Here is a 57,671-nt window from a genome sequence, read left to right on the forward strand (position 1 = left end):
GCTTAATCGACCAGAAAGCTTTTGGAATTCTAAAACAACAATGGGCGTTCTAGCACCAGTTAATGCAGAATTTTTGAAATCAAAAGGCAATAAATTTGCACAAGCAACAGACCCATCTAGTCTTCTTTATAATGGTCCATACTTGCTGAAATCTATCACAGCGAAATCATCTGTTGAATTTGCTAAAAATCCAAACTACTGGGATAAGAAGAATGTGCACATTGACAACATCAAGTTGTCCTACTATGATGGTCAAGACCAAGACAAACTTGCTAAAGGATTTAGTGATGGCTCATTTACCAATGCCAAAGTATTTCCAACAAGTCCAAGTTATGCTTCTGTCAGCAAGAAATACAAAAACAACATCGTTTATACTCCGCAAGATGCAACGACTTACCTAGTAGCTACAAACATTGACCGTCAATCTTACAAACATACTTCAAAGACAACAGATGCTCAAAAGACTTCTACTAAGAAAGCTTTGCTAAACAAGGATTTCCGTCAAGCGATTACCTTTGCATTTGACCGCACAGCTTATGCATCACAGGTGAATGGTAAAGACGGTGCGACGAAGATGCTCCGTAATCTCTTTGTACCGCCAACATTTGTTCAAACAGATGACAAGAGCTTTGGAGAATTGGTCAAAGAAAAATTAGTTGGTTATGATGAAAGTTGGAAAGATGTCAACTTAAATGATGCGCAAGATGGTCTTTACAATCCAACTAAAGCTAAAGAAAAATTAGCGAAAGCGAAAGCAGCGCTTCAAGCAGACGGTGTTCAATTCCCAATCCACATTGATATGCCAGTTGACCAAACAGCAACTAATAAAGTTCAACGTGTGCAATCATTGAAACAATCGATTGAAAAAAATCTTGGGAAAGAAAATGTTGTGATTGATATTCAACAAATGTCTAAAGACGACGTGAATAATATCACTTACTTTGCCGAATCCGCAGCTGCAGAAGATTGGGATCTTTCTGATAATGTTGGTTGGAGTCCAGATTTCCAAGACCCATCTACCTATCTTGATGTTATCAAACCTTCAAGCGGTGAAAGCACTAAGACTTATCTAGGATTTGATGCAGGCACGAACAACGCTGCTGCAGCACAAGTTGGTATGAACGAATATGAAAAGTTGTTGAATGAGGCTGAAAAAGAAACCAACAATACGAATGCACGCTATGAAAAATATGCTGCAGCCCAAGCTTGGTTGACTGATAATGCATTGGTCATTCCAACAACAACACTAACGGGTCGCCCAATTCTTTCTCGTACAGTACCATTTAGTAATGCCTTTGCTTGGTCAGGAACCAAGGGAAATAGTGAAACAATTCTCTATAAATACCTTGAAATCCAAGATGAGCCTGTGACTCAAAATCAATACAAGAAGGCCATGGAAAAATGGAATAAAAAGCGCACAGAGTCTAATAAAAAGGCTCAAGAAGAACTTGCAGATCATGTTAAATAATTGAAAAAAATTAGATAAAATTTAACAGAAAAACAAAAAAAGTTCAATTATGATAAAAATATTCTGACAATTGGTTTTACAATTAACCAAAATTGTGATATAATTTTAAACAATCAGTTTAAAAATTGAAGGTATTCTAAAATTGGAAATAGGTATTTGTCGTGACGCGTGGCATTTCTCTATCAGTTCCTTCGGTCTTGGCTGACAGGTTATGTTTAATAACTTAACCATAGTTATTAAAGTGGAATATCTGATGTGACTCATGCTGAATCATTAAAATACAAAAAGAATTAGCAGATCATGTAAAATAAACTTCTCATCAGAACTTTCTCTAACAGGAGGGAAAGTTCTTTTGGGATTTTAAAGGAAACGGTAAATGAAGAAATATATTTTTATGCGTATCTTACGCTCTTTAGTATCTATTTTCATGGTAACAACGCTGACTTACACCATTATCTATACCATGGTGCCTAGGAAGTTGATTTTCAAACAGGACCCAAACTATAACAAAATAGCGACAACTCCTGATAAAAAAGCCAATTACGAAAATACGATTTTTGAGCGTATGGGTTACATTGACTACTATGATACGAAGGAATTGCAAGAAAAAGCTAGTAAAGAGAATTCTTCTGTAACAGTAGAACCTACTAATGCAAATAAAAAAATCTATGAAGCTTACATCAAAAAGCTGGGACGCGGTTGGAAATTGCAGCAATTTAAAGAAAGCAAGCAATTTTATGCAACTCGTGAAGTTCCAGTCTATGAACGCGTTCTTGGTTTCTATGGTAATTTGATTCAAATTGACCATACCGGTGCTGTGAAAGATGCTTCTAATCCGAATTTGAAGCGTTATATTTGCATTGAAAATGATCCTGCCATTGGTTGGTCTGTTGTTGGTTCTGGAACGAGACATAAATATTTATTGTACTTCAATAGTCAGTTTCCATTTATCCATCAAAATTTTGTAAGATTAAATCTAGGAACTTCTTATCCGACCTATGCTAATCTTCCTGTTTTACAGGTTATTTCACAAGGGCAAGGTCAAACGAAGACATCAGAAGTTCAATTTCCAACAGGAAAGAAAACATCATCTGTTAATATTTATACGCGTACATATAAGTCTCCAAAACAAGCCGATGCACGCGATGTTGCTAATTACGGAAAAGATGATCCCTATACGGCGACAGAGAGCAATTATCAATATCCATCTATGATTGTGAGTTCTTCTATTGTTGGGGTGATTGGTTTGGCCTTGTCATACTTAATCGCCGTTCCACTTGGATCTTATATGGCTCGCTTTAAGAATACATTGTTTGATAGTATTTCAACCGGTGCTTTGACTTTCTTAATGTCACTGCCAACTATTGCCTTGGTTTATATCATTCGCTTGATTGGTTCAGCGATTGGTTTGCCTGATTCATTCCCTATTTTGGGAGCAGGTGATTGGCGCTCTTATGTGTTGCCGGCAGTCATTCTTGGACTCTTGAGTGCGCCTTGGACAGCCGTTTGGATTCGTCGTTATATGATTGACTTGCAATCACAAGATTTTGTTCGTTTTGCACGGGCAAAAGGTCTTTCTGAAAAAGAAATTTCAAATAAACATATTTTCAAAAATGCCATGGTGCCACTTGTATCCAGCATTCCAAACTCAGTTATTGGGGTTATTACAGGTGCAACTTTGACTGAAACAGTCTTCGCTTTCCCTGGTATGGGTAAGATGTTGATTGACTCTGTTAAAGCTTCAAACAATTCTATGGTCGTTGGTCTTGTCTTTATCTTTACTTGTCTTTCTATCTTCGCTCTTTTATTGGGTGATATTCTGATGACAGTGCTTGACCCACGTATTAAATTAACATCAAAAGGAGGTAAATAATGGCTACAATTGATAAGACTAAGTTCCAATTTGTCAAACGCGATGATTTTGCCTCTGAAACAATTGATGCTCCAGCCTATTCTTACTGGAAATCAGTTATGCGTCAGTTCCTAAAAAAGAAATCAACAGTTATCATGTTGGGAATTTTGATCGCTATTATTTTGATGAGTTTCATTTATCCGATTTTCTCAGATTTTGACTTTAACGATGTCAGCAAGGTGAATGATTTCGGTGCGCGTTATATTAAACCAAACGGTCAATATTGGTTTGGTACAGATAGCAACGGAAAATCTCTTTTTGACGGAGTATGGTTTGGAGCTCGTAACTCTATCCTCATTTCTGTCATTGCAACCGTGATTAACTTAGTTATTGGTATTGTGATTGGTGGTATCTGGGGAATTTCAAAAACCGTTGACCGTATCATGATGGAAGTGTACAATATCATTTCTAACATCCCATCTCTCTTGATTGTCATTGTCTTGACTTATTCAATTGGTGCTGGTTTCTGGAACTTGATTTTTGCTATGACCATCACAGGTTGGGTTGGGATTGCTTATACAATTCGTATCCAAATCATGCGTTATCGCGACTTGGAATATAACCTTGCCAGCCGAACTTTGGGTACGCCAACACTGAAAATCATTGTGAAAAATATCATGCCACAATTGGTTTCTGTTATTGTGACAACGGCTTCGCAATTGCTTCCAAGTTTCATTTCTTATGAAGCATTTCTATCGTTCTTTGGTTTAGGGCTTCCTGTCACAGTACCAAGTTTGGGACGGTTAATTTCAGATTATTCACAAAACGTGACAACAAATGCGTATCTTTTCTGGATTCCATTGACAACCTTGATTTTGGTTTCTCTTTCATTGTTCGTTGTCGGTCAAAACTTAGCGGACGCTAGTGATCCACGTACACATAGATAGGAGTAAATATGACACAAGAAAAAAATGTAATATTGACTGCTCGCGATATTGTCGTGGAATTTGACGTTCGTGATAAAGTCTTAACAGCCATTCGTGGTGTTTCGCTTGACCTTATCGAAGGTGAGGTTCTTGCACTTGTAGGAGAATCTGGTTCTGGTAAGTCTGTTTTGACAAAGACATTTACAGGAATGTTAGAGGAAAATGGTCGAGTTGCTCAAGGAACGATTGATTACCGTGGACAAGATTTGACAAAATTGAAGTCTAATAAAGATTGGGAACCTATACGCGGTGTTAAAATTGCAACAATCTTCCAAGATCCGATGACGAGTTTGGACCCTATTAACACAATTGGTAGCCAAATTACAGAAGTGATTATCAAGCATCAAAAGAAAACGCCAAAAGAAGCAAAAGAAATGGCTGTTGACTATATGAATAAGGTCGGCATTCCTGATGCTGAAAAGCGTTTTAATGAATACCCATTCCAATATTCAGGAGGAATGCGTCAACGGATTGTTATCGCTATTGCGCTTGCTTGTCGACCTGATATCCTTATCTGTGATGAACCAACGACAGCGCTTGACGTTACGATTCAGGCACAAATCATTGATTTGTTGAAATCTTTGCAACACGAGTATGAATTCACAACTATTTTTATCACCCACGACCTGGGAGTGGTAGCAAGTATTGCAGATAAGGTTGCGGTTATGTATGCTGGTGAAATCGTTGAATACGGAACAGTAGAAGAAGTCTTTTACGATCCACGTCATCCTTACACTTGGAGTTTGTTATCTAGTCTGCCTCAGTTAGCAGATGATAAGGGTGAGTTGTATTCAATTCCTGGAACGCCGCCATCTCTCTATTCACATTTACAAGGAGATGCATTTGCCTTGCGTTCAGATTATGCTATGGAAATTGATTTTGAAGAGAAACCACCTCAAATTTATGTAACGGATACCCACTGGGCAAAAACATGGTTGTTACATGAGAATGCTCCAAAAGTGAATAAGCCAGCTGTTATTGATGATTTACACGAAAAAATTAGCTCAAAAATGGGCTTTGCCCATTTAGACGCCTAGGAGGAAGGAAATGCCTGAAAAATTAGTAGAAGTTAAAGATTTGGAAATTTCCTTCGGTGAGGGAAGCAAGAAATTTGTTGCTGTTAAAAATGCTAATTTCTTTATCAATAAAGGAGAAACGTTTTCACTTGTAGGAGAATCTGGTTCTGGTAAAACGACAATTGGTCGTGCGATTATTGGTTTAAATGATACGAGTCATGGAGAGATTTTCTTTGAAGGGAAAAAAATCAATGGCAAAAAATCAAAAGAAGAAGAGTCAGAAATCATTCGTAAAATTCAAATGATTTTCCAGGATCCTGCTGCTAGTTTGAATGAACGTGCGACAGTTGATTATATCATTTCGGAAGGCTTGTATAATTTCCATTTATTTAAAGATGAAGAAGAACGCAAGAAAAAAGTGAAAGATATTATTCATGAAGTTGGATTGTTATCAGAGCATTTAACACGTTACCCGCATGAATTTTCTGGTGGTCAACGTCAGCGGATTGGGATTGCCCGTGCGCTTGTTATGGAACCAGATTTTGTCATTGCAGATGAGCCGATTTCAGCTTTGGACGTGTCTGTGCGGGCACAAGTTTTAAACCTACTGAAAAAATTCCAAAAAGAATTAGGTTTGACTTATCTCTTTATTGCTCACGATTTATCGGTTGTACGCTTCATTTCAGATCGTATTGCGGTTATTTATAAGGGTGTGATTGTCGAAGTAGCTGAAACAGAAGAACTCTTTAACAATCCAATTCATCCTTATACTCAGTCTTTATTGTCAGCTGTGCCAATTCCAGATCCAATCTTGGAACGGAAGAAAGTGTTGAAAGTCTATGATGCTAATCATCATGATTATTCAACGGATAAGCCAGAAATGGTCGAAATTCGTCCTGGACACTTTGTGTGGGCTAATAAAGCAGAAGTTGAAAAATATAAAAAAGAATTATAACATCATTCTTTGACTTTGAGAGAATTTTAAAAATCACTTTAGAAGTTATCTAGAGTGATTTTTGAATTCATGTTATCTTTTTCTGGACGATTCCATTTTAAACTGTGCTATACTAGTTGTAATAGAAAAGAGGAGTAATGGGATGTATCAATTGATTGCGTTTGATATGGATGGAACACTTTTGACTAGTAAAAAAACAATTGCCAAAAGCAGTGTTGAAGCGATTGGGAGAGCTCAAGATGCTGGTAAACAAGTTGTACTTTCAACAGGACGCTCTTTGTCAGAACTGCTTCCTTATGGATATGATTTGCGCGAGATTCGCTATGATATTCTTGCAAGTGGTGCATTGATTTATGATTTGGAGGCTAAATGCGTTTTAGCTAAGCAAACCTTGCCTGCTATAGCGGTGGATAAGGTGAAAGCGATAGCAGAAGTTCAAGATTTGATGCTGGTTTGTATGATTGACGGTCAAGGCTATCTTCAAAAATCACATTTTGAGAATATTGCTAACTATTATATGGAAATTTATACTGAACTTTATGATAAAACAGCTATCTTGGTGGATAATATTTACGATTTGTTAGCTAAGGAGAGAGCATTTTGACAAAATCAATATTTATCACTTTACGGCAAGGGAGCGAGATCAATCGTATGAAACTTTATTGTCTGAAAAGATAACGATTATAAAAGCTGAAGTAAGTGATCTTAAACTAACAGCGCAAGGAGTTGAAAAGGGGCAGTGTTTAGCTCACCTTGCTCAAAACTTGAATCTTCCTACGGAGCAAATCATTGCTGTTGGGGATGCTGACAATGATGAAAGCATGATTCGCGAAGCAGGTTTTGGTGTTGCTATGGGAAATGCCAATGAGAATATCAAAGGTTTGGCAGATATTATTGTGGCAAATAACGACCACGGTGACTGTGCGCAGGCTATTGATGATGTGCTTCTGGCAGATAAAATATAAGAACAACGAATAAACGCTAACCCCCACTTAAGATTTCTCAATACTTAAGTGGGGGTTTAACTATCTCACAGTATTAAATACTCTTTCCTGAAGAGAGGTGGACGGGAAGAAAGTAGCCGGTTGTCACAACTTCTTCACCAGCAATTTTTCGAAGCAACAAATCTACCAGTAAACAAGCTATATCTTTCAATGGTTGCTGTATAGTGGCTAGTTGGGGATAGTAGTTTTCTACAAAATAAGTTCCGTCGTAACCGATGACTTTTAGATCCTCTGGAATTTTGATTTCCAGTTCTTGAGCGACTTTCATGATTAAAATGGCTGTCAGATCATCTGAAGCAAAAATGGCATCAGGTTTTCTATGTTTTAAAATATTTTTGATTTCCATTTCTTTGCGAATAGGAGAGAAGTCACTTGATACATTGATAATTGGTGCATCAGGTAGAATGGAAGCAAAACCTGCATGGCGGAGACCTGTCGGGGAGTTTGAATTATCATTTCCGGTAATCATAATGATATTTTGGGCACCGGATTTGACCAAGGTTTCTGCAGCCAAGACACCACCAGCATAGTTGTCCGAAGATACAACAGGAATGGAAGGGGATAAGTTGCGGTCAAAAGAGATAATGGGAGCTGTTACACGGTCATAATCAGAGATGCCTAAGTTGTGGCTGCCTGAGATAATGCCATCCACTTGATTGGCTTCTAGCATCTCCAGATACTCTTTTTCCTTACTTGAATTGTGCTCGCTATTGCAGATGATTGTCTTGTAGCCTCTTTTGAATAACTCATGTTCTAATTTGTCAATGAGTTCGGCATAAAAGATGTGACTGATATTTGGGAAAATCAATCCAATCAGTTTAGCGGATTTTCCTTGTAAGCTACGAGCGAGATTATTGGGCTTGTATCCCAACTCGCGCATGGCCTCATTGACTTTTGTAATCGTTTTTTCTGAGAGGTAGCCTTTTTTGTTAATTACACGAGATACAGTGGTTGGGCTGACTCCAGCAATTTTTGCAACATCAGTTAACTTCGCGACCATAATCTAATTCATAGTAAGTTCCAGTTGGATTTCCCTCGCTGATAAAAATACCGTTTTGGTTTTCATGAGGGAAAACGCGACCTGAAAATACTTTTTCTCCTTTGTTAATAAAAATTTCAAAAACTGACTTATCAATGAAGATAGTAGCAGTTGTAGCTTGGTTTTCAATCGTACAACTACGAACAGTACCAAATTCAAGAGCGTATTGCTCACCGGCTTGACTACGGTCAACTGTTACTTGACCATTTTTGATGTCAAAGCAAATGCGTAGACCCTTATGCTCTTGATCTGCAAAAAGGACGATCTCAGCTTGTGAATCAATTGTAAATTCTAGTTCTAATTCATAGCAGTTCTTTGTTTGCGCTTGGTTAGCAAACGTTTGGCTATTATCTGTGCGTAAGGATGTGATAGCTTGAACAGGATATTGATAGAGTTTTCCTTTTTTTAGTGTTAATTCCTTGACAAGCGATAAAATTCCTTGATGATCAAAACGATCAGATGGGTAAGCAATATCCGGCAAACCTAACCAGCTGACTGCTAAGACACGGCCATCTGGAGCATTGAAAGCTTGGGTGGCATAGCAATCAAATCCATAATCTAAATTTTGCGGAGGACTAGGATCGACAATTGCTGTTTCCGCTATGTCAAACGATTGACCTATCTTATACATGTTTGGGAAAATATTGTCGTAAGGAGCAACTTTTTTTGATAAACCTTGAGGGCAGTAGAGCAAAATAGGTGTTTCATCAATAAAGACAAGATTGGGGCATTCCATCATATAAGCTGTATTGTCATTTTCAAAGTCTAAATCGCCGACTTCTTCCCAGTTTATATAGTCGTTTTCAACTGCTTTATAAAACTTGATAAAGCCTTTTTTGTCCAGAGTTTGTCCGCCGACAATGGCATAGCTCTGACCTTTATAATTGAAAATCTGTGGATCTCGAAAGTGATCTGTAGTATCCTTAGGTTGTTCAATCAATACTTTGTTTAGTTTTTGAATATGTCCGTCTTTGTTCAGCAAAGCGCCGATTTGGTAAGGGTGACGAACCCAATTCTCATCACGGACATTTCCAGTATAGAATAGGAAAAGTTTGTCGTCAAACTGCATAGCAGAGCCAGAGTAAGCACCGTGACTGTCTAATGGGGTGTCTGGCAGAACACGAACACCGGTTTCTGTGAAGTGTACGAGGTCATCACTTTCCAGTTGTACCCAAGACTTGAGCCCATGAGTTGCACCAAATGGAAAATTTTGATAGAAGACAATCCATTTTCCGTCAAAATAGGAAAAACCATTTGGGTCATTCAGCAGTCCCGTATCAGGCTCTACGTGGTAGGTAGCACGCCAAGGTGATGTAGCGATTTTATTTTTTATCTGTTGGATTTCGTTTTCAGTCCATTGTTCATAGCGTTTGTAACGTTGTTCAGTAGTCCAAGCCAATCTTTTGTCCTCCGAGATAATTTTCTTACTTATATAGTAAACGTTTTCTCTGAAAAAATCAACTTTTTAATAGAAAAAAATAAAATTTCTGCAAAACGCTTGACATATTTTGAAATCATGTTAAAATAATAGTCGTAGGAGTGATTAAATCGCTTTCATAAATTTTAATTATTTTCAATAAGGAGATGCAAATGGAAAATAAGGACATTGCAAAAGCAGTCATTGAGGCCATTGGCGGACGTGACAATGTAAGTAGTGTTGCTCACTGTGCGACCCGTCTGCGTGTCATGGTTAAAGATGAAGCTAAGATTGATAAAGACAGAGTTGAGAATCTTGAAAAGGTTCAGGGGGCTTTCTTTAACTCAGGTCAATATCAAATTATCTTTGGTACTGGTACAGTGAATAAAATCTATGATGAAGTGGTAGAGCTTGGTTTGCCTACATCTTCAACTGGTGAGCAAAAAGCAGAAGCAGCTAAAAAGGGAAATTGGTTCCAACGTGCCGTCCGTACATTTGGTGACGTATTTGTGCCAATCCTGCCAGCAATCGTAGCAACAGGTCTCTTCATGGGGATTCGTGGCGCGATTAATAACGATACGATTCTTGGGTTATTTGGAACAACTTCAAAAGCCTTTGCTGCGTCAGACTTCTATACTTACACAGTTGTGTTGACAGATACAGCTTTTGCCTTCTTCCCAGCTTTGATTTCTTGGTCAGCTTTCCGTGTATTCGGTGGGAATCCAGTGATCGGTATTGTACTTGGTTTGATGTTGGTAAATACCGCCCTTCCAAATGCTTGGGATGTAGCTTCTGGTGCTGCAAAGCCAATCATGTTCTTTGGTTTCATTCCAGTAGTTGGTTATCAAAACTCAGTATTGCCAGCCTTCTTCATTGGACTACTTGGTGCGAAACTTGAAAAATGGTTGCATAAGAAAATTCCAGATGTGCTTGATTTGCTTGTTGTGCCATTCTTGACCTTCCTTGTGATGTCAGTTCTTGGACTCTTTGTCATTGGGCCAATCTTCCACTCACTTGAAAATGTCATTCTTGCTGCGACAAAAGCTATTCTTGCCTTACCGTTTGGTTTAGCTGGTCTCATCCTTGGTGGTGTGCATCAACTTATCGTGGTAACTGGTGTTCACCATATCTTCAACTTACTAGAAGCACAATTGATTGCAAATGAAGGAAAAGATGCCTTTAATGCGATCATCACAGCTGCTATGACTGCCCAAGCGGGTGCAACTCTTGCAGTTGGTGTAAAAACAAAATCTAAAAAACTAAAAGCTCTTGCCTTCCCGGCTGCTCTCTCTGCAGGTCTTGGAATTACTGAACCAGCTATTTTCGGGGTAAACTTACGTTATGGTAAACCATTTGTACTTGGTCTTGTTGCCGGTGCTGCTGGTGGTTGGTTAGCTTCTATTCTTGGACTTGCTGGTACTGGATTTGGTATTACCATTATCCCAGGTACGCTTCTCTATCTGAATGGTCAAGTTCTTCAATATATCTTTATGGTACTTGTCACTACTGGTCTTGGATTTGGTTTGACTTATGCGTTTGGTTACAAAGATGCTGAAGAAGAAGTGACTGAAGCAAAAGAAGTAGTAGAAGCTAATGAAGCAGCTGCGCCAGTTCTTGCTGATGAAACAATTGTTTCTCCAATCGTTGGTCAAATGTTTGACTTGAAAGATGTCAATGACCCAGTGTTCTCAAGTGGTGCTATGGGACAAGGAATCGCAGTGAAACCTAGTGAAGGTGTTGTGTATGCTCCTGCGGATGCAGAAGTGACAATCGCATTTGCAACTGGTCACGCTTACGGTTTGAAAACGGCAAAAGGTGCTGAAATCTTGATTCATGTAGGTATTGACACAGTTTCTATGAACGGTGACGGATTTGATCAAAAAGTTGCTCAAGGTGATAAGGTGAAAGCTGGCGATGTTCTTGGTACATTTGACGCTGCGAAAATTGCAGCTGCTGGTCTTGATGACACAACTATGGTGATTGTTACCAACACAGCTGATTATGCTTCTGTTACTCCTGTTGCAGAGGGTACAGTAGCGAAAGGCGATGCTGTGATTGAGCTAAAAGCCTAACCGTATAATGTGATAAGAGGCTGAGCAAAAGGGTTCAGCTTCTTCACTTTTGGTTAACAAAACACATTAACACAGAGGTTGATTGTTTTCTTTGCTCGCTTCACGTCTCAAAGTTGTCAATCAACTGTGCAGGGGTGGGAAACGAGCTCTTTTCAGTTCTTTCCCACTCCCTTTTCTTTGAAAAAGAGAAGGAAAAGTAAGATTTTTACTCAGAAGTCATACGAAGATATGCTATAATGAATAGAGAAGAAAACAAAATAAAAAGAGGTCTTGAAATGACAAAATTGTATGGAAGCCTAGAAGCTGGCGGTACAAAATTTGTATGTGCGGTTGGAGATGAAAATTTTGAAGTAATTGAAAAAACACAATTTCCAACGACCACACCGATTGAAACGTTAGATAAGGCAATTGCATTTTTCTCTCGTTTTGAGAATTTAGCTGGCCTTGCGGTTGGTTCATTTGGTCCGATTGACATTGCTCCTAATTCAAAAACGTATGGTTTTATTACAACGACACCTAAACCACACTGGGCAAATGTCGATATTGTCGGTGCTTTGCGACGTGCTTTAAATGTACCGATTTACTTTACGACAGATGTTAATAGCTCTGCTTATGGTGAAGTAGTGGCACGAAATAATGCAGGCGGACGCATTGAAAATCTAGTTTACTATACGATTGGGACGGGGATTGGAGCCGGTGCTATTCAACGTGGTGAATTTGTTGGTGGGACGGGTCATCCAGAAATGGGACATTACTATGTTGCGAAGCACCCAATGGATGTGGAAAAAGAATTTAATGGAGTGTGTCCATTCCATAATGGCTGTTTAGAGGGATTAGCTGCTGGACCTAGTTTAGAGGCCCGGACAGGCATTCGAGGTGAAAATATTGAACTAAACAGCTCTGTTTGGGATATTCAAGCCTATTATATTGCGCAAGCAGCAATTCAAGCGACAGTGACTTTCCGACCAGATGTGATTGTCTTTGGTGGAGGTGTTATGGCGCAACAGCACATGTTGGATCGCGTTCGTGAAAAGTTCACAGTTTTGTTGAATGGTTATTTGCCTGTTCTAGATGTACGTGATTACATTGTAACGCCAGCGGTTGCAGGAAATGGGTCAGCGACACTTGGAAACTTTGTCTTAGCTAAAAAAGTCAGCGAAAAAGCTAAAGGATAATTGAGTAATTGAGAGCAAGTGAGTGAATATTGAATAAGCTTGCTCTTTTTTTGATATAAGGAAGAAAATGATTAAACCAATTGTAAAAGATATGTTGGTTTTGCAGCAGAAAGCACAACCAGCAAGCAAAGAAGATGTCGAAATTGGGCAAGATTTGTTCGATACCTTAAGAGCAAACAAAGATAAGTGTGTCGGAATGGCAGCCAATATGATTGGAGTGCAGAAGCAGGTCATTATTTTTATGTATGGTATGGTGCCTGTTATCATGTTCAATCCTATTTTGAGAAGGAAGTCATCTCCTTACCAAGCGGAAGAATTCTGCTTGTCACTTGTGGGGAGTCGCTCGACCACTCGTTATAAAGAGATTACAGTTGAATATTTGGACCAACATTGGCAAAAACAAACGCTGACTTTGAAAGATTTTCCCGCACAAATCTGCCAGCATGAACTGGATCATTTGGAAGGGATTTTGATTTAATGACCTGAAAACTCAGCTTTTATAGTACGGGGTTTTTAATTGGTCAAAAAAATAGTTCTCATAGGAACTTTTTTCTTGACATTCGTTTGAATTATAGTAGAATAATTCTCATGAAAACAAAATAGTTCTCTAGAGAACTATTTGAAAGGAAGTCAAATGGAAAAACCATTATTGGAATTCAAGCGATTTGGACGGAAGACACATCTGATGATTCAAAAAATTGCCAAAGAGCGAGGGATTGAATTTATGGCGGGTCCACAAGGACAAGTATTGCATTTTGTGAATCATCGAGAAGATTGTGACAAGATGACCTTTATTAAAGATATTGAGCAGGAGTTGGGCATTACTAAGTCCGTTGCCAGTAATTTAATGAAGCGAATGGTGAAGAATGGCTTGATTTATCTGGAAGTGAGTGAGACTGATAAACGCGCTAAGATTATTCGTTTAACGCCGGAATCAAAAGAGCGCATGAATAAAATTCGTGATTTTTTTGATGAAATGGATCATTGCCTATTGACAGATATTTCAGAAGAAGATTTGGTTACTTTTTTTCAAGTGATGGGGAAATTTTACCAGAATATTGAAAAATTAGAAAAAGGAGAAGCGAATGGTTAAATTGTTTAAACGTTTAACTGTCAAAGAAGTAGGGCTGATTATCATCAGTATCTTATTTACTTGTTTGGCAGTTTATTTGGACTTAGAGGTTCCAACCTATATTTCAAAAATTACGGAACTCCTACAGACGAAAGGAACGGTCGTTTCTGATTTGTGGAATCCGGGCTTGAAAATGATTGGATTGTCATTTGCTAGTTTTCTCAGTGCTGTGGTAGTTGGTTTTATTGCGGCTAGATTGGCAGCTAGCTTTACAACGAGCTTGCGCTCAGATATTTTCAATCGTGTACTGGATTATTCAAATGCTGAGATTAAGAGATTTTCTATTCCAAGTCTTTTAACGCGGACAACCAACGATCTTACGCAAATTCAGCTCATGATTACCATGGGCTTGCAAGTTGTGACGCGTGGGCCGATTATGGCGATTTGGGCGATTACAAAAATCATTGGGAAATCAGAATACTGGCTGTGGGCAGTTATTGTGGCGGTTATTGTGAATATTATCATGACAACAGTTCTGATGACGTTGGCCTTTCCAAAGCAATCCGTTATTCAACGGTTGACTGATAAGTTAAATAGTATTACGCGTGAAAGTCTAACAGGGATTCGTGTTGTTCGGGCTTACAATGCTGAAGACTATCAAGATGATAAATTTGCAGGAGCTAATGATGAAGTGACTCGTTTGAATCTCTTTGTCAGTCGTCTCATGGCGATTTTAAATCCGATTATGATGGGGATTTCGAGTGGTTTGACCTTGGCAATATACTGGATTGGTGCTTACTTGATTCAAGATGCAGCTTTACCAGGACGTTTGCCAATCTTTAGTGACATGGTTGTCTTTATGTCCTATGCTATGCAGGTCGTAATGGGCTTCATGCTCATGGCTGCTCTGTTTATCGTTCTTCCTCGTACCTTGGTGTCTGCCGGACGGATCAATGAAGTGCTTGATTTATATTCAACGATTGAGTCTCCAACGGAGCCAAAAATAGCGAAAGATGTCAAAGGGGAAGTGGTATTTGACAATGTGTCTTTCCGCTATGCTAAAAATTCTGAGGCTGTTATCGAACATGTTAGCTTTACAGCTAAAGCAGGTGAAACCGTAGCTTTCATTGGATCAACCGGTTCTGGGAAATCCACTTTAATCAGCTTAATTCCTCGTTTCTATGATGTGACAGAAGGAAAAATTTTAGTGGATGGCGTAAACGTCAAAGATTATCAGCTGGAAGATTTGCATAATAAAGTTGGCTACATTCCACAAAAAGCTGTCCTCTTCTCTGGTGATATCAAGAGTAATTTAGACTTTGGGCAAAGCAATGAAAGCCCATTGGATGACGAAAAAATGTGGGCTGCACTTGATTTGGCACAGGCTAAATCATTTGTTGAAGAAAAAGAAGACGGTTTGCAATCTGAAGTTGCACAAAGCGGTACGAATTTCTCTGGTGGGCAAAAGCAACGTTTGGCGATTGCGCGTGCGCTTGCTCGCAAGCCTGAAATTTTGATTTTTGATAATTCGTTTTCAGCGCTGGACTATAAGACAGACCGCATTTTGCGGGAAGAATTAGCGAAAAAAGTGAAAGATACAACCAGATTGATTGTGGCGCAACGGATTTCAACGATTATGGATGCCGATCAGATTTTGGTACTGGATAAAGGAAAAGTAGTTGGTCAGGGTACTCATAAAGAATTGCTGGCAACGAACGCAGTTTATCAAGAAATTGCTTACTCACAATTATCGAAGGAGGAATTGGAAAATGGAAAATAAAAAATCGTCTTTATTTAGCCAAGTGAAACCTTATCTCAAAGGTTTTCAGCTTCCATTGCTCATTGCATTTGTGGGAGCGGCAGTGTCTAGTATTATTACGGTTTATGGACCGGACAAATTAAAAGAAATTACCAACCTTATCACAGAGGGGATGCGAAGTCAGATTGATTTGAAATCAATCTCCAACATTGCTCTTTTCTTAGCGATTTTGTACGCAGCAGGTGCTTTGTTAAATTATGTTCAATCTTTTATCATTTCATCTGTTATTCAGCATTTCTCCAAGCGCTTGCGGACTGCTATTGCTGAAAAAATCAATAAATTGCCTCTACGCTATTTTGACAGCCATTCCCAAGGGGACACTCTTTCACGGGTCACAAATGACGTGGATACTGTTGGGCAATCTTTGAACCAAAGTTTAGGAACGGTGATTTCATCAAGTTTACTGCTTATTGCGGTTCTCTTTATGATGTTTTACAATAATGTGGTCTTGTCCTTTGTAACGATTAGCTCAGTCTTGATTGGCTTTGTCTTTGTTGCTTTGATTATGGGAAAATCTCAACGATTCTTCCGAGCACAACAAGAAAATCTTGCCAGTGTCAATGGCTATGTGGAAGAAATGTACTCTGGGCATAATGTCATTGTCAGTTACAATGCCACAGACGAATCCAAAGTAGCCTTTCAAACACTTAATACTAACCTTTACAACAGTATGTGGAAATCACAATTCATTTCAGGGATTATGATGCCGCTTATGATGTTTGTAGGGAACTTCGGTTACGTTATGGTTGTTTTGGTTGGAGCGAGCATGGCCTTGAATGGCGATGTCACTATGGGAACGATTGTTGCTTTTATGGTATATGTACGGATTTTCTCTCAACCGTTGTCACAAATTGCACAAGGGATTACTACTCTTCAACAAGCTAGCGCTGCTATGGGACGCGTATTTGAATTTTTAGCAGAGTCTGAAATGGAAAATGATGAACACAAAGCGCAACAACTCACGACCCTAAAAGGAGATGTTGCCTTTGATAAGGTATTCTTTGGTTATAATCCAGATCGAACGATTATTCATGATTTCTCTGCCAATGCCAAAGCAGGGCAAAAAATTGCCATTGTCGGTCCGACCGGTGCTGGGAAGACGACCATTGTTAACTTGCTCATGAAATTTTATGAGATTGATAAGGGACGCATTACAATTGACGGTGTTGATACGAAGCAAATGAAACGTTCTGAGGTACACGATGCCTTCTCCATGGTTCTCCAAGACACCTGGTTATTTGAGGGAACGATTAAGGAAAATTTGATTTACAATCAGAAAAATATTTCTGACGAAGCAGTTGTGGCAGCTGCCAAAGCTGTTGGGGTTCATCACTTCATCAAGACTTTGCCAAAAGGATACGATACGGTGCTGGACGATACAGTAAGCCTTTCTGTGGGGCAAAAGCAATTGTTGACCATTGCGCGTGCACTTCTTAAGGATGCTCCCTTACTTATCTTGGATGAAGCGACTTCATCTGTTGATACGCGGACAGAAGAATTGATCCAAAAAGCGATGGATAAGTTGATGGAGGGAAGGACTTCTTTCGTCATTGCTCACCGCTTGTCGACCATTCGTAATGCTGATTTGATTTTGGTCATGCGTGATGGTAATATCATTGAACAAGGAAATCACGATCAATTGATGGGAAAAAATGGCTTCTATGCTGATCTTTACAATAGTCAATTCGATGAAGACGCAGAGTATGCGTAAAATGAATTGAAGATAGTAAGTAAGACAGAAATTCTTCTTGGTCAAAATGATCTGAGAAGAGTTTCTGTTTTTTTGACTGTTGATTTACTTTTTTTGTTAGAAAAGGAATAGTTGAACACAAACTCCCCAAGGTATCAGAATCCTTGGGGAGTTTTGCTAAATTCAATCTTCAAAATCATTTTTGTCAGATAGTTCTTTAAAGAAATGACCTGTATTTTCTCCTTTATAAAAAACTCTATATTATAATATTATGATTCTATATTTTTGGTAAAAAGCCAACCTTTTATTAGAAAAGTATAGACATTTATTTTAAAATATAGTATAGTTAGAGTATCAAGGAAAAAAGTGGTATGATGGCAACTAATTCCATTTTAGGTGGTGTCCTTCAGTTAGTGGATATGGTGATTGTTGGATTTATCTGGTATCCATTCCTTCGTATGCTGGACAAACAACCTGATTCTGTATTATAATGAGATGAATGACAGATTTGCAGGAGCTATCATATGCCTAAATACGAAGAAATAGCAAATATACTTCGAGATAGAATAGCAAATGGAGTCTACCCAGTAGACTCCATGTTGCCTATTCAGTCTGAATTATCAAAAGAGTTCGGTGTTAGCCGAATGACTATAAAAAAAAGCTGTTGAGATTCTAACCATTGAGGGATTGATTTTTTCTAAACAAGGAAATGGAACGAGAGTGTTAAATTCCTCTTTTTGGGATAAAGAAGATTCAAAATTTCGCTTGAATAATTACAATGGCTTGAGTCAAGATTTCAAAAATGATGACCGAAAATTAACGAGCCAGATTATTCAGTTTGCAGTTGAATTCCCAGAAGCCGAGATTGCAGAGCGCCTGCAAGTGGAAGTAACGGCACCAGTTTATAAAATTATACGTTTGCGTCTGCTTGATGAGAAGCCCTATGTGTTGGAACACACTTATATGCCGTGTGATTTGGTGCCAGGATTGGATGAGAGTATTTTACTTCAGTCTATCTATGCTTATTTATGGGATGAATTAAACTTAAAATTTGCCGGAAGTTATCGCCATATCACAGCTGAAAAGCCAGATGAATATGACCAAAACTATTTGGCTTGCCAAGAGACAGATCCGATTTTGCAGGTGGAGCAAGTTGTTTATCTGGAAACTGGACGTCCGATTGAATATTCTAGAAGTCGTAATCGCTTTGACACGAGAGGGTATTCTCTTTTAGATGTTAAAAATATTTAAGTCATTTGTGCAATATTAAAGGAGGAAATGATGTCAGAACCATTGTTTTTACAATCTGTTATGCAGGAAAAAATCTGGGGCGGAACGAAGCTACGAGATGAATTCGGCTATGAAATTCCCAGTGATAAAGTAGGCGAATACTGGGCGATTTCGGCTCATCCACACGGAGTATCTACTATAAAAAACGGTCGCTTTGCTGGTATGGGCTTGGATCAGCTCTATGCAGAACACCGAGAGTTATTTGGTAACAGCAGCGAGCCTGTTTTTCCGCTTTTAACCAAAATCTTGGATGCCAATGATTGGCTCAGTGTTCAGGTTCACCCAGATGATCATTATGCTATGGAGCACGAAGGCGAGTTGGGAAAAACAGAGTGCTGGTATGTGATCGCTGCAGATGAAGGAGCAGAAATCATCTATGGGCACAATGCCAAGTCACGAGAAGAGTTGCGCCAGCAGATTGAAAAGAAAGAATGGGACAAACTATTAACCAAGGTGCCAGTCAAGGCTGGGGATTTCTTCTATGTTCCAAGCGGTACTATGCATGCCATTGATCGGGTATTTTGATTTTAGAAACGCAACAGTCTAGCGACACCACCTATCGTGTCTACGACTTTGACCGAAAAGATGCTAAAGGCAATCTGCGCGAGCTGCATTTAGAAAAATCCATTGATGTGCTCAATATCGGTGCGCCGGCCAATAGCCGTCCAGTCACAGTGAAAGCAGATGATTTGACCTCAACGCTTTTAGTAGCTAGTGATTTCTTTGCTGTTTACAAATGGGAAGTATCAGGAAAAGTGGATATCGAGAAAACAGCTGCTTATTTGCTAGTAAGTGTGCTAGCAGGGCGAGGTGTGCTGACCGTAGATGGGGAAACGTATCCAATCGCAAAAGGAGACCATTTTATCCTACCAAGCGATGTGGAAGAGTGGACTTTCGAGGGGAAAGACCTTGAAATGATTGTTAGTCATCCGTAATATCTTTTATATAGAAAACCAGAGGTTAGGGAAAAGTCCGTAACCTCTTTAAAATTATAAGTCTAAAGCATCATGATGCAGTGATTCATTAGTTTGTCTATTTTTTTTACAGATGATTTCCAAGCAATGATTTCAGTCTATTTTGCTATCTTACTTATGCAGAAATTATCAGTTATATTAAAAAATGATGTCATTTTCAGAAAATGTTGATAGTATTTCAAAAAAGCGTTATAATGGCTAATATTGAAAAATTTAGGAGAAAAAATATGTTTTCCAAGTTGAAGAACATTTTTATCGGGCGCCCTTTGAAATCAAGTGATGAGGGAGATGAAGGGAATTTACTCACTAAGCTACAAGCCTTGGCTATGCTGTCAAGTGATGCTCTGTCTTCGATTGCCTATGGTCCTGAACAAGTTGTTTTGGTTTTGGTATCCGTATCTGCTGGTGCAATTTGGTGGTCTTTGCCAATCGGTATTGTGGTGCTGATTTTGCTGGCTAGTTTAACCATTTCATATCGTCAGGTGATTCATGCTTACCCACAAGGCGGTGGGGCTTATATGGTTACAACGGAAAATCTTTCCCCTAAAGCTGGTCTAATTTCAGGTGGTAGTTTGCTAGTTGATTATATGTTGACAGTAGCGGTATCTGTTTCTTCTGGAGCGGATGCGATTACGTCAGCAATTCCTGCTTTGCACCCGTACAATTTGCACATTTCGATTGTTTTAGTGCTGATTTTAATGTTAATGAATTTACGTGGCTTGCGGGAATCGGCGGTTTCTCTGATGATTCCAGTTTATTTGTTCATCGCAAGTACCGTTTTCTTAATTGGCTTTGGTTTATTGCAATTATTACTGGGGAATTTATCCTACCATGCAACAGCTCCGATTGGAAAATCTATCTCAGGTGTTAGTTTAGTGCTCCTGCTACGTGCATTTACGAGTGGTTCGGCTTCTCTGACAGGTGTGGAAGCTATTTCAAATTCTGTACCATTTTTCAAAACACCCAAAGCTGAAAATGCAGCGAAAACCTTGGCAATTATGGCAGCCATTTTAGGTTTCATGTTTGCTGGTATTACTTTTTTAAACTACTGGATTGGCATCGTTCCGGTAAAAGGCGTTACAACGCTCGCTCAAATGGCGCAAACTATTTTGGGAAATTCACCTATTGGACGACTTCTATTTTATATTTTCCAATTATCAACAGCTCTCATCCTTGCTGTAGCAGCTAATACAGGCTTTTCGGCCTTTCCCATGTTATCCTACAATATGGCAAAAAATAAATATATGCCACACATGTATATGGAAAAAGGAGCACGCCTTGGTTATTCGAATGGGATTCTGACTTTAGCTATCGGTGCTATTCTTCTTTTGCTAATTTTTAATGGGAATACTGAACGGCTCATTCCACTTTATACCATTGGTGTATTTGTGCCGTTTGCTCTTTCTCAAACGGGAATGGTCGTGCATTGGCGCAAGCAGTATGGAAAACATTTCTTGAAATATTCAGTAGCAAATATTTTAGGCGCTGCTATTTGTTACACCATTGTAGCGATTTTGCTACTTTTTCGTTTGCGAGATATTTGGCCATTCTTTCCGATTATCATCGTTTTATTATGGATTTTCTTGAGTATTAAAAATCATTACAATAAAGTAGCGAAACAGCTACGTTTGAATGAAGAAATTGAACGCGTAGACTATGCAGGAAATCTGGTTTTGGTGCTTGTCGGGAATGTCACACGAGTTAGCGCTGGTGCGATGAATTATGCCCGTAGTATCGGTGATGAAGTGATTGCTATGCACGTATCTACCAAAGAAACACAAGAAAAAGACGAAGAAGTAGCTAGTGAATTTAAACAATATTTTCCAGATATTCAATTTGTAAATGTGGAAACAAGCTACCGTAATATCATCAGACCAACCGTACAGTATGTGACAAAAATCGCTCGTGGTGCGCAGAAGAAAGGTTATACTGTAACAGTGCTAGTACCACAATTCATTCCAAGTCATAGTTGGCAAAACATGCTACACAATCAAATGAGCTTGAAATTGAAATATTTCCTCAGATGGCATGAAAATGTCGTTGTAGCCAGCTATTCTTATCACTTAAAAGAGTAAGAACATAAAACGGCAGTTTTGAATGGAACTGCCGTTTTATCCTTTTATTTTCTTGAAAGATACAGTGAAAAATGCTATAATGAAAAGAACATTTTAAAATAAGAATTATTACAAGTAAGGAAAGAAATGGCGAATATTTTAAGAACAATTATCGAAAATGATAAAGGTGAATTAAGAAGATTAGAAAAAATGGCAAAGAAAGTCATGGCGTATGAAGATGAAATGGCTGCTTTGTCAGATGAAGCTTTGAAAGCAAAGACGGATGAATTTAAGCAACGGTATCAAAATGGCGAGTCATTAGATGACTTGCTTTATGAAGCTTTTGCGGTTGTTCGTGAAGGTGCAAAGCGTGTGTTAGGACTTTTCCCTTACCCAGTACAGATTATGGGTGGGATTGTCTTACACCATGGAGATGTGCCAGAAATGCGTACAGGGGAAGGAAAGACCCTGACAGCAACCATGCCAGTTTATCTGAACGCCTTGTCTGGAGAAGGGGTTCACGTTGTCACAGTAAATGAATATCTGACAGAGCGTGACGCAACGGAAATGGGGGAACTGTACTCTTGGTTGGGGCTTTCTGTTGGTATCAACCTTGCTGCAAAGTCATCCGCAGAGAAAAAAGAAGCCTATGAATGTGATATCACGTATTCAACCAATGCAGAGATTGGTTTTGACTATTTGCGTGATAATATGGTGGTGCGTGCTGAAAACATGGTGCAGCGTCCGCTAAACTACGCTTTGGTCGATGAGGTGGACTCCATTTTGATTGACGAAGCTCGTACGCCTTTGATTGTGTCAGGACCAACTTCGTCTGATACAAACCAACTTTATCACATGGCAGATAGCTTTGTGAAGTCTCTTAATAAAGATGACTACATCATTGATGTGCAGTCTAAAACCATTGGACTTTCTGACTCTGGGATTGATAAAGCAGAAAGCTACTTCAAGTTAGAAAATTTGTATGATATTGAAAATGTAGCGCTGACTCACTTTATTGACAATGCCCTTCGTGCAAACTATATCATGCTGTTAGATATTGACTATGTGGTGAGTGAAGAGCAAGAAATTTTGATTGTGGACCAATTTACAGGTCGTACAATGGAAGGTCGCCGGTATTCAGACGGACTTCACCAAGCAATTGAAGCCAAAGAAGGTGTGCCAATTCAGGATGAAACGAAGACTTCGGCTTCTATCACTTATCAAAATCTATTCCGTATGTACAAGAAATTGTCAGGAATGACAGGGACAGCTAAGACAGAAGAGGAAGAATTCCGCGAAACCTATAATATTCGGGTCATTCCGATTCCGACAAATCGTCCAGTAGCTCGTATTGACCATCCAGATCTTCTTTATCCAAGTATTGAGTCTAAATTTAAAGCGGTTGTTGAGGACGTGAAAGCTCGTCATGAAAAAGGACAACCTGTTCTTGTAGGAACAGTCGCAGTTGAAACAAGTGATTATATTTCTAAGAAACTAGTAGAAGCTGGTATTCCGCATGAAGTATTGAATGCGAAGAATCACTATAAAGAAGCGCAAATCATCATGAATGCCGGGCAACGTGGCGCGGTAACGATTGCAACCAATATGGCTGGTCGTGGTACAGATATTAAGCTTGGTGAAGGGGTTCGTGAACTTGGTGGACTTTGCGTTATTGGTACAGAACGACATGAAAGCCGTCGTATTGATAATCAGCTTCGTGGTCGTTCAGGTCGTCAGGGAGATCCAGGGGAATCGCAATTTTATCTGTCACTTGAAGATGAGCTCATGCGTCGTTTTGGATCGGAACGGATTAAAGCTGTTTTGGATCGCATGAACCTCAGCGAAGAAGAGTCTGTCATCAAATCTCGTATGCTGACGCGTCAAGTAGAAGGAGCTCAAAAGCGTGTTGAAGGGAACAACTATGATACACGTAAACAAGTCCTTCAATATGATGATGTTATGCGGGAGCAACGTGAAATTATCTATGCGCAGCGTTATGATGTCATTACGGCTGATCGTGATTTGGCACCGGAAATTCATGCCATGATGAAGCGAACAATCAACCGTTTTGTGGATGGCAACAGTCGTGCAGAACAAGATGAAAAATTAGAAGCAATTGTTAATTTTGCAAAATACAATCTTGTTCCAGAAGAATCTATTGAAATCGCAGATTTAGAAGGCTTGTCTGATGAAGATATCAAGGCTGATTTATACAAACGTGCCTTGGAGGTTTACGATAGTCAAGTGGCGAAACTTCGCAATGAGGATTCCGTCAGAGAATTCCAAAAAGTTCTAATTTTGCGCGTCGTGGATAGCAAATGGACTGATCACATTGATGCTTTGGATCAACTTCGGAACGCAGTTGGACTTCGTGGTTATGCTCAAAATAACCCAGTCGTTGAATATCAAGCTGAAAGTTTCCGTATGTTTAATGATATGATTGGTTCGATCGAATTTGATGTGACGCGTTTGATGATGAAGGCTCAAATTCACGAGCAAGAACGTCCACGTACGGAGCATCATATCAGCACAACAGCGACACGCAATATTTCAGCACAAAAATCAGTCTTACCGAGCGATATTGATTTGACAAAAGTGAAGCGCAATGACTTGTGTCCATGTGGTTCTGGTAAGAAATTTAAAAATTGTCATGGACGCCACAGATAAGTAGTGTAAAGAGGGGGAGATTATGACATTTAAGGCAACTAGCGAGCCAATTGATGTAGCAAAGGTTCGTAATTTATCAAAGTTAGAAGGAGAGGCTTTAGCTAAAAAAAAGGCACGAGATCGTGAGTTAAATGCCATTATCCGTGGAGAAGATGACCGCATTCTGTTGGTCATTGGTCCGTGTTCTTCTGATAATGAAGCGGCTGTCCTAGAATATGCAAAGCGCATATCTGCCCTCCAAGAAGAGGTGAAAGACCGTATTTTCATGGTTATGCGCGTGTATACAGCTAAGCCTCGCACCAATGGCGATGGTTATAAAGGATTGATTCATCAACCGAATGCTAAGGCTGCTCCAAGCTTAATTAATGGGATTAAGGCTGTTCGGAATTTACATTATCGTGTCATTACGGAGACGGGAATGACGACAGCTGATGAAATGCTCTATCCAGAAAATCTTCCGTTGGTAGATGATTTGATTTCTTATATGGCTGTTGGGGCGCGTTCTGTGGAAGATCAGCAACACCGTTTTGTCGCTAGTGGGGCTGATGTTGCGACCGGTTTGAAAAATCCTACATCTGGCAATCTCAATGTCATGTTTAACGGGATTTACGCAGCGCAAAACAAGCAAAGTTTCTTGTTTGCTGGTAAGGAAGTAGAAACTTCAGGAAATCCTTTGGCACACGCTATTCTGCGTGGTGGACTTGACGAGTATGGAAAAAACATTCCAAACTATTACTATGATAATTTGCTGGATACGATTGACCAATATGAAAAAATGGGCTTGGAAAATCCTTTTATCATCATTGATACCAATCATGATAACTCTGGTAAACAGTATTTAGAGCAGGTGCGGATTGTTCGTCAAACCTTAATCAATCGTGACTGGAATGAAAAAATCAAAAAAATTGTACGTGGCTTTATGATTGAGTCTTACTTAGAAGACGGTCGTCAAAATGAGCCTGAAGTGTTTGGGAAATCTATTACAGATCCTTGTTTGGGTTGGGATAATACAGTCAGACTGGTCAAGGAAATTTATACTACCCTATCTAAAAATGAAAAATAAAAAGGTTGGGAGTGAATCTCTAAAATCTGATAACATCAGCGCATTGAGTTTTATTTTAGAAAGTAACCGAGTCTGGCACACTTTTGTCCCAGCCTCTTTTTAAAAAGATGATTAAAGGACACGGAATTGATATAGAAGAAATTTCCTCTATTCAAAAAGTTTATGAAAAAAATGCTCGTTTCGCCAAGAAAGTTTTGACTGTTGCAGAATTTGCACGGTTTGAAGAACTTTCTGGTAGGCGAAAAATGGAATATTTGGCAGGACGTTGGTCTGCTAAAGAGGCTTTTTCTAAAGCATGGGGGACTGGAATTGGTTGTGTCACTTTTCAGGATTTAGAAATTTTAAACAATGAAAAGGGAGCGCCTATTTTTACTAAGTCGCCTTTTTCTGGCAAGGTCTGGGTGTCGCTCAGCCATGCAGGTAATATTGTTACAGCTAGTGTTATTTTGGAGGAACATCATGAAAACGAGTAATCATCGACCTACTAAGGCTGTTGTGGATTTAGCTGCTATCCGCTTTAATATTAAACAAATTGCAGCGCATATTCCAAACAATGTAGAAAAATGGGCTGTTGTCAAGGCAGATGCCTATGGTCACGGTGCAGTTGCTGTTACGCAATCTATTGATCCAATTGTGGATGGCTTTTGTGTTTCCAATATTGATGAAGCTGTAGAGTTGCGTAATGCCGGCATTACGAAAAAAATTTTGGTATTAGGAGTGTCAGATGTTCATGCTGTTTCATTGGCAATTGAACGCAAAGTGACCTGTACCGTTGCTAGTTTAGAATGGATTGATTTGCTGCTACAGTCAAATATAGATGTAGCTGGTTTGGCTGTTCACATAAAAATTGATTCTGGGATGGGACGGATTGGTTTTCGAGATAGTCAAGATGCTCAAGAAGCCATTCATCGTTTGGAAAAAGCAGGTGCTCAGGTAGAAGGCATCTTCACCCATTTTGCAACAGCTGATGAAGCAGATACGCATAAGTTTGAAGCACAGTTGGCACGTTTTAAAGAAATTTTAGGGCAATTAGAAATCGTTCCACCGATTGTTCACGCTAGTAATTCTGCAACGACCCTTTGGCATACAGATACTGTGATGAATGCGGTGCGTCTGGGTGATATTATCTATGGTCTCAATCCTAGCGGTCGTACCTTGCAGCTTCCTTACGAAATGAGGCCGGCTCTTTCTCTGGTGTCGGAATTGGTTCATGTCAAGCAGCTGGAAGCAGGGGCAGATGTGGGTTATGGAGCTACTTACACTAGCGATAGCCCACAGTTCATTGGGACGATTCCATTAGGCTATGCTGACGGTTGGACGCGAGATATGCAAGGGTTTGATGTTCTAATTGACGGGCAACCTTGTCCTATTGTTGGGCGTGTGTCTATGGATCAGATTACCGTTCGTTTACCTCAGTCTTATCCTATTGGTACACCAGTTGTTCTTATCGGAGAAAGTGGCAAAGAATCCATTTCTGCAACAGATGTGGCAGAAAAACGAGGAACAATCAACTATGAGATAGTTTGCTTGATTAGTGATCGTGTACCTAGAGTTTATAAAAATTGATTGAAACTAAAAAGCAGTTGGAAAAATCTAGAAAGCTATTTTCAGCATGGTTGTTCCAATCTGCTTTTACAAACTCTTGAAAAACAGAACTGAAAGAGGAATTATGAATTTACACCAACCTTTAACGGTTCTGCCGGGTGTGGGGCCGAAATCTGCTGAAAAATTTACTAAGCTGGGAATTGAAAGCCTGCAAGATTTGCTGCTCTATTTTCCATTTCGCTATGAAGATTTTAAAAGTAAGAATGTGTTAGAACTGGAAGATGGTGAAAAGGCAGTTATTTCAGGGGTGGTGACTACACCAGCAAATGTCCAGTACTATGGCTACAAGCGCAATCGCCTGCGTTTTACCATAAAGCAGGATGAAATGGTACTTGCAGTCAACTTCTTTAACCAACCTTATCTAGCAGACAAGGTGGAGGTTGGCTCAACCATTGCTATTTTCGGAAAATGGGATAAGGCAAAAGCTAGTTTGACCGGGATGAAAATTCTAGCACAAGTAGAAGATGATTTGCAGCCAGTTTATCGAGTAGCTCAAGGGATTAGTCAAGCCAGTTTGGTCAAGGTCATTAAGACAGCCTTTGACCAAGGGTTGGAATTGCTCTTGGAGGAAAATTTGCCCCAAGTGTTGTTAGAACGCTATCAGTTGCTAGGACGGAATCAGGCTGTGCGAGCAATGCATTTTCCAAGGGATTGGGCAGAGTACAAGCAGGCTTTGCGTCGGATCAAGTTTGAAGAGCTTTTTTACTTTCAAATGCAATTGCAAGTTCTCAAATGTGAAACAAAAGATGTTAGTCAGGGCTTAATTATTCCTTGGCGGGCAGATTTGCTAGAAAAGAAAAAAGCTACTCTACCTTTTGAGTTAACGGCTGCTCAAGAGCGCAGTCTAAACGAGATTTTACAGGATATGAAATCGCCAGCTCACATGAACAGGCTCTTGCAGGGAGATGTCGGAAGCGGAAAGACGGTGGTTGCAGGTTTAGCTATGTATACTACTTATACAGCTGGTTTGCAGTCTGCTCTCATGGTGCCAACGGAAATCTTGGCAGAGCAGCACTTTGATAGCTTGAGCCAACTTTTTCCTGAACTGCGGATAATTCTGTTGACAGGGGGAATGAAGACAGCAGAACGCAGACAGGCACTAGAAGCTATTGAGGATGGTCAGGTGGATATGATCGTCGGCACTCATGCTTTGATTCAAGAAGGCGTGACATATCATCGGCTCGGTCTGGTGATTATTGATGAACAGCACCGTTTTGGAGTGGGACAGAGACGAATTTTGCGGGAAAAAGGAAATAATCCTGATGTGCTCATGATGACTGCAACGCCCATTCCTAGGACGCTTGCTATTACTGCTTTTGGTGATATGGATGTGTCCATTATTGACCAAATGCCAGCTGGGCGTAAGCCGATTATCACCCGTTGGGTCAAGCATGAGCAGCTGGAAGTAGTTCTGGATTGGTTGAGGAAAGAGCTGCAACGAGGTGCTCAGGTCTATGTCATCTCTCCTTTGATTGAGGAGTCGGAAGCTCTGGATCTGAAAAATGCGATTGTTTTGGAAGAGGAATTAAAGGCTTATTTCGGTGACAAAGCACAAGTAGCTCTGCTACATGGTAAAATGAAGAGCGAAGAAAAAGATACCATTATGCAGGATTTTAAGGAAGGGAAAACGGACATTCTGGTTTCCACGACTGTTATTGAAGTCGGTGTCAATGTGCCCAATGCTACGGTCATGCTAATCATGGATGCGGACCGATTTGGGCTCAGCCAGCTTCATCAGTTACGTGGTCGAGTAGGACGTGGAGATAAACAGTCTTATGCGGTTCTTGTAGCCAATCCTAAGACAGAATCTGGCAAGAAACGCATGAAAATCATGACGGAAACGACTGACGGTTTTGTCTTAGCTGAGGAAGATTTGAAAATGCGTGGTTCTGGTGAAATCTTCGGCACTCGTCAGTCCGGTTTGCCGGAATTTCAGGTGGCAGATATTGTAGAGGATTATCCAATTTTAGAGGAGACCAGAAAAGTCGCCAGTCAAATTGTGTCCACTCCTGATTGGCGAACGAATGCAGATTGGCATATTGTAGCGCTTCATTTGGACAAGCAGGACTACTTGGATTGATTTTAGTTTATCATCATATATAAACCAAAAAACTTCACCATTTGGATGAAATTTTTTAAATTAAGTTTTCTGAAAGAAATCTATAAGCCTACTTTAAGCTTTTCGGGCTATACTAAATTCATCAAAAAGAAAGAGGTAAGTCCAATGACAGTAAACATTAAAGTACATTATAACAAAACATTCAAAAAATCAGTAAAGGAATCAGAAATGTATGGTAAATAACTAAAAAACAAAAGAGCTAAAAAACTTTTTTTCATAAATCTCCTAAACATAAAATATCCTAAGAAGCTTCGAATCACTCGAGGCTTTTTATCTATGTAAGAACCTAGCCTTCCATATAGTCTTTTAATTCTTGCCCTTGAAGTCCAGCATTCAGGGCGATTAGCAGCTTGATACGAGCTTTAGGAGCATTGAGCTCTTTGACAAACATAATGCCTGATTCGTGTAACTTCACGCCACCCCCTTCATAAGCGTAAACTGGCTCTGCAATGCCGTTAAAGCAACGTGATACAAGTGCAATTGGCAGCCCAGAATTCGCAAGTTGACTGAGCTTTTGGGCAACTTCTTGTGGCAGATTTCCAGCGCCAAAGGCTTCAACGATGAGACCGTCTATCTTTTCCAAGTCTAGCATATCAAGCAGTTCAGTTTTCATTCCAGCATAGGCTGGGATAATGGGAACCAAACCAGAGATTTTATCTAAATGAAAACGAACGCGTGGTTCAGCTGTTTTGAAATAGAGGATTTCTTGCTTCATAATCAGTCCAAGTGGTCCATGAGTTGGTGTTTGAAAAGTGCTGACATTGGTCGTATGCGTTTTTGTCACGTATTTGGCAGCATGGATTTCATCATTCATAACCACCAGAACGCCTTTTCCGCGTGCTTTGTCATCACTTGCTACACGAAGTGCAGATAAGTAATTGTAAACTCCGTCACTTCCCAGTTCATTAGAGCTTCGCATAGCACCAGTTAAGACGACAGGAATATCTGGAAGTTCCATGGTATCCAAAAAATAAGCTGTTTCTTCCAGAGTGTCCGTTCCATGAGTAATGACAACCCCGTCAAAATGCTTCCCATCTGTCTTGATTTTTTGATACAATTGCAGCATGTGCTGTGGTGTTATGTGAGGGCTAGGAATATTGAAAACATCAAGAGCCGTCACTTGAATGCCTTCTAGAGGAACTGCAACATGGTTCATGGGATTGTGTTCGTTTGTGATGACTTTTCCAGTAGTGTCCGCCTGCATGGAAATAGTACCGCCAGTATGTAAAACTAAAATTCTTTTGGTCATAAGTGAGCTTCTCCTGAATCTATGCTATAATTATTGTATCATAAAAGAAAGAGATGAGAAATGAATGGAAATCAAAGCAGTCTTTTTTGATATTGATGGGACGTTAGTAAATGATAGTCGAACGGTCTTGAAATCCACAGAACAAGCAATTCATAGTTTAAAACAGCAAGGTATTTTAGTTGGTTTAGCGACAGGTCGGGGTCCATTTTTTGTCCAATCTTTTATGGAGCAGTTGGATTTGGACTTTGCAGTAACCTATAATGGACAATATATTTTTTCAAAAGATAAAGTCATTTCTGCGAAGCCAATTGATAAAACCAGTTTGCGTCACCTGATTCAGTATGCTCGCCAGCATAAAATAGAAATCTCATTTGGGACAAAATCAGGAATGGTTGGTTCAAAAATCATGAGCTTTGGCATGAGCAAGTTTTCTCAATGGACCAGTCGTTTTGTTCCGAAGAAGATGACACATTTGGTCAATAAAAGTTTCAATAATGTAATCAGCAAGGCACTTCCTCAACAGCAGGATGATTTATTGAAATCCATTCAAGAGCCGATTTATCAAGTACTGATGCTGGCAACACCAAAAGAAACACAAACTATCGAAGCGGATTTTCCAGATTTAAAGTTTACTCGTAGCAGTCCTTTCGCAGCTGATATCGTCAATCAAGGAATGTCAAAGTTAGAAGGAATTAAGCTGGTCGGAAAAGAATACGGTTTTGACATCAATCAAGTCATGGCTTTTGGTGATTCTGATAATGATGTTGAGATGTTAGCGGGCGTTGGTATGTCTATTGCCATGGGAAATGGAACCAGTCGAGTGAAAGAAGTTGCAAAACACACTACTAGCAGTAATAGTCAGGACGGGATTCATAAGGCTTTGGAGCATTTTGGTATTTTGGCGAGTGAAAAAGTCTTTGTCAGTAGCGACCACCACTTTAATAAGGTCAAAGAATTTCATGGGATAATGGATGAATGCACGCAGGAAGAGCCCATCCTGTGGACAACAGAGGGTGCTCGTCATCGTGCAGGCTTCAAGGTAGAAGAATTAGTGGAATTTTTGTGGGCAGCTAGTCCTTCTGAAGAGGTCTTTGAACAGTCTGTTCAATCTTTGCACGAAGCTGTGGACAAAGCTGCTGAAAAAGTCAAAAAGAAGAGCAAAGCAGAGATGTCCTTAGTTGGGCAAGTAGATGCACTGATTGATATGTTGTATTTTACCTATGGCAGTTTTGTGTTAATGGGAGTGGATCCAGAATACTTGTTTGAGATTGTCCACCGAGCCAATATGGGTAAACTCTTTCCAGATGGCAAAGCGCATTTTGACCCTATCACTCATAAAATCTTAAAACCAGATGATTGGGAAGAAAATTATGCCCCAGAGCCAGCTATTAAAAAAGAGCTTGAACGTCAAATTCAAGCCTATCAACGAAATTGCACGAAAAATGTAGAATGAAAAAGAAGAGAGCTTGGTTTGTGCCAATCTCTCTTTAACTTTGGATTATAATGTTTTTTCTTTATCGCGGACGACCAGTAAATCAACTTTTGCATGGCGCAAGATGTATTCAGATGAAGAGCCGACTAGTAACCGTTCAAAGGCATTGAGCCCAGTAGCACCGACCATGATGAGGTCAACTTTTTGTTCTTCTGGAATATCTGTTGCAAGAAGGGTTTTCGGGTTTCCCATTTCAACAATTGTGACAACATTTGCCACGCCGGCTTCTTTGGCTTTTTCAGCATATTGATCCATGAGTTTCTTTGCATCTTCTTGCAATTCTTCATAGACTTCTGCATCAAATGTAGAAACGCTTTGCAAGGCACGTGTATCAATTACATGGGCAATCGTTAGGCGTGAATTATTTCTCAGCGCCACATTTACGCCCTTTTCAAAAGCAAGCTCAGCTTCGTGAGAACCGTCAACAGCGACCATAATGTTTTGATATCTTTGTAGCATAGGAATACCTCCATTCTTTCTTTAGTTATATTGTAACCCTTTACATGAAAAAAGTAAAGTATTTTCAAGCAGACTTTACAAGAAGTTTTTTAGATTTTTTAGAAAAATTGCGTTATAATAAATTGACTCTTTTGAAATGAGGAAAAATTCGATGAAAGAATTTAATAAATCAACAAAATTAGAACATGTGGCTTATGATATTCGTGGTCCCGTCTTAGAAGAAGCCATGCGGATGCGTGCAAACGGTGAGAAAATCCTCCGTTTAAACACGGGAAACCCAGCTGAGTTTGGTTTTACCGCACCAGATGAGGTGATTCATGACTTGATTATGAATGCGCGTGATAGCGAGGGATATTCGGACTCGAAAGGGATTTTTTCTGCTCGAAAAGCTATTATGCAATATTGTCAATTGAAAAATATTCCTAATGTTGATATTGAAGATGTTTACCTTGGAAATGGGGTTAGCGAACTGATTGTTATGTCTATGCAAGGTTTGCTGGATAATGGTGACGAGGTGCTGGTGCCGATGCCTGATTATCCGCTTTGGACGGCAGCGGTCAGTTTAGCTGGGGGAAATGCAGTTCATTATCTTTGTGATGAAGCGGCAGATTGGTATCCGGATATTGATGATATCAAATCAAAAATTACCTCTAATACAAAGGCTATTGTCGTTATCAACCCAAACAATCCGACAGGAGCTTTGTATCCAAAAGAGGTGTTGGAAGAGCTTGTTGAAGTTGCGCGGCAAAACAATTTGATTATTTTTGCAGATGAGATTTATGACCGTTTAGTGATGGACGGTGAGAAACATACGGCTATCGCAAGTTTGGCTCCTGACCTTTTTTGTGTCAGCATGAACGGCTTGTCTAAATCACATCGTATTGCTGGTTTTCGTGTCGGATGGATGGTACTGTCTGGTCCTAAATATCACGTAAAAGATTATATTGAAGGCCTGAATATGCTATCCAATATGCGTTTGTGCTCAAATGTCTTATCTCAGCATGTGGTACAAACATCGCTTGGAGGCTACCAATCAGTCGATGAATTGTTGCTTCCTGGTGGTCGCATTTATGAGCAACGGAATTTTATTTACAAGGCTATCAATGAAATTCCGGGTTTGTCGGCAACCAAACCTAAAGCGGGGCTTTATATTTTCCCTAAAATTGATAGGGAAATGTATCGAGTAGATGACGATGAGCAATTCGTGCTGGATTTCTTAAAGCAAGAAAAGATTTTACTGGTGCATGGACGAGGTTTTAACTGGAAAGACCCAGATCATTTTCGTATTGTTTATCTGCCTCGTGTAGATGAGTTAGCACAAATCCAAGAGAAGATGACTCGTTTCTTAAGGCAATATCGGAGATAATAGAAAGCGAGACAGACTCGCACGATTGCTGACGCATTCACCTACTGCATCGTCAATTTATTACACAGTGTGCTATGAAGCTGGAGACTTTCGTCCCAGCTTTTTGTGCTAATATGGAGGAGTGAGAAGGCTAGCCAAGCTAATTGCACACAATTGTATCTCAATAAACAATTTTCAGATAATTGTTGAAGATTAAAGCGCTTTATGATATAATCAATAAGATTATATGCGAGGTAAATTATGGCAAACTTATTAGCAAAAACACGAAAAATTACATCTATTTTGCGTCGTTCAGATGAGCGATTACAGGATGAATTACCTTACAATGCAATTACCCAGCAGCTAGCTGAAATTATGGATTGCAATGCTTGTATTGTAAACAGCAAGGGGCGTCTTTTGGGGTATTTCATGCGCTACAAGACGAACAATGACCGTGTGGAAGCATTTTATCAAACGAAAATCTTCCCAGAAGAATATGTTCGCACAGCGAATTTAATGTATGACACAGAAGCCAATCTTCCTGTCAATCATGATTTGTCAATTTTTCCAGTTGAAACCAAAGATGAATTTCCAGACGGCTTGACGACGATTTCGCCTATTCATGTTTCAGGGATTCGCTTAGGAACTTTGATTGTTTGGCGCAATGATAAAGAATTTGATGATGATGATTTGATTTTGGTTGAAATTGCAAGTACAGTGGTTGGTATTCAGTTGCTCAACTTCCAACGAGAAGAAGATGAAAAAAATATTCGTCGCAGAGCAGCGGTAACCATGGCTGTAAATACTTTGTCTTATTCAGAATTACGAGCTGTTTCAGCTATTTTAGGTGAATTAAATGGCAATGAAGGTCAATTGACAGCATCGGTCATTGCGGATCGTATTGGCATTACTCGCTCGGTAATTGTCAATGCTCTGCGTAAACTAGAGAGTGCAGGCATTATTGAAAGTCGTTCTTTAGGAATGAAAGGAACCTATCTTAAAGTCCTTATTCCCGATGTCTTTGAAGAGATTAAAAAGAGAGATTACTGATGACAAAAGCATTGATTTCGATTGATTATACGGTGGATTTTGTGGCAGATGATGGCAAACTGACAGCTGGAGCACCGGCTCAGGCGATTTCTAAAACTATCGCACAGGTAACAAAGACTGCTTTTGATCGAGGCGATTATATCTTTTTTGCCATTGATGCCCATGATGAAGGGGATATTTTTCACCCAGAGAGTAAACTCTTTCCACCACATAACATCAAAGGCACTAGTGGACGTAACCTTTATGGACTATTAGCTGATTTCTATCAGGAGCATAAAGCAGATTCTCGCGTCCTTTGGATGGACAAACGACATTATTCTGCTTTTTCAGGAACAGATTTGGATATTCGCCTGCGAGAAAGAAAAGTAGACACGGTGATTTTAACTGGTGTTCTGACGGATATTTGCGTTCTCCACACAGCTATTGATGCCTATAATTTAGGGTATCAAATTGAGGTGGTAGAGTCTGCTGTGGCTTCTCTTTCGGAGGAAAATCATAAATTTGCACTAAACCACTTGCAAAATGTTTTAGGTTCGACTATAATAGATAACAATTTAAAAGTAAAAAAGCAGTAGAGTAGGCTTGTTGACTTGAACAGAGAGTGCTGAAAGCTGAGAGCAGCGCCAAGAAAGCAAAATCCGAAGAACATACTGTCAATGATAAAATGGTTTTTTCTATGCTATTAATGGCAAAGGATGATATTGTCTAAAACTATTATATCATTGCAAGAAATTTGTGTGAATCAAAGCACAAACGTCTGCTCACGTTACGAGCTAGAGGTTGCAATGCAACGAATAACAGTGGTACCACGGCTTTCGTCTGTTTATACAGACGTAAGCCGTTTTTCCATAGTTCTTAATGCTTTAGCGTTTATAGCCGTGGATATAGATTAGGCAGTAAGGTCGATGTTCCTTATAATTCTTAGTACTTAGAGAAGCGGATGCAATTTTGTCAGTTGGACAAAAGCTGTAAACAAAAAATGCTTCCTACTTTTAGTATCTAGAGCTACGGGCGTAGATTTCTATAAGTAATTTGCGGCAAATGGTTAATTTGAAAATGAATTTAGAAAGAGATAGAGAATATGAAAGAAGTTTTTATTGGAAACTACGGTTTGGAACAAGTTGGTCAGAAAATGACAGCGACTGGGTGGGTTGCAAATATCCGAAATCATGGGAAATTGGCTTTTATAGAGCTACGAGACCGAGAAGGACTGCTTCAAGTTTTTGTCGCAGGTGATAGTCCGGCTTTTACTGAAATTGAACATCTACATAAAGAAGATGTGATTTCTGTTACAGGAGAAGTTGTCAAGCGAGAAGCCCGCTTTGTCAACAAAGCAATCAAGTCAGGGCAAGTCGAGTTGCGAGCAGAGAAAATTCAAATCCTTGCAAGCAGTAAGCCTCTTCCTTTTGAACTTGATCAGCACGCTCATACAGGAGAAGAGTTGCGGCAGAAGTACCGCTATCTGGATTTGCGTCGGGGTAAGATGACAGAAAACCTCAAACTTCGTCACCAAGTAACCAGCACAATTCGTGACTACTTGAACGGTAAGGATTTTCTGGAAGTGGAGACACCTTATTTGACGAAATCCACACCAGAAGGAGCCAGAGATTTTTTGGTTCCTAGTCGAGTTTTTAAAAATCAATTTTATGCTTTACCTCAAAGCCCGCAAATGTTGAAGCAACTTTTAATGGGAGCTGGTCTGGAACGTTATTATCAAGTTGTTCGCTGCTTTCGAGATGAGGATCTACGGGGAGACCGTCAGCCTGAATTTACTCAGGTGGATTTAGAGTTGAGTTTTGCAAGCGAAGAAGAAATCCAAGCTCTGGTTGAAGCTATGCTCAAAGCGGTTGTTAAGAAAACTCATGGTTTGGAGCTGACAGAAGCTTTTCCGACTATCAGTTATGAGGAAGCCATGAACCGCTTTGGTACAGATAAGCCGGATACGCGATTTGGTTTGGAATTAAAAAATCTGACCAATCTCTGTCAGGATAATCCCTCTCTTTTGCTGAAGCAGGCTTTTGCTCGTCATGAAGAATTATGGGGCATTTGTGTTCCAAATGCTGCGGATTCTTTCACGAAGAAGCAGCTCAGTCATTTCTATCAAGAAATGAAAGAATTTGGAGCTAGTAGGTTTACTAGTCTTAAGGTGGAAGCAGGTGAACTTCAAGGGGATTTGGCTTCGACTTTTGAAGCAGAATCAGTTGCCTTCATAGACCGATTTGAAGCGCAAGACGGTGATTTGCTCTTACTGGTCATCGCCAAGAGAAGACAAGCCCAAGAAGCTCTAGGGCACTTGCGATTGGAGATTGCCAAACAATTAGACTTAATCGATCAGAGTCGACTGGACTTCCTTTGGGTGCTGGATTGGCCTTTGCTAGAGTGGAATGAGGAGCAAGAACGCTATCAAGCCATGCACCACCCATTCACCCAAGGAATTTTTGAAAATGAGAAAGAAGATTTAGCTTCAATCAAAAGTCATGCCTATGATATTGTCCTTAATGGCTATGAAATTGGAGGCGGTAGTTTACGAATCCATGATCGAAAGAGTCAAGAAGCCATGTTTGAACTCTTGGGCATGGAAAAAGAAGATTACGAGCGTGACTTTGGCTTTTTCTTAGAAGCGCTTGATTATGGTTTTCCGCCGCATGGTGGTCTAGCACTGGGCTTGGATCGACTGGTTATGATTTTAGCTGGTGAAGAAAATATCCGTCAGGTCATTGCCTTTCCTAAAAATGGAACTGGTTTTGATCCTATGCTAGAAAGTCCCAGTCAAGTAGATGCGAGTCAAGTGAAAGAACTTCATTTGGAATTGAAGAACTAAGCCTATTTGTGATAAAATAAGAAGATGATTGTTTTTCGGTTACACTGAAAAATAAAAGAAGAGAAAGGAAACAGAGATGAAAATTACTCAAGAGGAAGTAACGCATGTTGCTCACTTGTCAAAACTAGCTTTTTCACCTGAAGAAACGGCAGAATTTGCGACAACTTTGTCAAAAATTGTGGACATGGTGGAGTTGTTAAACGAAGTTGATACGACTGGTGTGCCTTTTACATCAAATGTTGCGGAAAATGTCAACTATATGCGTGAAGATGTAGCAGTTGCAGGTTGGAATCGAGAAGAACTTTTCCAAAATGTACCTGAAAAAGAGCGAGGCTATATCAAAGTGCCTGCTATTCTAGATGACGGAGGAGACGCCTAATGACTTTGAATCAAAAAACAATTGAAGAATTGCATAATCTCCTTGTCAAAAAGGAACTTTCCGCAGTTGAGCTGACGAAAGCTACTCTGGAAGGTATTAAGAGTCGAGAAAGTGCAGTTGATAGCTTTATTACGATTAGTGAAGAAGAAGCCTTGGCGCAAGCAGCAGCAGTAGACGCGAAGGGAATTGATGCGGATAATTTTATGAGCGGGATTCCACTGGCTGTTAAGGACAATATTTCTACTAAGGGGATTTTAACGACAGCTGCGTCAAAAATTCTTTACAATTATAAACCAATTTTTGATGCAACCAGTGTGGAAAAACTCCATGAGAAAGACATGATTGTCATTGGTAAGACCAATATGGACGAATTTGCCATGGGCGGCTCTAGTGAAAATTCTTATTTTAAGACTACGAAAAATGCTTGGGACGCTACAAAAGTTCCCGGTGGTTCATCTGGTGGTTCAGCAACAGCAGTTGCTTCTGGTCAGGTTCGCTTGTCTTTAGGTTCTGATACCGGTGGCTCTATCCGTCAGCCAGCTTCCTTTAACGGAGTGGTCGGACTGAAGCCAACTTATGGCCGTGTTTCTCGTTTTGGACTCATTGCTTTTGGGAGCTCGTTGGATCAAATTGGACCTTTTTCTCGGACGGTTAAAGAAAATGCTCAGCTTTTGGGCGTAATTGCAGGAAATGATAAAAAAGACTCAACCTCTTCTCAACGAACTGTTCCTGATTTCACTAGTAAGATTGGTCAAGATATTAAAGAATTGAAAATTGCTCTTCCGAAAGAATATATGGGCGACGGGATTGATGAAAAAGTCAAGGAACGCATTTTAGCGGCTGCCAAGCATCTGGAAAGTTTGGGAGCGATTGTTGAAGAAGTTAGCCTGCCCCACAGCAAATACGGGGTAGCAGTCTATTATATCATCGCTTCTTCTGAAGCCAGCTCTAACTTGCAACGTTTTGACGGGATTCGTTATGGCTATCGGGCAGATGAGATTGAAAACTTAGAAGATGTTTATGTCAAGTCTCGTAGCCAAGGTTTCGGTGAGGAAGTGAAGCGCCGAATTATGCTAGGAACGTTTAGTCTATCGTCTGGTTATTATGATGCTTATTTCAAGAAGGCGGGTCAAGTTCGGACACTCATTATGCAAGATTTTGCCAAAGTATTTGAAAAGTATGACTTGATTTTAGGACCAACTGCGCCGACGGTTGCTTACGACTTAGGAACTCAAAGTCACGATCCAGTAGCTATGTATTTGGCTGATCTTTTGACCATTCCGGTCAATTTAGCAGGGCTTCCTGGCATTTCCATTCCAGCAGGCTTTGCGGAAGGTCTGCCGGTTGGGCTGCAATTGATTGGAAATCATTTTGATGAAGAAACGATTTACCAAGTAGCAGCAGCTTTTGAAGCAACGACAGACTACCACAAGCAAAAACCAGTCATTTTTGGAGGTGAAAAATAATGAACTTTGAAACGATTATTGGACTAGAAGTCCACGTTGAATTAAAAACAAATTCAAAAATTTTCTCACCAGCACCGGCTCATTTTGGGGAAGATCCAAATACCAACACCAATATCATTGACTGGTCTTTCCCAGGTGTCCTGCCGGTGATGAACAAGGGAGTTATTGATTACGGTATTAAGGCTGCTCTGGCACTCAATATGGATATTCATCAAAAGATGCACTTTGATCGCAAGAATTATTTCTATCCAGACAATCCGAAAGCCTATCAAATCTCTCAATTTGACGATCCGATTGGTTATAATGGCTGGATTGAAATCGAGCTAGAAGACGGGACGACTAAGAAAATTCGCATTGAGCGGGCTCATTTGGAAGAGGATGCTGGCAAGAATACCCATGGCAGCGACGGTTATTCTTATGTTGACCTCAATCGTCAAGGGGTGCCTTTGATTGAGATTGTTTCAGAAGCTGATATGCGCAGTCCAGACGAAGCTTACGCTTACTTAACAGCGCTCAAAGAAATTATCCAATACACGGGTATTTCCGATGTCAAGATGGAGGAAGGCTCCATGCGGGTGGATGCAAATATTTCTATCCGTCCTTATGGCCAAGAAGAGTTTGGAACCAAGACAGAATTGAAAAATCTTAATTCCTTCAATTTTGTTCGCAAGGGCTTGGCTTTTGAGGAAAAACGTCAGGCTGAGATTTTGCGTAGCGGTGGTCAGATTCGTCAAGAAACTCGCCGTTACGATGAAGCAACAGGTGAAACTCTTTTGATGCGGGTCAAGGAAGGTTCAGCTGATTATCGTTATTTCCCAGAGCCAGATTTACCAAACTTTGAGATTGATGACAGCTGGATTGAGGCGGTGCGTTCAGATTTACCAGCCTTTCCAAAAGAACGTCGGGCTAAGTACAAGGCAGATTTTGGATTGTCAGACTATGATGCTAAACAATTAACAGCGACGAAGAACATCTCAGATTTCTTTGAAGCTGCGGTGGCAGCAGGCGGAGACGCAAAATCTGTGTCAAACTGGCTCCAAGGTGAGGTCGCTCAGTACCTCAATGCAGAAGGTGAAACCATTGAAGAAATCGGTTTGACACCAGTCAATTTGACTGAAATGTTGAGTTTGGTGGCAGATGGTACGATTTCCTCTAAAATTGCCAAAAAAGTCTTTGTTCATTTGGCGAAAAATGGTGGTTCAGCCAAGGAATACGTTGAAAAAGCTGGCTTGGTGCAAATTTCTGATCCAGCACAACTATTGCCAATCATTCAGGACGTTTTTGCTAACAATGAAAAAGCTCTCAACGACTACAAGGGCGGCAACAAAAATGCAGCCAAGTCCTTGATTGGTCAGCTCATGAAAGCAACTAAAGGTCAAGCCAATCCACAAGTAGCTCAAAAACTACTTAATGAGGAATTGGCGAAGTTGTAAAATCTAAAAAAATCAGTCGTTTCGGCTGATTTTTTTGCTATAATCATAGAATGGAAAAGTTTGGGGGTAAGATATGTCAAAAATAGCAAAAGGCACCATTTTAACCTTAGTCGCAGGAATTGCATGGGGATTATCTGGAACGAGCGGACAATACTTGATGGCGCATGGATTTTCGGTTTTAGTTTTAACAAATGTCCGACTTCTAATCGCAGGGGCTTTGTTGGTATTGTATATGGTGCTAACTAATTGTAGAAAATTGATTGAGATGATAAAAGACCCAAAGGCGATGATGCCTTTGGCACTGTTTGTTTTATTAGGATTGTTGCTTAATCAATTTGCTTATTTAAAGTCTATTTATGAAAGCAATGCAGGAACGGCTACTGTTTTACAATATGTCTGTCCGGTGGGAATCCTTGCTTACACTTGTCTCAAAGACCGTGTTGCACCTACTGTGACAGAAGTATTGTCTATGATATTAGCGGTTGGTGGAACCTTTTTGATTGCCACCCATGGACAACTCAATCAGTTATCTGTCACACCTGCAGGACTGTTCTGGGGGCTGTTTGCCGCATTCACTTACGCTTTGTATATTCTTATTCCGATTCAGCTGATAAAGACATGGGGTAGTATTCCGGTGATTGGAGTGGGCATGATGCTAGCAGGCATTGTCTTAACGCCATTTAGCGGTATTTTGCGTTTTCATTGGCAGTTGTCAATGAAAGTATATCTGGCTTTAGTGGGGATTATTTTAGTGGGGACAATCCTCGCCTATACACTGTTTCTCAAAGGAACCAGTTTAGTCGGGCCTGTGAAATCTAGCCTTCTAGCGGCTGTTGAGCCTATATCGGCTGTATTTTTCGCCTTTCTCATTATGCACGAGCAATTTTATCTCGTAGATTTTGCTGGTATGTTTATGATTTTATCAGCGGTCGCTTTGATTTCTATAAAAGATTTGATATTGGAAAAAAGAAAAGGGATCTTATAAAAAGACAGAGCTGTTTATTTCACTCTGCCTTTTATTTTGAAAATAATTGCCAAAAGAAATCAATAATATACGTCACACCGTAAGTATAAATAACCAGTGTGATTGGTTTGCATAATACAATAATTATCATATATTTTTTAAAAGTCATTTTCGTAAGGGCAGCCAGCATGCAGAGAAAGTCTGCTGGGCTGATAGGCCAAATCATCATAAAGATGAAAAAACGCTCAAAACGATTGCCCTCATCCAGCCAGCCAATGTATTTGTCATAGGTGCGTTTGCTAACGACAGATTGGACAAAAGCCGGACCGTAGGTACGCGCCAGATAAAAAATAATAGCACAGCCGATGACGATACCGACATAATTATAAATGGTACCAATGATATGACCATAAATGAAGACACCAGCAACCGAAGTCAAAGCTCCAGGAATAATAGGAACAACTGTTTGTAGGATTTGCAGGAAAATAAAGAGTGGCGGTCCCCAAATGCCAGCTTGCTTAATAAAGGCTGACAGGGTTTCTTTGGATTGTAAAATGCCAGCATAATAGGCCCAGATACAGAAAATCACCGTACCAAGCGCTCCAATAATAGAAGACCAATTGATAAATTTTTGTAAAAAAGGGGAGACGGCAGCCATTTTCTTGCTCGTATTTGCCATAATGTCCTCCGTGTCAAATTCTCTATTTTAACTATAACATTTTTAAACAATTTTTGGCAAATTGTACATAAAATCGATGAAAAAATCTAGGGTGCGAAAACTCTTTTTTTATGTTAAAATAGGTAGAAGTATAATGTTTGGAGAGAAATGTGGCGATTGAAAATTACATGCCTGATTTTGCGATTGAGGCAGTTTATGATTTGACAGTTGAAAGTTTAAAAAAACACGGTATCAAGGCTGTTTTGGTGGATTTAGATAATACTCTTATCGCATGGAACAATCCCGATGGAACACCAGAAATGAAGCAGTGGCTCCATGATGTGCGCGATGCAGGGATTCGGATTATTGTGGTGTCCAATAACACTAAAAAACGAGTAAAACGAGCAGTTGAAAAGTTTGAAATTGACTATGTCTGTTGGTCTATGAAACCATTCACTTGGGGGATTGATCGGGCGCTGAAAGAATTTCATTTTGAGAAAAATGAAGTGGTCATGGTGGGAGATCAGCTCATGACTGATATTCGAGCTGCTCATAGAGCAGGAATTCGTTCGATTTTGGTCAAGCCACTGGTCGAGCATGATTCGTTAAAGACCCAGATTAACCGAGCTCGTGAGCGTCGTGTGTTGAAAAAAATCACTGAAAAATACGAACCGATTGAGTATAAAAAAGGAATTTAAACATGGAAGACATTCTTTGTATTGGGTGCGGAGCGCCGATTCAGACAAAATATAAGGATAGGCTTGGCTATACTCCTCAGTCAGCTTTGGAAAAGGGACTGGAGACGGGCGAATTGTATTGCCAGCGCTGTTTTCGTCTGCGCCACTACAACGAAATTACTGATGTGCAACTGACAGACGATGATTTTCTCAGACTTCTCCACGAAGTCGGCGACAGCAATGCTCTCGTAGTCAATGTAGTAGATATTTTTGATTTTAATGGTTCAGTCATTCCGGGTTTGCCACGTTTTGTGGCTGGTAATGATGTGCTGTTGGTCGGGAATAAAAAAGATATTCTTCCCAAGTCGGTCAAGACGAGCAAGGTTACACAGTGGCTGATGGAGCGGGCTCACGAGGAAGGACTGCGCCCTGTTGATGTAGTTTTGACTTCAGCTCAAAACAAGCAAGCGATTAAAGAATTGATTGAAAAGATTGAGCAATATCGAAAAGGTCGAGACGTTTATGTGGTCGGCGTGACCAATGTTGGTAAGTCCACACTTATCAATGCCATTATTCAGGAAATTACCGGGGATAAGGAAGTTATTACGACTTCACGATTTCCAGGGACGACACTGGATAAGATTGAAATTCCGCTGGCTGACGGCAGTCATATCTACGACACACCAGGGATTATCCACCGTCACCAAATGGCTCATTATCTGTCTGCTAAAAATCTCAAATATATCAGTCCGAAAAAGGAAATCAAGCCCAAAACTTACCAACTTAATCCTGAACAAACCCTCTTTTTAGGGGGCTTGGGACGCTTTGATTTTGTGTCGGGTGACAAACAGGGTTTTACGGCTTATTTTGACAATGAGCTCAAATTGCATCGCACCAGGCTTGCGGGAGCGGGGGAGTTTTATGAAAAACATGTTGGCTCTTTACTAACACCGCCCTCTAAAAAAGAAGTATCAGATTTTCCTCAGTTAGTCAAACATGAGTTGAAAATTGAAGCTAAAACAGATGTAGTTTTTTCAGGCTTGGGCTGGATTCGTGTAACAGGACCAGCAAAGATTGCAGCCTGGGCACCAGAGGAAGTAGCAGTGGTTACCCGCAAAGCCATTATCTAAGAGGAAATGGCTGTTAGAAAAATAAAGAGAAGATAAACGAAATAAGAAACAAAAGAGGAATCTATGTCATTAACATCAAAACAACGGGCTTTTTTAAATAGCCAAGCTCACAGTCTCAAACCCATCATTCAGATTGGCAAAAACGGTCTCAACGACCAGATTAAAACGAGTGTCCGTCAAGCTCTAGATGCTAGAGAATTGATTAAAGTAACTCTTCTACAAAATACAGATGAAAACATCCATGAGGTAGCAGAAATTCTCGAAGAGGAAATAGGTGTGGATATTGTTCAAAAAATTGGTCGTATTTTAATTCTCTACAAACAGTCTAGCAAAAAGGAAAACCGCAAAATTTCAGTAAAGGTAAAAGAAATTTAGAGGAAGCAGCCTATGGCAATTGAATTACTGACTCCCTTCACCAAGGTGAAGTTGGAACCAGAAGTAAAAGCAAAAAAAAGAAAGCAAGTTGGGATTTTAGGTGGAAACTTCAATCCAGTCCACAATGCCCATTTGGTCGTGGCTGATCAAGTTCGTCAGCAATTATGTTTAGATCAGGTCTTGCTGATGCCTGAGTATGAGCCACCACATGTTGATAGAAAATCAACGATTGATGAGAAGCACCGACTGAAAATGCTGGAGTTGGCAATTGAAGGCATTGAAGGTCTGGGAATTGAAACCATTGAGCTGGAGAGAAAAGGGATTAGTTACACCTATGATACGATGAAATTTTTGACGGAAAAACATCCAGATACAGATTATTATTTCATCATCGGAGCGGATATGGTAGATTACCTTCCCAAGTGGCATCGGATTGACGAATTAGTCGATTTGGTTCAATTTGTTGGGGTTCAGCGCCCCCGCTATAAAGCAGGAACATCTTATCCAGTTATCTGGGTAGATGTGCCGTTGATGGATATTTCTTCGAGTATGGTTCGAGCTTTTCTGGCTCAAGGTCGGACGCCGAATTTTCTCCTACCCAAGCCAGTTTTAGACTATATTAAGAAAGAAGGGCTTTACAATGGGATATGAAACTTATGTGGGAATTTCTCGTGAGCAACTTTTAGTCAAAATGCAGCAGCTTTTACCAGAGAAACGTTTTAAACATTGTCTGGGAGTGGAACAAGCAGCGATTGACTTGGCAGAGCGCTTCGGAGTAGATGTAGAAAAAGCTGGTTTGGCAGGTCTGCTCCATGATTATGCGAAAAAGCTCTCTGACGAAGAATTTCTGGCGCTGATTGATAAGTATGCTCTGAATCCAGCGTTGAAAGATTGGGGAAATAATGTCTGGCATGGCATGGTCGGCATTTATAAAATTCAGGAAGATTTAGGGTTGACAGATCCAGAAATTTTACGAGCTATTGAGATTCATACCGTAGGTTCTGCCCAAATGTCCGATTTAGATAAGGTGGTCTACGTAGCAGACTATATTGAGCCTAATCGGAACTTTTCAGGAGTGGAGCGGGCGCGTGAAATTGCTCACGTTTCGCTCAATCAAGCTGTGGCTTATGAAACGGCACATACAGTGGAACACTTGGCACACAAGGGCTTGCCTATCTTCCCACAAACTATTGAGACTTATAATGCGTATGTCGGCTTTATGAAAGATGATAAATGAAAACAGCTCTGTTAGTGATTGATATTCAAACAGCCTTGATAGAGGCTAAACCGTATGCTGTTGATAACTGCTTGTCTGTCTGGCAAAAAGCAATCGCCACTTGTCGTGAGACAAACATTGAGGTGATTTACGTCCGCCACAATGACGACGAATTACTGACAGGAAGCCATGGCTGGGAAGTTTACGGAGCTATTGCTCCAGAAGCTGACGAGAAAATCTTTGATAAGCATTATAATAGTGCTTTTAAAGAAACTCATTTACAGACTTATCTGGATAGCCAAGCTATTGAGCGGCTGATTATCATTGGCATGGCAACGAATTATTGCATTGATACGACTGTTAAGGTGGCGTTTGAATTTGGCTATAATTTGGCAGTTGTTAAAAATGGCACGACCACCTTTGCTGAAAGAGAAATTACAGCAGAACAATTAATGCAGCACTATGAAAACACTTGGAATGGACGTTTTGCCCAAGTGGCGGACTTAGAAGAAATTTTAAAAGAGGATTAAATGGATAAAAAAGAATTACTAGAATTGGTTGTCAAGGCAGCTGATGAAAAACGAGCAGAAGACATTACTGTGCTAGATTTGCAAGAATTGACGACGATGACAGACTATTTTGTCATTGCCAGCTCTATGAACAGCCGTCAACTAGAGGCTATTGCTGATAATATTCGTGAGAAAGTCACAGAAGCAGGGCAATCAGCTAGCCATGTAGAAGGAGACTCTGCTGGAGGCTGGGTGCTTTTGGATCTAGGCGAGGTGGTTGTTCATATTTTTTCTGAGGAAATGCGGAATCACTACAACCTTGAAAAACTTTGGCATGAAGCAACAGGTGTTGATGTTGCTGCTTTGTTGGAAACAAATAAAGGGTAAGGCTGGGGAAATTCCTCGGCCTTTCAATGACTAGAAAGGACAAGTGCCGTTTCGGTGCGATTTAATGTATGACAACTTATGAAACCTTCGCATCAGTCTATGATGCTATTATGGATGATAATCTTTATGATAAATGGACCGATTTTTCGCTCCGCCATTTTCCAAAAAATAAGAAAAAGCTCTTAGAATTAGCTTGTGGAACAGGAATTCAATCCGTACGCTTTGCCAAAGCTGGCTTTGATGTGGCAGGACTTGATTTGAGTGACGAGATGCTTGAAATCGCTCGTAAACGTGCCAAAGAAGCAGGTGAAGCCATGGAATTCAAACAGGGGAACATGCTTGATTTATCGCATGCTGGGAAATACGACTTGGTGACTTGTTACTCTGATTCAATTTGCTACATGGCCGATGAAGTTGAAGTCGGTGATGTCTTTCAGCAAGTTTACAACTGCTTGAATGAAGGTGGCGTTTTCATCTTTGACGTGCACTCAACTTACCAAACTGATACCGTTTTTCCTGGTTATTCTTACCATGAAAATGCTGATGAATTTGCCATGGTTTGGGATACATACGCCGATGAGGCGCCCCATTCAGTTGTGCATGAGTTGACCTTCTTCTTGCAAGACGAAGACGGGCGCTTCACACGTTACGACGAAGTCCACGAAGAACGCACGTACGAAATTCCGACCTATGATATTTTACTAGAACAAGCTGGATTTAAAACTGTTAAGGTCTATGCAGATTTTGAAGACCAAGCACCAATAGAAACAAGCAAGCGTTGGTTCTTTGTGTGTGAGAAGTAGGGGGAAAGAAAGCTTCTCGAAAATGGTGGGCTTTTTCTTTTGTGATTAGTTTGCTGTGGTATAATAGAAGTATTAAGTTGAAGTAGGTATTCTCTGAATTAATTTCTATAATTATTAGCGAATTGTTGGTTGTGCACGAGTGAAAGGAATCTAGCGATGCAAGAATTAAGAATAGATAGACACGAAGCTCAATATAGATACTATATTAATAGTCTCTTAGAGTTAGACCCAACTGATAAGGAGGTTAAACTGATTTATGATATCAAATTTTTAACTCCTTTTGTAGGAGCACTAGTTGCATCCTTTTTGAATAGCCAAGAGTATCATGTGATAAGTGAAATTAATGATGAGGGAAAGTAATCAGCTAGTTATGCGAAGAATAATAATTTCTTCCATTTTGCTGAAAGTGACAAAAACATTGATAATAGAAACAAGGATTTTTCAGGTTCTTTCACTCCTATTATGAAGACACCATTGGATACTTATTATCGAGCTGAGGATAATATAGTTGAAAATGTCTCTAAAAAAATTTCTAATGTATTATCTGCTGGTAATGATAAGGTATATAGAATTTTAGAGTATATTATTTCTGAATTATTCAGAAATATTCCGGAACATTCCCAATGTCTTGAGGGGTGGCACTGCTCACAGCATTGGGTACATGATGATTATATTGAAGCCGAGATTGCTTTAATTGATTATGGAAGAGGTTTTCGAGAAAGTTTAAACTCTACAAGTAAATTTCAAGTATTAGACGATGTTGAAGCGATACGACTAGCTTTAGAACCTGGTATAACTGCTGGTATCGTAGATAAGTCACATCTACGCGAAGGTGAAAAAACGGAATACCTTAATTCAGGTTATGGGCTATATGCTATTACAGAACTCTGTAAAGTTTTAAAAGGTCAATATGTTATTGTGTCCAGGGGGGCTATAGCAACTAAAAATGGTATTGAATATTTACGGGGAAATCTAGTCTTTCCAGGTACAGCTATTAAAATTAAATTAAGAATTCCCAATAAACTTAGCTATGATACTTTCAATTCAATATTACAAGGAATTATAAAAAAAGGTCAACATAGCTCTAAGTCAATAAAGGGAGCAATAAATATTGCTTCACCTAAGTCGAGAAGCATGGTAAATTATTCATTGATAATATTGCTTCTTTTATGCGGATGCATTTATATATATACTAAGGTATATGGATACTTTTTCAGTTTTTGGTACCCTGAGCGCTTTACTTAAGCAACAAAATTATTTTAGAATTGATGATATTGATATCTTTGACGGAAAAGTAGTAATTTTAGCCATTTTTTGAATTAATAAAAGAATCTTGTATGAATTTGTAAAGGAATGTTTTATGGTTAGTACCAAAGAGTTAAAATGTTATTTTTATCAATTAAATTCAAATTTTGAAATTAGACAAAAGATAAATAGCTATTTTTCAAAGTTAGCAAATCAAAAAAAATTAAAACAGAAACAATTTCTGATTTTAGCTACTATATCAAACATGATATTGTCAAAAAGGAGGAATACGTCTTATTTACAATCGCTAAAGTTGATACTCTTGAGGAAGTTAAATTAGATGATGTTGAAACTCAGGAAAGAAGTATTATTGATAAAGAAGAGACACAAGGATTAGCTAAAGATGCTCAATTTCTTTATAATTTTAAATCTGGAATATTAGTGCAAAAACGAGGTCAAGGACAAATAAATATAAAAGATTTTCAAATATTTATTTCTCAAAAACTTAATATTGACGATAGTGCATTCAAATTTTCACTTATTAAAGATGAAAATGGTTTAAAAAAACTTGATAATCTTAATCAAATTCACGACTTTGTTTTAAATGTTTCGATTCCAAAACAATTATCTCTTTTTGCAGATGATGTTGACGGCATCAATTCTGGTATAGAGTTAGCTAAAAAATGCAAGGAGACAGTGTAGATATTGCTATACATGGTGAAAGTTTATGTAAGCGAACTATAATTGATTCTGTTAAATTAGTAGGAGAATATCGTAAAAATCAAAATATGAAAGTAACCTCTCTTTCAATATATGGTGATAATGAAGTTATTGATTTGGTAAAATATAAGTTACAATATTACAAGAAATATTGTATAGATGAATTTTCGACAGAAGATATATATTCTTTTTTAGAAGAAGCATATGCCAATAAAAAAGATTATTTGAATTATTATGAAAATGAAGATAGTTAAAAGAAATATTCTAAAAATTGGTTACATAATAGTAGTTTTCTTTTTATGGAATGCCAAAGTGTATATAACTGATATAAATAATATAAAAGAAATTTCAGCAGCTTTTCAAGAAATTTTTATTTTCTTGTCAGGATCATTTTTAGCAATAGTTGGTGTAAACTCTTTTTTTCCTGAAAATAGGTTTATTAGGTCTTTGAGACAATTGAATGTAGATTTACATTTACTTAAGAAATTTATTAATTTAACGTTTTTTTCCATTGTTTTAGTTTTTTTGCCTTCTTTTTTGTTATTTTTTGATAAAAAAGATAATTCAATTTTAGGAAGAATACTGATAATTTTTGAAATAGTGGTATTTCTAATATTTTGTGTTGAATTAATTAAATTAGCAGTTCAAGTCAGAAAAATATTTAAACAAACGATTGAAGCTGAAATTACTGAAAGAAAAAAATAGTTGTAAAAGGAGCACCACATGACCATCACAGGCATTATCGCAGAATTCAATCCCTTCCACAATGGTCACAAATACTTGCTAGAGCAGGCTAAAGGTTTGAAAATTGTTGCCATGAGCGGCAATTTTGTCCAACGTGGTGAGCCTGCGATTGTGGATAAGTGGACACGCGCGGAAATGGCTCTGCGAAATGGCGCTGATTTGGTGGTTGAATTACCATTTTTGGTGGCTGTTCAGTCAGCTGACTACTTTGCACAAGGAGCAGTAGATATTTTAGAACGCCTTAGTGTGAATAAGTTGACCTTTGGCACGGAAGAGGTCTTAGATTATCAACACTTTTCACAGATTTATGGGGACAATCAACAGAAAATGGTGGACTACATACAAGATTTGCCAGATGATTTGTCTTATCCACAGAAAACGCAGAAAATGTGGGAAAAGTTTGCTGGTGTGAAATTCACAGGCAATACACCCAATCATATTTTAGGGCTTTCTTATGCCAAAGCTTGCGCGAATAAGGCTATCGAGCTTCTCCCAATCAAACGCCAGGGAGCTGGTTATCATTCACAAGAAGAAAATTTAAAATACGCTTCTGCTACGGCTCTTAGAGAGCGTCTTAATTGTCCAGATTTTTTGGAGAAATTTACCCCGGCTCATGAACTGCTGATTCAGTCTCCCAAAGTGACCTGGTCAGCACTCTATCCTTTGCTGCGTTACCAGATTATCAGTCATCCCGATTTGACGAGTTTTTATCAGGTTAATCAAGAACTTGCGGTGCGCTTGCAGGAAGCAGTGAAAACCAGTTATAGCGTAGAGGAGTTGGTCGAACAAGTCGCAACCAAGCGATATACGAAAGCACGAATCAGACGAATTCTGACTTATATTTTGGTCGGTGCAAGAAATGATCAGTTGCCTAGCGGTATTCATATCTTGGGCTTTACTCAAGCAGGTCGAGAACATCTTAAAAAGATGAAAGGGAAAACAGACTTCATCAGTCGCATCGGTCAAGAACCATGGGATTCCTTAACCCAGCGAGCTGATTGGATTTATCAGCTAGGGCACGCCCAACTAGAGGAGCAGAATTTTGGGAAAATCCCGATAATAGTAGATTGATACAAAATTATTTTATAGAGCTAGACATTGTCAATAATTTGCTAGTGAAATTCAACCTGACTTGTGATATAATAAGAAAGAGTGAAAAAGTGAAAATCTAAAGGAGAATATCCAATGGGACGTAAATGGGCCAATATTGTGGCAAAAAAGACTGCCAAAGATGGTGCAAACTCAAAAGTTTATGCTAAATTTGGTGTTGAAATCTATGTAGCAGCTAAAAAAGGAGAGCCAGATCCAGAATCGAACTCAGCTTTGAAATTTGTTATTGAACGTGCGAAACAAGCGCAAGTGCCAAAGCATGTCATTGACAAAGCACTGGATAAGGCAAAAGGAAATACAGACGAAACCTTTACAGAGGGGCGTTATGAAGGGTTTGGACCAAATGGTTCTATGCTCATCGTTGATACACTAACTTCAAATGTCAACCGTACGGCAGCCAATGTTCGCTCTGCCTTTGGTAAAAACGGTGGAAATATGGGAGCAAGTGGCTCAGTGTCTTATATGTTTGATAATAAAGGTGTGATTGTGTTTGCAGGAGACGATGCAGATAGTATCTTTGAACAACTGTTAGAAGCAGATGTAGACGTAGATGATGTAGAAGCAGAAGATGGAAGCATTACAGTTTATACAGCACCAACAGATTTGCACAAGGCCTTGACTGCTCTCCGTGAATCTGGTGTAGAAGAATTCCAAGTCACCGAATTGGAAATGATTCCGCAATCTGATGTGACCTTATCAGGTGAAGACTTAGAAACATTTGAAAAATTGTATGCTGTGTTAGAAGATGACGAAGATGTCCAAAAGATTTATACAAATGTAGAAGGATTTTAATAGTGAAGAAAGAGGTGCTTAGATACTCTTCTGAGCTTAAAAAGCAAATGAAGAGTCCGACAGCTACTGCGTCAAGAGTTTTTTACTAATACAGATTGAGACTGAGATAATTTTGTCCCAGTCTCTTTTTTTGTTACTTACTAATCTCTCAGTGTTTTTTAAGAAATTTAGTTATAAGACCGTAACGTAAATATGTTGAGCTAGTATCTTCTTTACTTTGATAGAGTAGATATGAAGTTTAGTAGAAAAGGTGGCTAGCTAATAATATGTAGTTGAAGAGTGAGGTTGTTTTCCAAGACTGCTTGTTGTAGCTTAGTTTATTCTAAAAATTCAAATAAGGAGCGTAAAAACAGACAAACCAGTGATAAACTATAAGTTGAGAGAAGTAAACTATTGGTCGATTGAGTTTGTAAGAAAAGGTGCTACAATATAATTAGCAAATGGAGGGAGGAAAAATCTAATGAAAAAACAAACACTAGGTATGATGATTTCATCATTAAGGAAAGCAAAAGGGATGACACAATTAGAACTGGCTGAAAAGATGGGGTCACTGATAAGGCTGTTTCAAAATGGGAAAGAGATTTATCCTATCCAGATATTAATACCATTCCTAAATTAGCAGACCTGTTTGATACATCGGTAGATGAGCTGATGCAAGGACAGACAGTGATGAAAGAAAACAAGAAAAATAGAAAATCTGATATTGTTGACACCGTGTTGAGAGGACTTGGAGTAGCCATGGGGATTGTTGTAGTGGTTTTATCTGCTTTAGGAAAAGTGGACACTAAGGCTGCACTGACAATGCTTGGACTTGGTTTAGCCAGCCTTTTCTATCTCCTCACTAAAGGATAGAAACGAATGAGAATAATTGTTAAAGGCGTTGGTGAAATAACTATCGCCTTTTCTGGTAAGTTTTCATATTCAGGTCATCTAGAGATTTTACATGGGGTTATATTACAATGGTAATAAGATTCTCGCAAGCGTCTGGGAACAGGGAAAAAGAGGAGGGGAAAATGGACGCTTTTAAGCATATCAATCCTAAGTTTTTAGTATGGTAAAGAATTATTCGGGTGCACAATTTGTCAAAGACCTTGTAGCTAGATTATCGTGGCAATTATTGCCTTACCATTGTCAATTGCTTTAGCGATTGTTTCGAGGGTCAATCCAGAGCAAGATCTTTATACAGCTGTTGTAGTTGGTTTTTTCATTCCCTTTTTTAGGTGGGAGTCGTGTTCAGATTGGTGAACTAATAGCTATTTTGTTGTTATCATTTATGGAATTATTGCGCAGTACGGTCTATCTGGTCTAACAGTGGCTACTTTCTTAGCTGGTCTAATGATCATCGGTGTGAGTTTGTTGCATTTTGGTGACCTGATTAAATTTATTTCAAAGACCATCACGGTTGGATTTGCCCTTGGAATAGCCGTTAGAATCATCGTTGGACAAATCAAGGACTTATTTTGTCTGAACAAGGTAAAAATGTCTTAATTCTTCGTATGCGCAGTGTGTCTGCAATGGATATTTCGGGATTGGATGCTCTTGAAGAGATCCTTGGCAAATGTCAACGAACAACCTTACCATGTCATGGAAAAAGCAAGCTTTATTGATAGAGTTGGTGCAGACAACTTTTGTGCTAATATTGATGTCGCTTTAACGCGCGCAGCTAGTTTAGAAAAGTAATTGAGTTTTCCACTATTCGTCAAATGTATCAATGTTTGGTAAAAATCGGATTTCGTTTAGCTCTACTTGATAAAGAAAATCTATCACTTTGATAAAAATCAAATAATAGTCAAGAAGGAAAATATTTGATATGATAGGATTTATCTTAATGAAAGAGGTTATGTAGGAATATGAAAAAAGTATTGAAATACTCTTCTTTAGTCGCTCTTGGATTTTTAACAGCAGGAATGTTAGCAGCGTGCTCTAATTCAAAGTCAGCTACTTCATCTGGGAAAACGGAAGTCAAAGTTGCAACGAATGCTTCACCCAAACCATTTAACTATGAAGAAAATGGTAAATTAACAGGTTATGAAATCGAAGTAGTTCGTGCAATCTTCAAAGATTCTGACAAATACAAGGTAAAATTTGAAACAACAGAGTGGTCAGGTATTTTCGCTGGTCTGGATAGTGATCGCTACAAAATGGCGGTCAACAATATCAGCTATACAAAAGAACGTGCAGGAAAGTATTTGTATGCAGCTCCAACTGCTAAAAATCCAAACGTTTTAGTGGTGAAAAAATCTGATAAAAGCATTCAATCGCTGGATGATATTGGTGGTAAAACAACAGAAGTCGTACAAGGGACAACGACTGCCGCACAATTAGAAAAATACAATCAAGCACATGCTAACAATCCAACAAAAATTAGCTATACAAAAGCGGATTTTCAACAAATTATGAGCCATTTAAACGATGGAAAGTTTGATTATAAGATTTTTGATAAAATCGGTGTTGAAACAGTCATTAAAAATCAAAAACTGGACAACTTGAAAGTGATTGATTTAGCAAGTGATCAACAACCTTATGTTTATCCGCTTTTAGCAAAAGGACAAGATGAGTTGAAAACATTTGTTAATAAGCGCATTCAAGAGTTGTATAAAGACGGAACTCTGGAAAAATTATCCCAAAAATTCTTTGGTGGTAGTTACTTGCCAGCTGAAGCAGATGTGAAATAAGAAAATGAAAAGCTAGCTGGTTTTCTTACAAAAATAGTTATAGTTTATAACTATACCCTTTGTTATGAAATAACAATTTGTCAATCAGCTAAATATGTGCGATACTATTTTCATAAGATTTTTAAAGGAGACAGAAAATGAAATTAAAAAAATGGTTTGGAATAACAGCTCTAGCATCTGCAGCAGTGATTGGTTTAGCAGCTTGTGGTTCAGGAAATAAAAGTGATAACGCCAAAACGGTTAAGATTGGTGTGATGACAAAGAGCGACTCAGAAGAAAAACGCTGGGACAAGATCCAAGAATTGTTGAAAAAAGACAATATTAAATTGGAATTTACAGAATTTACGGACTACTCGCAACCAAATAAAGCAGTTGCTGATGGTGCAGTGGATATCAATGCTTTCCAACATTACTATTTCTTGAACAATTGGAACAAGGAAAACAAGCAAGACTTAGTCGCAGCTGCTGAAACTTATATCTCACCCATTCGTCTCTACTCTGGTACCAAAAATGGAAAAAATAAATATACAAAAGTAGACCAAATTCCAAATGGTGCAGAAATTGCAGTTCCAAATGATGCGACAAATGAAAGTCGGACGCTTAATTTATTACAATCTGCAGGATTGATTAAATTAGACAAGTCTGGAAATGAATTGGCAACTGTGGCAAATATCAAAGAAAATCCGAAAAAATTGAAAATTACAGAATTGGATGCTAGTCAAACAGCTCGCTCATTGACTTCAGTAGATGCAGCCGTTGTAAACAATACATTTGTAACAGAAGCAAAATTGGACTATAAAAACGCTTTGTTCATTGAACCAAAAGATAAAAATTCAAAACAATGGTTTAATATCATTGCAGCCAAAAAAGATTGGGAAAAATCTTCAAAAGCCGATGCCATTAAAAAAATCATCAAAGCTTGCCATACAGATGAAGTGAAAAAAGTGGTTGAAGAAACATCAGATGGCTTAGACCAACCAGTTTGGTAATCTTGATTCTATTAGCTGTAGTTCAGTCTAAAAACTCAGTTGGTAATTCCAACTGAGTTTTGTCGCCATTTCTATGAGGAGAAAAGATGACATTTTCAAGTGAAGAAGAACAAATTAAAAGATTTGAAGAGGATATGGTGGCACAAGACTATATTGCCGTTTTACGGGCGTTGATTGCTAAAAAATCAATCTTCGCTCAACAAGTCGGTTTACAAGAAGTTGCTGCTTATCTGAAAGAAATTTTTACAAAAGCTGGTGCAGAGGTGGAATTAGATGAAAGCTATACAGCGCCATTTGTGATAGCAACATTTAAAAGTCAGAATCCAACAGCTAAGACAATTATTTTTTACAACCATTATGATACAGTTCCGGCAGATAGTGATCAAATTTGGACAGATGATCCGTTCACTCTATCTATTCGGGATGGTAGTATGTATGGTCGTGGAGTCGATGATGATAAAGGGCATATTATCGCACGTTTGACGGCTGTTCAAAAGTATTTACAAAAGCATAAGAGTTTGCCTGTCAATGTCATTTTTATGATGGAAGGAGCAGAAGAGTCTGCTTCGGTTGATTTAGAGAAATATCTAGAGAAACACAAATCTCTTCTACATGGAGCAGACCTGTTGGTTTGGGAGCAAGGAATTAAAAATTCTTTAGGTCAACTTGAAATTTCTGGCGGAAACAAAGGAATTGTGACCTTTGATATGAAGGTCCAAAGTGCGGAAGTGGATATTCATTCTAGCTTTGGTGGTGTGATTGATTCAGCTTCTTGGTACTTGTTGAACGCCCTTGCTAGCTTGAGAGGTAAGGATGGACGTATTCAGGTAGAAGAACTTTATGATCAAGTAATCGCACCTAATCAACGAGAGTTAGCTTTAGTAGAACAATACGCTCAACGCAGTCCAGAAGAAGTACAAGCTATTTATGGTTTGGAATTACCTTTATTACAAGAGGAGAAAAAAGCTTTTTTAAATCGAATTTTCTTTGAACCATCTTTGAATATTGAAGGAATTACTTCTGGTTACCAAGATCAAGGAGTGAAGACGATTCTTCCGTCAGAGGCTTCAGCAAAAGCAGAAGTTCGTTTAGTGCCAGGACTGGAACCACATAGAGTGTTAGAACTGATTCGCAAACAACTCGACAAAAATGGTTTTGATAAGGTAGAATTAGTTTATACTTTGGGAGAAATGAGCTATCGTAGTGATATGAGTGCACCGCCGATTTTAAATGTCATTGAACTAGCTAAAAAATTCTATCAAAAAGGAGTTTCTGTCTTACCAACTACAGCAGGTACAGGACCGATGCACACGGTATTTGAAGCACTTGAGGTACCAATGGTCGCCTTTGGACTTGGAAATGCGAATAGTCGAGATCATGGAGGTGACGAAAATGTACGCATTGCAGATTATTACACCCATATTGAATTAGTAGAGGAGCTGATTGCAAGTTATGAGTAAAGAAATGATTCAGTTAGATCACATTGATGTAACCTTTCAACAAAAGAAACGTCAGATTCAAGCAGTTAAAGATGTGACGATTCATATTCAAGAAAGAGATATTTATGGAATTGTCGGTTATTCTGGGGCTGGGAAATCAACCTTGGTTCGTGTCATTAACCTACTGCAAGTTCCAACGAGTGGGAA

52 protein-coding genes and 5 pseudogenes (2 of these 57 only partly in view) are annotated in these 57,671 nt (G+C 39.2%); 52 read left to right on the forward strand and 5 right to left on the reverse strand.

Annotated features, from left to right (window positions below):
- The 6 genes and pseudogenes from HMPREF2933_RS00885 to HMPREF2933_RS10540 all read left to right on the forward strand — a co-directional run.
- Positions 1-1,468: the 3' portion of a peptide ABC transporter substrate-binding protein gene (locus tag HMPREF2933_RS00885; RefSeq protein WP_024052701.1), read on the forward strand. It extends 512 nt beyond the left edge of the window; the window shows 1,468 of its 1,980 coding nt (coding positions 513-1,980); its start codon lies off the left edge, out of view; it ends in the stop codon at positions 1,466-1,468.
- Positions 1,469-1,844: 376 nt separating this feature from the next.
- Entirely contained in the window at positions 1,845-3,341 is a 1,497-nt protein-coding gene (locus tag HMPREF2933_RS00890; protein WP_024052700.1) for an ABC transporter permease, read from the forward strand.
- Positions 3,341-4,267: an oligopeptide ABC transporter permease OppC gene (gene oppC, locus HMPREF2933_RS00895; RefSeq protein WP_024052699.1), complete on the forward strand. Its 927-nt coding sequence runs from the start codon at positions 3,341-3,343 to the stop codon at positions 4,265-4,267. Before HMPREF2933_RS00890 ends, oppC begins: the two co-directional genes overlap by 1 nt.
- 8 nt (positions 4,268-4,275) lie before the next feature.
- Positions 4,276-5,343, forward strand: a complete 1,068-nt coding sequence (locus tag HMPREF2933_RS00900; RefSeq protein WP_003026176.1) for an ABC transporter ATP-binding protein — start codon at positions 4,276-4,278, stop codon at positions 5,341-5,343.
- 10 nt (positions 5,344-5,353) lie between these two features.
- Positions 5,354-6,277 carry an ATP-binding cassette domain-containing protein gene (locus HMPREF2933_RS00905; RefSeq protein ID WP_024052698.1) on the forward strand — a complete coding sequence of 308 codons (924 nt, stop codon included), beginning with the start codon at positions 5,354-5,356 and terminating at the stop codon, positions 6,275-6,277.
- 142 nt (positions 6,278-6,419) lie between these two features.
- A pseudogene (locus tag HMPREF2933_RS10540) lies at positions 6,420-7,242 on the forward strand (Cof-type HAD-IIB family hydrolase).
- Between the two features lie 73 nt (positions 7,243-7,315).
- Here HMPREF2933_RS10540 and HMPREF2933_RS00915 read toward each other — a convergent pair.
- Positions 7,316-8,281, reverse strand: a complete 966-nt coding sequence (locus HMPREF2933_RS00915; RefSeq protein WP_003031743.1) for a LacI family DNA-binding transcriptional regulator — start codon at positions 8,279-8,281, stop codon at positions 7,316-7,318.
- A complete protein-coding gene (locus HMPREF2933_RS00920) occupies positions 8,262-9,719 on the reverse strand; it encodes a sucrose-6-phosphate hydrolase (RefSeq protein ID WP_024052695.1) in 1,458 nt (485 codons plus the stop codon). Before HMPREF2933_RS00920 ends, HMPREF2933_RS00915 begins: the two co-directional genes overlap by 20 nt.
- 191 nt (positions 9,720-9,910) lie before the next feature.
- Here HMPREF2933_RS00920 and HMPREF2933_RS00925 point away from each other — a divergent pair, with 191 nt between their 5' ends.
- The 15 genes and pseudogenes from HMPREF2933_RS00925 (at position 9,911) to recG (ending at position 29,298) form a co-directional block, all read left to right on the forward strand.
- Positions 9,911-11,809, forward strand: a complete 1,899-nt coding sequence (locus HMPREF2933_RS00925; RefSeq protein ID WP_024052694.1) for a sucrose-specific PTS transporter subunit IIBC — start codon at positions 9,911-9,913, stop codon at positions 11,807-11,809.
- Positions 11,810-12,084: 275 nt separating this feature from the next.
- A complete protein-coding gene (gene scrK / locus HMPREF2933_RS00930) occupies positions 12,085-12,984 on the forward strand; it encodes a fructokinase ScrK (RefSeq protein ID WP_024052693.1) in 900 nt (299 codons plus the stop codon).
- Positions 12,985-13,051: 67 nt separating this feature from the next.
- Positions 13,052-13,462, forward strand: a complete 411-nt coding sequence (locus tag HMPREF2933_RS00935; protein ID WP_024052692.1) for a peptide deformylase — start codon at positions 13,052-13,054, stop codon at positions 13,460-13,462.
- Between the two features lie 156 nt (positions 13,463-13,618).
- Positions 13,619-14,077, forward strand: coding sequence for a MarR family winged helix-turn-helix transcriptional regulator (locus HMPREF2933_RS00940; protein ID WP_024052691.1), 459 nt, complete (start codon positions 13,619-13,621; stop codon positions 14,075-14,077).
- Positions 14,070-15,836, forward strand: a complete 1,767-nt coding sequence (locus HMPREF2933_RS00945) for an ABC transporter ATP-binding protein (RefSeq protein ID WP_070672322.1) — start codon at positions 14,070-14,072, stop codon at positions 15,834-15,836. The genes HMPREF2933_RS00940 and HMPREF2933_RS00945 overlap by 8 nt, the downstream gene beginning before the upstream one ends.
- Positions 15,826-17,586, forward strand: a complete 1,761-nt coding sequence (locus tag HMPREF2933_RS00950) for an ABC transporter ATP-binding protein (protein WP_024052689.1) — start codon at positions 15,826-15,828, stop codon at positions 17,584-17,586. The genes HMPREF2933_RS00945 and HMPREF2933_RS00950 overlap by 11 nt, the downstream gene beginning before the upstream one ends.
- 344 nt (positions 17,587-17,930) lie before the next feature.
- Positions 17,931-18,056: pseudogene (locus HMPREF2933_RS00955) on the forward strand (PTS cellobiose transporter subunit IIC); the annotation flags it as partial.
- A 33-nt stretch (positions 18,057-18,089) separates the two neighbouring features.
- A pseudogene (locus HMPREF2933_RS00960) lies at positions 18,090-18,816 on the forward strand (GntR family transcriptional regulator).
- Between the two features lie 30 nt (positions 18,817-18,846).
- Positions 18,847-19,790: pseudogene (gene manA / locus HMPREF2933_RS00965) on the forward strand (mannose-6-phosphate isomerase, class I).
- A gap of 266 nt (positions 19,791-20,056) precedes the next feature.
- On the forward strand, positions 20,057-21,904 hold the full coding sequence (locus HMPREF2933_RS00970; protein WP_024052684.1) for an APC family permease: 1,848 nt from the start codon (positions 20,057-20,059) through the stop codon (positions 21,902-21,904).
- Between the two features lie 126 nt (positions 21,905-22,030).
- Positions 22,031-24,550, forward strand: coding sequence for a preprotein translocase subunit SecA (secA, locus tag HMPREF2933_RS00975; RefSeq protein ID WP_024052683.1), 2,520 nt, complete (start codon positions 22,031-22,033; stop codon positions 24,548-24,550).
- Between the two features lie 22 nt (positions 24,551-24,572).
- A complete protein-coding gene (locus HMPREF2933_RS00980) occupies positions 24,573-25,613 on the forward strand; it encodes a 3-deoxy-7-phosphoheptulonate synthase (protein WP_070672325.1) in 1,041 nt (346 codons plus the stop codon).
- A 107-nt stretch (positions 25,614-25,720) separates the two neighbouring features.
- Positions 25,721-26,086 (forward strand): holo-ACP synthase, encoded by a 366-nt coding sequence (acpS, locus tag HMPREF2933_RS00985; protein ID WP_003026132.1) that lies wholly within the window; start codon positions 25,721-25,723, stop codon positions 26,084-26,086.
- Positions 26,073-27,179 carry an alanine racemase gene (gene alr / locus HMPREF2933_RS00990; RefSeq protein WP_024052681.1) on the forward strand — a complete coding sequence of 369 codons (1,107 nt, stop codon included), beginning with the start codon at positions 26,073-26,075 and terminating at the stop codon, positions 27,177-27,179. Before acpS ends, alr begins: the two co-directional genes overlap by 14 nt.
- Before the next feature lie 103 nt (positions 27,180-27,282).
- Positions 27,283-29,298, forward strand: a complete 2,016-nt coding sequence (recG, locus tag HMPREF2933_RS00995) for an ATP-dependent DNA helicase RecG (protein ID WP_024052680.1) — start codon at positions 27,283-27,285, stop codon at positions 29,296-29,298.
- 325 nt (positions 29,299-29,623) lie between these two features.
- Here recG and HMPREF2933_RS01000 read toward each other — a convergent pair whose 3' ends face one another.
- Complete coding sequence (locus tag HMPREF2933_RS01000; protein ID WP_024052678.1) at positions 29,624-30,586, reverse strand: asparaginase; 963 nt, start codon at positions 30,584-30,586, stop codon at positions 29,624-29,626.
- A gap of 64 nt (positions 30,587-30,650) precedes the next feature.
- Here HMPREF2933_RS01000 and HMPREF2933_RS01005 point away from each other — a divergent pair, with 64 nt between their 5' ends.
- The gene (locus tag HMPREF2933_RS01005) at positions 30,651-32,039 is read left to right on the forward strand and encodes a Cof-type HAD-IIB family hydrolase (RefSeq protein WP_024052677.1); all 1,389 of its coding nucleotides are present in this window, start codon (positions 30,651-30,653) and stop codon (positions 32,037-32,039) included.
- 45 nt (positions 32,040-32,084) lie between these two features.
- Here the strand turns inward: HMPREF2933_RS01005 and HMPREF2933_RS01010 are convergent, their stop codons facing one another.
- Positions 32,085-32,537 carry a universal stress protein gene (locus HMPREF2933_RS01010; RefSeq protein WP_020999785.1) on the reverse strand — a complete coding sequence of 151 codons (453 nt, stop codon included), beginning with the start codon at positions 32,535-32,537 and terminating at the stop codon, positions 32,085-32,087.
- Between the two features lie 151 nt (positions 32,538-32,688).
- Here HMPREF2933_RS01010 and HMPREF2933_RS01015 point away from each other — a divergent pair, with 151 nt between their 5' ends.
- From HMPREF2933_RS01015 to HMPREF2933_RS01050, 8 genes are all read left to right on the forward strand, one after another.
- Complete coding sequence (locus tag HMPREF2933_RS01015) at positions 32,689-33,903, forward strand: pyridoxal phosphate-dependent aminotransferase (protein ID WP_024052676.1); 1,215 nt, start codon at positions 32,689-32,691, stop codon at positions 33,901-33,903.
- A gap of 240 nt (positions 33,904-34,143) precedes the next feature.
- Entirely contained in the window at positions 34,144-34,932 is a 789-nt protein-coding gene (gene codY / locus HMPREF2933_RS01020) for a GTP-sensing pleiotropic transcriptional regulator CodY (protein WP_024052675.1), read from the forward strand.
- Positions 34,932-35,507 carry a cysteine hydrolase family protein gene (locus tag HMPREF2933_RS01025; RefSeq protein WP_024052674.1) on the forward strand — a complete coding sequence of 192 codons (576 nt, stop codon included), beginning with the start codon at positions 34,932-34,934 and terminating at the stop codon, positions 35,505-35,507. The genes codY and HMPREF2933_RS01025 overlap by 1 nt, the downstream gene beginning before the upstream one ends.
- A 506-nt stretch (positions 35,508-36,013) precedes the next feature.
- Positions 36,014-37,753 (forward strand): aspartate--tRNA ligase, encoded by a 1,740-nt coding sequence (gene aspS, locus HMPREF2933_RS01030; protein WP_024052673.1) that lies wholly within the window; start codon positions 36,014-36,016, stop codon positions 37,751-37,753.
- A gap of 76 nt (positions 37,754-37,829) precedes the next feature.
- Complete coding sequence (gene gatC / locus HMPREF2933_RS01035; RefSeq protein ID WP_003026120.1) at positions 37,830-38,132, forward strand: Asp-tRNA(Asn)/Glu-tRNA(Gln) amidotransferase subunit GatC; 303 nt, start codon at positions 37,830-37,832, stop codon at positions 38,130-38,132.
- Positions 38,132-39,598, forward strand: a complete 1,467-nt coding sequence (gene gatA, locus HMPREF2933_RS01040; RefSeq protein ID WP_024052672.1) for an Asp-tRNA(Asn)/Glu-tRNA(Gln) amidotransferase subunit GatA — start codon at positions 38,132-38,134, stop codon at positions 39,596-39,598. Before gatC ends, gatA begins: the two co-directional genes overlap by 1 nt.
- Positions 39,598-41,031, forward strand: coding sequence for an Asp-tRNA(Asn)/Glu-tRNA(Gln) amidotransferase subunit GatB (gene gatB / locus HMPREF2933_RS01045; RefSeq protein ID WP_024052671.1), 1,434 nt, complete (start codon positions 39,598-39,600; stop codon positions 41,029-41,031). The genes gatA and gatB overlap by 1 nt, the downstream gene beginning before the upstream one ends.
- A gap of 73 nt (positions 41,032-41,104) precedes the next feature.
- The gene (locus tag HMPREF2933_RS01050) at positions 41,105-42,016 is read left to right on the forward strand and encodes a DMT family transporter (protein ID WP_024052670.1); all 912 of its coding nucleotides are present in this window, start codon (positions 41,105-41,107) and stop codon (positions 42,014-42,016) included.
- Positions 42,017-42,047: 31 nt separating this feature from the next.
- Here the strand turns inward: HMPREF2933_RS01050 and HMPREF2933_RS01055 are convergent, their stop codons facing one another.
- Complete coding sequence (locus HMPREF2933_RS01055) at positions 42,048-42,674, reverse strand: TVP38/TMEM64 family protein (protein ID WP_024052669.1); 627 nt, start codon at positions 42,672-42,674, stop codon at positions 42,048-42,050.
- A gap of 149 nt (positions 42,675-42,823) precedes the next feature.
- Here HMPREF2933_RS01055 and HMPREF2933_RS01060 point away from each other — a divergent pair, with 149 nt between their 5' ends.
- The 22 genes and pseudogenes from HMPREF2933_RS01060 to HMPREF2933_RS01150 all read left to right on the forward strand — a co-directional run.
- The gene (locus HMPREF2933_RS01060) at positions 42,824-43,351 is read left to right on the forward strand and encodes a YqeG family HAD IIIA-type phosphatase (protein ID WP_003031000.1); all 528 of its coding nucleotides are present in this window, start codon (positions 42,824-42,826) and stop codon (positions 43,349-43,351) included.
- A gap of 2 nt (positions 43,352-43,353) precedes the next feature.
- A complete protein-coding gene (gene yqeH / locus HMPREF2933_RS01065) occupies positions 43,354-44,460 on the forward strand; it encodes a ribosome biogenesis GTPase YqeH (RefSeq protein ID WP_024052668.1) in 1,107 nt (368 codons plus the stop codon).
- 63 nt (positions 44,461-44,523) lie between these two features.
- Positions 44,524-44,835 carry a ribosome assembly RNA-binding protein YhbY gene (gene yhbY / locus HMPREF2933_RS01070; RefSeq protein WP_024052667.1) on the forward strand — a complete coding sequence of 104 codons (312 nt, stop codon included), beginning with the start codon at positions 44,524-44,526 and terminating at the stop codon, positions 44,833-44,835.
- A 12-nt stretch (positions 44,836-44,847) separates the two neighbouring features.
- A complete protein-coding gene (locus tag HMPREF2933_RS01075) occupies positions 44,848-45,486 on the forward strand; it encodes a nicotinate-nucleotide adenylyltransferase (protein WP_024052666.1) in 639 nt (212 codons plus the stop codon).
- Positions 45,476-46,072 (forward strand): bis(5'-nucleosyl)-tetraphosphatase (symmetrical) YqeK, encoded by a 597-nt coding sequence (yqeK, locus tag HMPREF2933_RS01080; protein ID WP_024052665.1) that lies wholly within the window; start codon positions 45,476-45,478, stop codon positions 46,070-46,072. The genes HMPREF2933_RS01075 and yqeK overlap by 11 nt, the downstream gene beginning before the upstream one ends.
- Complete coding sequence (locus HMPREF2933_RS01085) at positions 46,069-46,581, forward strand: cysteine hydrolase family protein (protein ID WP_024052664.1); 513 nt, start codon at positions 46,069-46,071, stop codon at positions 46,579-46,581. The genes yqeK and HMPREF2933_RS01085 overlap by 4 nt, the downstream gene beginning before the upstream one ends.
- A complete protein-coding gene (gene rsfS / locus HMPREF2933_RS01090; RefSeq protein WP_024052663.1) occupies positions 46,582-46,947 on the forward strand; it encodes a ribosome silencing factor in 366 nt (121 codons plus the stop codon). It begins immediately after the preceding gene.
- Positions 46,948-47,015: 68 nt separating this feature from the next.
- On the forward strand, positions 47,016-47,750 hold the full coding sequence (locus HMPREF2933_RS01095) for a class I SAM-dependent DNA methyltransferase (protein WP_024052662.1): 735 nt from the start codon (positions 47,016-47,018) through the stop codon (positions 47,748-47,750).
- A 156-nt stretch (positions 47,751-47,906) separates the two neighbouring features.
- Positions 47,907-48,110 (forward strand): hypothetical protein, encoded by a 204-nt coding sequence (locus HMPREF2933_RS01100; RefSeq protein ID WP_024052661.1) that lies wholly within the window; start codon positions 47,907-47,909, stop codon positions 48,108-48,110.
- Between the two features lie 114 nt (positions 48,111-48,224).
- Positions 48,225-48,995, forward strand: coding sequence for a hypothetical protein (locus HMPREF2933_RS01105; protein ID WP_042754121.1), 771 nt, complete (start codon positions 48,225-48,227; stop codon positions 48,993-48,995).
- A gap of 441 nt (positions 48,996-49,436) precedes the next feature.
- Positions 49,437-49,697 carry a hypothetical protein gene (locus HMPREF2933_RS09570; protein ID WP_024052658.1) on the forward strand — a complete coding sequence of 87 codons (261 nt, stop codon included), beginning with the start codon at positions 49,437-49,439 and terminating at the stop codon, positions 49,695-49,697.
- On the forward strand, positions 49,679-49,969 hold the full coding sequence (locus HMPREF2933_RS09575) for a hypothetical protein (RefSeq protein WP_024052657.1): 291 nt from the start codon (positions 49,679-49,681) through the stop codon (positions 49,967-49,969). Before HMPREF2933_RS09570 ends, HMPREF2933_RS09575 begins: the two co-directional genes overlap by 19 nt.
- Entirely contained in the window at positions 49,950-50,420 is a 471-nt protein-coding gene (locus tag HMPREF2933_RS01115; protein WP_024052656.1) for a hypothetical protein, read from the forward strand. Before HMPREF2933_RS09575 ends, HMPREF2933_RS01115 begins: the two co-directional genes overlap by 20 nt.
- 18 nt (positions 50,421-50,438) lie before the next feature.
- Entirely contained in the window at positions 50,439-51,530 is a 1,092-nt protein-coding gene (locus HMPREF2933_RS01120; RefSeq protein ID WP_024052655.1) for a nucleotidyltransferase, read from the forward strand.
- Between the two features lie 114 nt (positions 51,531-51,644).
- The gene (locus HMPREF2933_RS01125) at positions 51,645-52,361 is read left to right on the forward strand and encodes a YebC/PmpR family DNA-binding transcriptional regulator (RefSeq protein ID WP_024052654.1); all 717 of its coding nucleotides are present in this window, start codon (positions 51,645-51,647) and stop codon (positions 52,359-52,361) included.
- Positions 52,362-53,012: 651 nt separating this feature from the next.
- The gene (locus HMPREF2933_RS10240; protein ID WP_024052652.1) at positions 53,013-53,213 is read left to right on the forward strand and encodes a hypothetical protein; all 201 of its coding nucleotides are present in this window, start codon (positions 53,013-53,015) and stop codon (positions 53,211-53,213) included.
- 255 nt (positions 53,214-53,468) lie between these two features.
- Positions 53,469-53,849: pseudogene (locus HMPREF2933_RS10055) on the forward strand (SulP family inorganic anion transporter).
- Positions 53,850-53,912: 63 nt separating this feature from the next.
- Positions 53,913-54,041: a hypothetical protein gene (locus tag HMPREF2933_RS10245; RefSeq protein ID WP_255261429.1), complete on the forward strand. Its 129-nt coding sequence runs from the start codon at positions 53,913-53,915 to the stop codon at positions 54,039-54,041.
- 170 nt (positions 54,042-54,211) lie between these two features.
- A complete protein-coding gene (locus HMPREF2933_RS01135; RefSeq protein WP_024052650.1) occupies positions 54,212-55,036 on the forward strand; it encodes an amino acid ABC transporter substrate-binding protein in 825 nt (274 codons plus the stop codon).
- A gap of 137 nt (positions 55,037-55,173) precedes the next feature.
- Entirely contained in the window at positions 55,174-56,025 is an 852-nt protein-coding gene (locus HMPREF2933_RS01140; protein WP_024052649.1) for a MetQ/NlpA family ABC transporter substrate-binding protein, read from the forward strand.
- Between the two features lie 86 nt (positions 56,026-56,111).
- Entirely contained in the window at positions 56,112-57,485 is a 1,374-nt protein-coding gene (locus tag HMPREF2933_RS01145; protein ID WP_024052648.1) for a M20/M25/M40 family metallo-hydrolase, read from the forward strand.
- A protein-coding gene (locus tag HMPREF2933_RS01150; protein ID WP_024052647.1) for a methionine ABC transporter ATP-binding protein crosses the window boundary here: on the forward strand, positions 57,478-57,671 show its beginning. The gene runs 868 nt beyond the window's last position; the window shows 194 of its 1,062 coding nt (coding positions 1-194); its start codon is at positions 57,478-57,480; the stop codon falls past the right edge of the window. Before HMPREF2933_RS01145 ends, HMPREF2933_RS01150 begins: the two co-directional genes overlap by 8 nt.

Source organism: Streptococcus sp. HMSC066F10, from assembly GCF_001813805.1.
GTDB classification, from domain to species: domain Bacteria; phylum Bacillota; class Bacilli; order Lactobacillales; family Streptococcaceae; genus Streptococcus; species Streptococcus vaginalis.

What these genes read in the sequence shown, in the direction of transcription:
- HMPREF2933_RS00890 (WP_024052700.1), top strand. Translation starts at nt 1,845, where the DNA reads ATGAAGAAATATATTTTTATGCGTATCTTACGCTCTTTAGTATCTATT.
- oppC (WP_024052699.1), top strand. Translation starts at nt 3,341, where the DNA reads ATGGCTACAATTGATAAGACTAAGTTCCAATTTGTCAAACGCGATGAT.
- HMPREF2933_RS00900 (WP_003026176.1), top strand. Translation starts at nt 4,276, where the DNA reads ATGACACAAGAAAAAAATGTAATATTGACTGCTCGCGATATTGTCGTG.
- HMPREF2933_RS00905 (WP_024052698.1), top strand. Translation starts at nt 5,354, where the DNA reads ATGCCTGAAAAATTAGTAGAAGTTAAAGATTTGGAAATTTCCTTCGGT.
- HMPREF2933_RS00915 (WP_003031743.1), bottom strand. Translation starts at nt 8,281, where the DNA reads ATGGTCGCGAAGTTAACTGATGTTGCAAAAATTGCTGGAGTCAGCCCA.
- HMPREF2933_RS00925 (WP_024052694.1), top strand. Translation starts at nt 9,911, where the DNA reads ATGGAAAATAAGGACATTGCAAAAGCAGTCATTGAGGCCATTGGCGGA.
- scrK (WP_024052693.1), top strand. Translation starts at nt 12,085, where the DNA reads ATGACAAAATTGTATGGAAGCCTAGAAGCTGGCGGTACAAAATTTGTA.
- HMPREF2933_RS00935 (WP_024052692.1), top strand. Translation starts at nt 13,052, where the DNA reads ATGATTAAACCAATTGTAAAAGATATGTTGGTTTTGCAGCAGAAAGCA.
- HMPREF2933_RS00940 (WP_024052691.1), top strand. Translation starts at nt 13,619, where the DNA reads ATGGAAAAACCATTATTGGAATTCAAGCGATTTGGACGGAAGACACAT.
- HMPREF2933_RS00945 (WP_070672322.1), top strand. Translation starts at nt 14,070, where the DNA reads ATGGTTAAATTGTTTAAACGTTTAACTGTCAAAGAAGTAGGGCTGATT.
- HMPREF2933_RS00950 (WP_024052689.1), top strand. Translation starts at nt 15,826, where the DNA reads ATGGAAAATAAAAAATCGTCTTTATTTAGCCAAGTGAAACCTTATCTC.
- HMPREF2933_RS00970 (WP_024052684.1), top strand. Translation starts at nt 20,057, where the DNA reads ATGTTTTCCAAGTTGAAGAACATTTTTATCGGGCGCCCTTTGAAATCA.
- secA (WP_024052683.1), top strand. Translation starts at nt 22,031, where the DNA reads ATGGCGAATATTTTAAGAACAATTATCGAAAATGATAAAGGTGAATTA.
- HMPREF2933_RS00980 (WP_070672325.1), top strand. Translation starts at nt 24,573, where the DNA reads ATGACATTTAAGGCAACTAGCGAGCCAATTGATGTAGCAAAGGTTCGT.
- acpS (WP_003026132.1), top strand. Translation starts at nt 25,721, where the DNA reads ATGATTAAAGGACACGGAATTGATATAGAAGAAATTTCCTCTATTCAA.
- alr (WP_024052681.1), top strand. Translation starts at nt 26,073, where the DNA reads ATGAAAACGAGTAATCATCGACCTACTAAGGCTGTTGTGGATTTAGCT.
- recG (WP_024052680.1), top strand. Translation starts at nt 27,283, where the DNA reads ATGAATTTACACCAACCTTTAACGGTTCTGCCGGGTGTGGGGCCGAAA.
- HMPREF2933_RS01000 (WP_024052678.1), bottom strand. Translation starts at nt 30,586, where the DNA reads ATGACCAAAAGAATTTTAGTTTTACATACTGGCGGTACTATTTCCATG.
- HMPREF2933_RS01005 (WP_024052677.1), top strand. Translation starts at nt 30,651, where the DNA reads ATGGAAATCAAAGCAGTCTTTTTTGATATTGATGGGACGTTAGTAAAT.
- HMPREF2933_RS01010 (WP_020999785.1), bottom strand. Translation starts at nt 32,537, where the DNA reads ATGCTACAAAGATATCAAAACATTATGGTCGCTGTTGACGGTTCTCAC.
- HMPREF2933_RS01015 (WP_024052676.1), top strand. Translation starts at nt 32,689, where the DNA reads ATGAAAGAATTTAATAAATCAACAAAATTAGAACATGTGGCTTATGAT.
- codY (WP_024052675.1), top strand. Translation starts at nt 34,144, where the DNA reads ATGGCAAACTTATTAGCAAAAACACGAAAAATTACATCTATTTTGCGT.
- HMPREF2933_RS01025 (WP_024052674.1), top strand. Translation starts at nt 34,932, where the DNA reads ATGACAAAAGCATTGATTTCGATTGATTATACGGTGGATTTTGTGGCA.
- aspS (WP_024052673.1), top strand. Translation starts at nt 36,014, where the DNA reads ATGAAAGAAGTTTTTATTGGAAACTACGGTTTGGAACAAGTTGGTCAG.
- gatC (WP_003026120.1), top strand. Translation starts at nt 37,830, where the DNA reads ATGAAAATTACTCAAGAGGAAGTAACGCATGTTGCTCACTTGTCAAAA.
- gatA (WP_024052672.1), top strand. Translation starts at nt 38,132, where the DNA reads ATGACTTTGAATCAAAAAACAATTGAAGAATTGCATAATCTCCTTGTC.
- gatB (WP_024052671.1), top strand. Translation starts at nt 39,598, where the DNA reads ATGAACTTTGAAACGATTATTGGACTAGAAGTCCACGTTGAATTAAAA.
- HMPREF2933_RS01050 (WP_024052670.1), top strand. Translation starts at nt 41,105, where the DNA reads ATGTCAAAAATAGCAAAAGGCACCATTTTAACCTTAGTCGCAGGAATT.
- HMPREF2933_RS01055 (WP_024052669.1), bottom strand. Translation starts at nt 42,674, where the DNA reads ATGGCAAATACGAGCAAGAAAATGGCTGCCGTCTCCCCTTTTTTACAA.
- yqeH (WP_024052668.1), top strand. Translation starts at nt 43,354, where the DNA reads ATGGAAGACATTCTTTGTATTGGGTGCGGAGCGCCGATTCAGACAAAA.
- yhbY (WP_024052667.1), top strand. Translation starts at nt 44,524, where the DNA reads ATGTCATTAACATCAAAACAACGGGCTTTTTTAAATAGCCAAGCTCAC.
- HMPREF2933_RS01075 (WP_024052666.1), top strand. Translation starts at nt 44,848, where the DNA reads ATGGCAATTGAATTACTGACTCCCTTCACCAAGGTGAAGTTGGAACCA.
- yqeK (WP_024052665.1), top strand. Translation starts at nt 45,476, where the DNA reads ATGGGATATGAAACTTATGTGGGAATTTCTCGTGAGCAACTTTTAGTC.
- HMPREF2933_RS01085 (WP_024052664.1), top strand. Translation starts at nt 46,069, where the DNA reads ATGAAAACAGCTCTGTTAGTGATTGATATTCAAACAGCCTTGATAGAG.
- rsfS (WP_024052663.1), top strand. Translation starts at nt 46,582, where the DNA reads ATGGATAAAAAAGAATTACTAGAATTGGTTGTCAAGGCAGCTGATGAA.
- HMPREF2933_RS01095 (WP_024052662.1), top strand. Translation starts at nt 47,016, where the DNA reads ATGACAACTTATGAAACCTTCGCATCAGTCTATGATGCTATTATGGAT.
- HMPREF2933_RS01100 (WP_024052661.1), top strand. Translation starts at nt 47,907, where the DNA reads ATGCAAGAATTAAGAATAGATAGACACGAAGCTCAATATAGATACTAT.
- HMPREF2933_RS09575 (WP_024052657.1), top strand. Translation starts at nt 49,679, where the DNA reads ATGCAAGGAGACAGTGTAGATATTGCTATACATGGTGAAAGTTTATGT.
- HMPREF2933_RS01115 (WP_024052656.1), top strand. Translation starts at nt 49,950, where the DNA reads ATGAAAATGAAGATAGTTAAAAGAAATATTCTAAAAATTGGTTACATA.
- HMPREF2933_RS01120 (WP_024052655.1), top strand. Translation starts at nt 50,439, where the DNA reads ATGACCATCACAGGCATTATCGCAGAATTCAATCCCTTCCACAATGGT.
- HMPREF2933_RS01125 (WP_024052654.1), top strand. Translation starts at nt 51,645, where the DNA reads ATGGGACGTAAATGGGCCAATATTGTGGCAAAAAAGACTGCCAAAGAT.
- HMPREF2933_RS10240 (WP_024052652.1), top strand. Translation starts at nt 53,013, where the DNA reads ATGCAAGGACAGACAGTGATGAAAGAAAACAAGAAAAATAGAAAATCT.
- HMPREF2933_RS01135 (WP_024052650.1), top strand. Translation starts at nt 54,212, where the DNA reads ATGAAAAAAGTATTGAAATACTCTTCTTTAGTCGCTCTTGGATTTTTA.
- HMPREF2933_RS01140 (WP_024052649.1), top strand. Translation starts at nt 55,174, where the DNA reads ATGAAATTAAAAAAATGGTTTGGAATAACAGCTCTAGCATCTGCAGCA.
- HMPREF2933_RS01145 (WP_024052648.1), top strand. Translation starts at nt 56,112, where the DNA reads ATGACATTTTCAAGTGAAGAAGAACAAATTAAAAGATTTGAAGAGGAT.